This is a genomic window from Cellulomonas sp. P5_C6, from assembly GCF_054049635.1.
Genome location: NZ_JBFULZ010000004.1, coordinates 1 through 46,832, shown reverse-complemented (window position 1 = coordinate 46,832; position 46,832 = coordinate 1). Strand labels below are relative to the sequence as shown.

General features: G+C 73.2%; 47 protein-coding genes. 17 read left to right on the top strand and 30 right to left on the bottom strand.

All coding sequences use genetic code 11. The features are described 5' to 3' along the window. The first annotated feature begins 76 nt into the window (after positions 1 to 76). From ACXJKG_RS01195 to ACXJKG_RS01170, 6 genes are read left to right on the top strand one after another with little or no spacing between them, the layout of a single operon-like run. Complete coding sequence (locus ACXJKG_RS01195; protein WP_456843931.1) at positions 77 to 1,531, top strand: GuaB1 family IMP dehydrogenase-related protein; 1,455 nt, start codon at positions 77 to 79, stop codon at positions 1,529 to 1,531. A gap of 5 nt (positions 1,532 to 1,536) precedes the next feature. After that, complete coding sequence (locus tag ACXJKG_RS01190) at positions 1,537 to 2,229, top strand: type 1 glutamine amidotransferase (RefSeq protein ID WP_456843930.1); 693 nt, start codon at positions 1,537 to 1,539, stop codon at positions 2,227 to 2,229. Then, on the top strand, positions 2,226 to 2,912 hold the full coding sequence (locus ACXJKG_RS01185; protein ID WP_456843929.1) for an NUDIX hydrolase: 687 nt from the start codon (positions 2,226 to 2,228) through the stop codon (positions 2,910 to 2,912). Before ACXJKG_RS01190 ends, ACXJKG_RS01185 begins: the two co-directional genes overlap by 4 nt. Position 2,913: 1 nt before the next feature. After that, the gene (locus ACXJKG_RS01180) at positions 2,914 to 3,786 is read left to right on the top strand and encodes an aminoglycoside phosphotransferase family protein (RefSeq protein WP_456843928.1); all 873 of its coding nucleotides are present in this window, start codon (positions 2,914 to 2,916) and stop codon (positions 3,784 to 3,786) included. Between the two features lie 40 nt (positions 3,787 to 3,826). Then, the gene (locus ACXJKG_RS01175; protein WP_456843927.1) at positions 3,827 to 4,438 is read left to right on the top strand and encodes an isochorismatase family protein; all 612 of its coding nucleotides are present in this window, start codon (positions 3,827 to 3,829) and stop codon (positions 4,436 to 4,438) included. Positions 4,439 to 4,442: 4 nt separating this feature from the next. After that, positions 4,443 to 4,880, top strand: coding sequence for a DUF1801 domain-containing protein (locus ACXJKG_RS01170; protein WP_456843926.1), 438 nt, complete (start codon positions 4,443 to 4,445; stop codon positions 4,878 to 4,880). 25 nt (positions 4,881 to 4,905) lie between these two features. On the opposite strand, the gene ACXJKG_RS01165 is transcribed toward ACXJKG_RS01170, so the two are convergent. From ACXJKG_RS01165 to ACXJKG_RS01145, 5 genes are all read right to left on the bottom strand, one after another. Continuing rightward, the gene (locus tag ACXJKG_RS01165) at positions 4,906 to 5,754 is read right to left on the bottom strand and encodes a hypothetical protein (protein WP_456843925.1); all 849 of its coding nucleotides are present in this window, start codon (positions 5,752 to 5,754) and stop codon (positions 4,906 to 4,908) included. 105 nt (positions 5,755 to 5,859) lie between these two features. Beyond that, positions 5,860 to 8,604: an aconitate hydratase AcnA gene (gene acnA / locus ACXJKG_RS01160; protein WP_456843924.1), complete on the bottom strand. Its 2,745-nt coding sequence runs from the start codon at positions 8,602 to 8,604 to the stop codon at positions 5,860 to 5,862. A 208-nt stretch (positions 8,605 to 8,812) separates the two neighbouring features. Beyond that, positions 8,813 to 8,983 carry a translation initiation factor 2 gene (locus tag ACXJKG_RS01155; protein ID WP_456843923.1) on the bottom strand — a complete coding sequence of 57 codons (171 nt, stop codon included), beginning with the start codon at positions 8,981 to 8,983 and terminating at the stop codon, positions 8,813 to 8,815. Between the two features lie 79 nt (positions 8,984 to 9,062). Next, entirely contained in the window at positions 9,063 to 10,331 is a 1,269-nt protein-coding gene (locus ACXJKG_RS01150) for a class I SAM-dependent RNA methyltransferase (RefSeq protein ID WP_456843922.1), read from the bottom strand. Beyond that, positions 10,321 to 12,324: an APC family permease gene (locus ACXJKG_RS01145; protein ID WP_456843921.1), complete on the bottom strand. Its 2,004-nt coding sequence runs from the start codon at positions 12,322 to 12,324 to the stop codon at positions 10,321 to 10,323. The genes ACXJKG_RS01150 and ACXJKG_RS01145 overlap by 11 nt, the downstream gene beginning before the upstream one ends. A 95-nt stretch (positions 12,325 to 12,419) precedes the next feature. On the opposite strand from ACXJKG_RS01145, the gene ACXJKG_RS01140 reads away from it, so the two are divergent. Both ACXJKG_RS01140 and ACXJKG_RS01135 read left to right on the top strand, forming a co-directional pair. Then, entirely contained in the window at positions 12,420 to 13,067 is a 648-nt protein-coding gene (locus ACXJKG_RS01140) for a potassium channel family protein (RefSeq protein ID WP_456843932.1), read from the top strand. Further along, positions 13,064 to 13,738 carry a potassium channel family protein gene (locus tag ACXJKG_RS01135; RefSeq protein WP_456843920.1) on the top strand — a complete coding sequence of 225 codons (675 nt, stop codon included), beginning with the start codon at positions 13,064 to 13,066 and terminating at the stop codon, positions 13,736 to 13,738. Before ACXJKG_RS01140 ends, ACXJKG_RS01135 begins: the two co-directional genes overlap by 4 nt. On the opposite strand, the gene ACXJKG_RS01130 is transcribed toward ACXJKG_RS01135, so the two are convergent. From ACXJKG_RS01130 to dut, 4 genes are all read right to left on the bottom strand, one after another. Beyond that, positions 13,671 to 14,447: a DUF3159 domain-containing protein gene (locus ACXJKG_RS01130; protein WP_456843919.1), complete on the bottom strand. Its 777-nt coding sequence runs from the start codon at positions 14,445 to 14,447 to the stop codon at positions 13,671 to 13,673. The two genes, ACXJKG_RS01135 and ACXJKG_RS01130, sit on opposite strands and share 68 nt — an antisense overlap. Continuing rightward, positions 14,440 to 14,808: an OB-fold nucleic acid binding domain-containing protein gene (locus tag ACXJKG_RS01125; protein WP_456843918.1), complete on the bottom strand. Its 369-nt coding sequence runs from the start codon at positions 14,806 to 14,808 to the stop codon at positions 14,440 to 14,442. Before ACXJKG_RS01125 ends, ACXJKG_RS01130 begins: the two co-directional genes overlap by 8 nt. Beyond that, positions 14,805 to 15,560 (bottom strand): DUF3710 domain-containing protein, encoded by a 756-nt coding sequence (locus ACXJKG_RS01120; protein ID WP_456843917.1) that lies wholly within the window; start codon positions 15,558 to 15,560, stop codon positions 14,805 to 14,807. The genes ACXJKG_RS01125 and ACXJKG_RS01120 overlap by 4 nt, the downstream gene beginning before the upstream one ends. A gap of 64 nt (positions 15,561 to 15,624) precedes the next feature. Next, positions 15,625 to 16,095, bottom strand: coding sequence for a dUTP diphosphatase (gene dut / locus ACXJKG_RS01115; RefSeq protein ID WP_456843916.1), 471 nt, complete (start codon positions 16,093 to 16,095; stop codon positions 15,625 to 15,627). A gap of 38 nt (positions 16,096 to 16,133) precedes the next feature. Here dut and ACXJKG_RS01110 point away from each other — a divergent pair, with 38 nt between their 5' ends. After that, the gene (locus ACXJKG_RS01110; protein WP_456843915.1) at positions 16,134 to 16,586 is read left to right on the top strand and encodes a DUF3093 domain-containing protein; all 453 of its coding nucleotides are present in this window, start codon (positions 16,134 to 16,136) and stop codon (positions 16,584 to 16,586) included. A gap of 64 nt (positions 16,587 to 16,650) precedes the next feature. Here the strand turns inward: ACXJKG_RS01110 and ACXJKG_RS01105 are convergent, their stop codons facing one another. From ACXJKG_RS01105 to ACXJKG_RS01095, 3 genes are all read right to left on the bottom strand, one after another. Further along, a complete protein-coding gene (locus ACXJKG_RS01105) occupies positions 16,651 to 16,950 on the bottom strand; it encodes a DUF4193 domain-containing protein (RefSeq protein ID WP_056090713.1) in 300 nt (99 codons plus the stop codon). Between the two features lie 157 nt (positions 16,951 to 17,107). After that, a complete protein-coding gene (locus ACXJKG_RS01100; RefSeq protein WP_456843914.1) occupies positions 17,108 to 17,938 on the bottom strand; it encodes an inositol monophosphatase family protein in 831 nt (276 codons plus the stop codon). A gap of 12 nt (positions 17,939 to 17,950) precedes the next feature. Further along, complete coding sequence (locus ACXJKG_RS01095) at positions 17,951 to 18,583, bottom strand: trimeric intracellular cation channel family protein (RefSeq protein WP_456843913.1); 633 nt, start codon at positions 18,581 to 18,583, stop codon at positions 17,951 to 17,953. Between the two features lie 112 nt (positions 18,584 to 18,695). On the opposite strand from ACXJKG_RS01095, the gene sepH reads away from it, so the two are divergent. After that, positions 18,696 to 19,742 (top strand): septation protein SepH, encoded by a 1,047-nt coding sequence (sepH, locus tag ACXJKG_RS01090; RefSeq protein WP_456843912.1) that lies wholly within the window; start codon positions 18,696 to 18,698, stop codon positions 19,740 to 19,742. A 28-nt stretch (positions 19,743 to 19,770) separates the two neighbouring features. Here the strand turns inward: sepH and ACXJKG_RS01085 are convergent, their stop codons facing one another. From ACXJKG_RS01085 to ACXJKG_RS01070, 4 genes are read right to left on the bottom strand one after another with little or no spacing between them, the layout of a single operon-like run. Continuing rightward, a complete protein-coding gene (locus ACXJKG_RS01085; RefSeq protein ID WP_456843911.1) occupies positions 19,771 to 20,415 on the bottom strand; it encodes a thymidine kinase in 645 nt (214 codons plus the stop codon). After that, complete coding sequence (locus ACXJKG_RS01080; protein WP_456843910.1) at positions 20,415 to 21,617, bottom strand: alkaline phosphatase family protein; 1,203 nt, start codon at positions 21,615 to 21,617, stop codon at positions 20,415 to 20,417. Before ACXJKG_RS01080 ends, ACXJKG_RS01085 begins: the two co-directional genes overlap by 1 nt. Further along, on the bottom strand, positions 21,614 to 22,189 hold the full coding sequence (locus ACXJKG_RS01075) for a DUF5998 family protein (protein ID WP_456843909.1): 576 nt from the start codon (positions 22,187 to 22,189) through the stop codon (positions 21,614 to 21,616). The genes ACXJKG_RS01080 and ACXJKG_RS01075 overlap by 4 nt, the downstream gene beginning before the upstream one ends. Before the next feature lie 49 nt (positions 22,190 to 22,238). After that, positions 22,239 to 24,962: a GNAT family N-acetyltransferase gene (locus ACXJKG_RS01070; protein WP_456843908.1), complete on the bottom strand. Its 2,724-nt coding sequence runs from the start codon at positions 24,960 to 24,962 to the stop codon at positions 22,239 to 22,241. A gap of 126 nt (positions 24,963 to 25,088) precedes the next feature. On the opposite strand from ACXJKG_RS01070, the gene ACXJKG_RS01065 reads away from it, so the two are divergent. Further along, positions 25,089 to 27,563 carry a DNA gyrase/topoisomerase IV subunit A gene (locus tag ACXJKG_RS01065; RefSeq protein ID WP_456843907.1) on the top strand — a complete coding sequence of 825 codons (2,475 nt, stop codon included), beginning with the start codon at positions 25,089 to 25,091 and terminating at the stop codon, positions 27,561 to 27,563. Here ACXJKG_RS01065 and ACXJKG_RS01060 read toward each other — a convergent pair whose 3' ends face one another. Both ACXJKG_RS01060 and ACXJKG_RS01055 read right to left on the bottom strand, forming a co-directional pair. After that, complete coding sequence (locus tag ACXJKG_RS01060) at positions 27,564 to 28,310, bottom strand: lysoplasmalogenase (RefSeq protein WP_456843906.1); 747 nt, start codon at positions 28,308 to 28,310, stop codon at positions 27,564 to 27,566. A gap of 120 nt (positions 28,311 to 28,430) precedes the next feature. Further along, positions 28,431 to 29,462, bottom strand: a complete 1,032-nt coding sequence (locus ACXJKG_RS01055) for a GNAT family N-acetyltransferase (protein ID WP_456843905.1) — start codon at positions 29,460 to 29,462, stop codon at positions 28,431 to 28,433. Between the two features lie 85 nt (positions 29,463 to 29,547). Here ACXJKG_RS01055 and ACXJKG_RS01050 point away from each other — a divergent pair, with 85 nt between their 5' ends. Then, positions 29,548 to 30,027 carry an AAA family ATPase gene (locus ACXJKG_RS01050; RefSeq protein WP_456843904.1) on the top strand — a complete coding sequence of 160 codons (480 nt, stop codon included), beginning with the start codon at positions 29,548 to 29,550 and terminating at the stop codon, positions 30,025 to 30,027. Positions 30,028 to 30,031: 4 nt separating this feature from the next. On the opposite strand, the gene ACXJKG_RS01045 is transcribed toward ACXJKG_RS01050, so the two are convergent. Next, positions 30,032 to 32,158, bottom strand: coding sequence for a DNA gyrase/topoisomerase IV subunit B (locus ACXJKG_RS01045; protein ID WP_456843903.1), 2,127 nt, complete (start codon positions 32,156 to 32,158; stop codon positions 30,032 to 30,034). Between the two features lie 162 nt (positions 32,159 to 32,320). Here ACXJKG_RS01045 and ACXJKG_RS01040 point away from each other — a divergent pair, with 162 nt between their 5' ends. Continuing rightward, on the top strand, positions 32,321 to 32,530 hold the full coding sequence (locus ACXJKG_RS01040) for a DUF7455 domain-containing protein (RefSeq protein ID WP_315096168.1): 210 nt from the start codon (positions 32,321 to 32,323) through the stop codon (positions 32,528 to 32,530). Positions 32,531 to 32,597: 67 nt separating this feature from the next. Here the strand turns inward: ACXJKG_RS01040 and ACXJKG_RS01035 are convergent, their stop codons facing one another. From ACXJKG_RS01035 to ACXJKG_RS01000, 8 genes are all read right to left on the bottom strand, one after another. Beyond that, positions 32,598 to 32,882, bottom strand: a complete 285-nt coding sequence (locus tag ACXJKG_RS01035) for a YciI family protein (RefSeq protein WP_456843902.1) — start codon at positions 32,880 to 32,882, stop codon at positions 32,598 to 32,600. Next, the gene (locus ACXJKG_RS01030; RefSeq protein ID WP_456843901.1) at positions 32,879 to 33,373 is read right to left on the bottom strand and encodes an SRPBCC domain-containing protein; all 495 of its coding nucleotides are present in this window, start codon (positions 33,371 to 33,373) and stop codon (positions 32,879 to 32,881) included. The genes ACXJKG_RS01035 and ACXJKG_RS01030 overlap by 4 nt, the downstream gene beginning before the upstream one ends. Further along, on the bottom strand, positions 33,360 to 33,713 hold the full coding sequence (locus tag ACXJKG_RS01025) for an ArsR/SmtB family transcription factor (protein WP_456843900.1): 354 nt from the start codon (positions 33,711 to 33,713) through the stop codon (positions 33,360 to 33,362). The genes ACXJKG_RS01030 and ACXJKG_RS01025 overlap by 14 nt, the downstream gene beginning before the upstream one ends. Further along, positions 33,710 to 34,069 (bottom strand): VOC family protein, encoded by a 360-nt coding sequence (locus ACXJKG_RS01020; protein WP_456843899.1) that lies wholly within the window; start codon positions 34,067 to 34,069, stop codon positions 33,710 to 33,712. Before ACXJKG_RS01020 ends, ACXJKG_RS01025 begins: the two co-directional genes overlap by 4 nt. 91 nt (positions 34,070 to 34,160) lie before the next feature. After that, positions 34,161 to 34,838: an FMN-dependent NADH-azoreductase gene (locus ACXJKG_RS01015; RefSeq protein ID WP_456843898.1), complete on the bottom strand. Its 678-nt coding sequence runs from the start codon at positions 34,836 to 34,838 to the stop codon at positions 34,161 to 34,163. A gap of 238 nt (positions 34,839 to 35,076) precedes the next feature. Beyond that, a complete protein-coding gene (locus ACXJKG_RS01010) occupies positions 35,077 to 36,663 on the bottom strand; it encodes an RNA polymerase sigma factor (protein WP_456843897.1) in 1,587 nt (528 codons plus the stop codon). 237 nt (positions 36,664 to 36,900) lie between these two features. Then, a complete protein-coding gene (locus ACXJKG_RS01005) occupies positions 36,901 to 37,296 on the bottom strand; it encodes a universal stress protein (protein ID WP_456843896.1) in 396 nt (131 codons plus the stop codon). A 97-nt stretch (positions 37,297 to 37,393) separates the two neighbouring features. Then, a complete protein-coding gene (locus ACXJKG_RS01000) occupies positions 37,394 to 38,518 on the bottom strand; it encodes a DUF4192 domain-containing protein (RefSeq protein ID WP_456843895.1) in 1,125 nt (374 codons plus the stop codon). A 122-nt stretch (positions 38,519 to 38,640) separates the two neighbouring features. On the opposite strand from ACXJKG_RS01000, the gene ACXJKG_RS00995 reads away from it, so the two are divergent. Together ACXJKG_RS00995 and ACXJKG_RS00990 are read left to right on the top strand one after the other, a co-directional pair. Further along, positions 38,641 to 39,195, top strand: coding sequence for a hypothetical protein (locus ACXJKG_RS00995; protein WP_456843894.1), 555 nt, complete (start codon positions 38,641 to 38,643; stop codon positions 39,193 to 39,195). A 10-nt stretch (positions 39,196 to 39,205) separates the two neighbouring features. After that, a complete protein-coding gene (locus tag ACXJKG_RS00990; protein ID WP_456843893.1) occupies positions 39,206 to 40,327 on the top strand; it encodes a polyprenyl synthetase family protein in 1,122 nt (373 codons plus the stop codon). Between the two features lie 3 nt (positions 40,328 to 40,330). Here the strand turns inward: ACXJKG_RS00990 and ACXJKG_RS00985 are convergent, their stop codons facing one another. After that, the gene (locus ACXJKG_RS00985; RefSeq protein ID WP_456843892.1) at positions 40,331 to 40,744 is read right to left on the bottom strand and encodes an Rv2175c family DNA-binding protein; all 414 of its coding nucleotides are present in this window, start codon (positions 40,742 to 40,744) and stop codon (positions 40,331 to 40,333) included. A 144-nt stretch (positions 40,745 to 40,888) separates the two neighbouring features. On the opposite strand from ACXJKG_RS00985, the gene ACXJKG_RS00980 reads away from it, so the two are divergent. Both ACXJKG_RS00980 and pknB read left to right on the top strand, forming a co-directional pair. After that, positions 40,889 to 42,049: a LysM peptidoglycan-binding domain-containing protein gene (locus tag ACXJKG_RS00980; protein WP_456843891.1), complete on the top strand. Its 1,161-nt coding sequence runs from the start codon at positions 40,889 to 40,891 to the stop codon at positions 42,047 to 42,049. Positions 42,050 to 42,097: 48 nt separating this feature from the next. Next, on the top strand, positions 42,098 to 44,143 hold the full coding sequence (gene pknB, locus ACXJKG_RS00975; RefSeq protein ID WP_456843890.1) for a Stk1 family PASTA domain-containing Ser/Thr kinase: 2,046 nt from the start codon (positions 42,098 to 42,100) through the stop codon (positions 44,141 to 44,143). Positions 44,144 to 44,192: 49 nt separating this feature from the next. Here the strand turns inward: pknB and ACXJKG_RS00970 are convergent, their stop codons facing one another. After that, positions 44,193 to 45,545, bottom strand: a complete 1,353-nt coding sequence (locus ACXJKG_RS00970) for a class II 3-deoxy-7-phosphoheptulonate synthase (RefSeq protein WP_456843889.1) — start codon at positions 45,543 to 45,545, stop codon at positions 44,193 to 44,195. Further along, the gene (locus ACXJKG_RS00965; RefSeq protein ID WP_456843888.1) at positions 45,542 to 46,762 is read right to left on the bottom strand and encodes a pyrophosphate--fructose-6-phosphate 1-phosphotransferase; all 1,221 of its coding nucleotides are present in this window, start codon (positions 46,760 to 46,762) and stop codon (positions 45,542 to 45,544) included. Before ACXJKG_RS00965 ends, ACXJKG_RS00970 begins: the two co-directional genes overlap by 4 nt. Between the last annotated feature and the right edge of the window lie 70 nt (positions 46,763 to 46,832).

Below are 46,832 nucleotides of genomic sequence, written 5' to 3'. Positions count from 1 at the left end.
GCAGGTCAGGCCCGTGTGGAGGCCCCGTGAAGAGCCRCCCCCGAGCGACTACCATGGACCGGAAAGGGGAACACCCATGCGCTTCCTGCCTGGCCACGCGGCCACCTCAGACCTCACCTACGGAGACGTCTTCCTCGTCCCGTCGCGTTCCGAGGTCGCCTCCCGCTTCGACGTCGACCTCACGGCCGTCGACGGGACCGGCACCACCGTCCCGATCGTCGTCGCCAACATGACCGCCGTCGCCGGTCGTCGGATGGCCGAGACGGTCGCCCGCCGCGGCGGCATCACCGTCCTCTCGCAGGACGTGCCCACCGACGTCGTGGCCGAGGTGGTCTCGTCCGTCAAGGCGCGCCACACCGTGATCGAGAGCGCCGTCGTCGTCAGCCCGCACGACACCGTGCACACCGCGCTGACGCTCATCGGCAAGCGCGCGCACGGCGCCGCCGTCGTGGTCGAGGACGGCAAGCCCGTCGGCGTGGTCACCGAGGCCGACTGCGGCGGCGTGGACCGCTTCACCCAGGTCTCCGAGGTGATGAGCGCCCAGCCCAGCACCGTCGACCTGTCCGTCGTCGAGCAGGGCGGCCTGCGCGGCCTCGAGGCGGCGTTCGAGCAGCTGCACGCCTCGCGCCGCAAGTTCTCCCCCGTCGTGCGCGACGGCGAGCTGGTCGGCGTGCTCACGCAGGTCGGCGCGCTGCGCTCGTCGATCTACCAGCCGGCTGTCGACGCGGACGGGCGCCTGCGCGTCGCGGCGGCCGTCGGGATCAACGGCGACGTCAAGCAGAAGGCCCTCGAGCTGCTCGAGGCCGGCGTCGACGTGCTCGTCGTGGACACCGCGCACGGCCACCAGCGCAAGATGCTCGACGCGCTCGGCGCGGTCCGCTCGCTCGACCCGCAGGTGCCGGTCGTGGCGGGCAACGTCGTCACCGCCGAGGGCACGCGCGATCTCATCGCCGCCGGCGCGGACATCGTCAAGGTCGGCGTCGGCCCCGGCGCCATGTGCACCACGCGCATGATGACCGCGGTGGGCCGCCCGCAGTTCTCCGCCGTGCTCGAGTGCGCGGCCGAGGCCCGTCGCCTGGGCAAGCACGTGTGGGCCGACGGCGGCGTGCGGCACCCGCGCGACGTCGCCCTCGCACTGGCCGCCGGCGCGTCGCAGGTCATGGTCGGCTCGTGGTTCGCGGGGACGCACGAGTCCCCCGGCGACCTGCACGAGGACGGCAACGGCCGGCTCTACAAGGAGTCGTTCGGCATGGCGTCGGCGCGTGCCGTGGCCGCCCGCACCCGCGGCGGCTCGGCGTTCGACCGGGCGCGCAAGGGGCTGTACGAGGAGGGCATCTCGTCCTCCCGGATGTTCCTGGACCCCCGCCGGCCCGGCGTCGAGGACCTCATCGACACCATCACCGCGGGCGTCCGCTCGGCGGCGACCTACGTCGGCGCCACGTCGATCGACGAGCTCCACGAGCGCGCGGTCGTCGGCATCCAGTCGGCCGCGGGCTACGAGGAGGGGCGCCCGCTGCCCGACGGGTGGTGAGCGCGATGCGTCCCGTCCTCGTGGTCACGCACGCGCCGCACGAGGGCCCGGGCCTGATCGCCCGCGGCCTCGACGCGCCGATCCGGGTCCGCACGGTGATCGACCTCGACGATGCGCGGCTCCCGTCGCTCGACGAGATCTCGGGCGTCGTCGTCATGGGCGGACCGATGGACGCCGACGACGTGCCGGGTCACCCGGGCCTGGCTGCCGAGCGCGCGCTGCTCGCGGCCGCGGTCGACGCCGACGTCCCGGTGCTCGGCGTGTGCCTCGGCATGCAGCTGCTCGCGCTCGCGCTGGGCGCCCGGCTGCACCTGCGCGCCGCCACCGAGATCGGCTTCGCTCCCGTCGACATCGACGTGGAGGACCCGGTGCTCGGCGCGCTGGGCACCCGGCCGACAGTGCTGCACTGGCACTCCGACGCCGTCGACCTCCCCCCGGGCGCGACGCTCCTGGCCTCGACGGAGGCGACACCCGTGCAGGCGTTCCGCGCCGGCAGCGCGCTGGGCCTGCAGTTCCACCCCGAGCTCGACGCCGGGATGCTCGACCTCTGGCTCTCGACGCCGGACATGGTCGCCGAGCTCGGCGAGGACGAGATCGAGGAGATCCGGGCCGCCGGGGCCCGTCACCTGCCGGGGCTGGTCCCTGCCGCCGAGAAGATGTTCGCCGGCTTCGGGGAGCTCGTCCGGGCCCGCGGATGACCGACCCGACCCCGGAGCAGGCTGGGGCGCGCGCCGAGCTGGTCGACCTGTGCACGCGCGGGATCGACTGGCGGATGGACCCGGCGCGGGTGCTCGAGGACCCCTCGACGGCCCGACCGGCCGCGGTGCTGGTGCTCTTCGGCGTGCTGGACGCGCTGCCCGCGCGCGCCGACACCCCCGCGGTGGCCGGCGACCTCGACGTGCTGCTCCAGCGCCGCTCGGGCACGCTCGGCCACCACGCCGGGCAGATCGCGTTCCCCGGCGGACGCCTGGAGCCGGACGACGCCGGGCCGCGCGAGGCCGCCCTGCGCGAGGCGGTCGAGGAGGTCGGGCTGGACCCGTCCGGCGTCGACGTCCTCGGCACCCTCCCGCCGCTGCCCGTCCCGGTGAGCAACCACCTGGTCACCCCCGTGCCGGCCTGGTGGACCAGGCCGTCGGTGGTCGCCGCGGTCGATCATGCCGAGACGGTCGACGTGTTCCGCGTCCCCGTCGCGGACCTGCTCGACCCCGCCCACCGCGCGAGCGTCGAGCACACCCGCTGGGGCCGCGTGGTCCGGACGCCGGCGTTCACCGTGGACGGCCTGCTGGTCTGGGGGTTCACCGGGATCGTGCTGGCGCGCATGTTCGACGCGCTCGGCTGGTCCGTGCCGTACGACGTCCACCGCATCGTCTCGGCCCGCTGAGGTGGTCCATCCCGTCCCCGAGATCGAGGTCACGGAGCAGCTCGCCCGCGCCCTCCTGGCCGAGCAGCACCCCGACCTGGCCGACCTGCCCCTGACCTGGGCCGGCACCGGCTGGGACAACGCCCTGTGGCGGCTGGGCGACCACCTGGCCGCCCGGTTCCCCGTCCGCGAGATCGCCGCTCCCCTGGTCGCCCACGAGCAGCGCTGGCTGCCGGTCCTGGCGCCGCGCCTGCCGGTCGACGTGCCCGTCCCCGTCCGCGTCGGGCTGCCGTCGGCCACCTACCCCTGGCCATGGAGCGTCGTGCCGTGGTTCGACGCCGTGGCCGCGCACCGCACCCCCGTGCCCGGTCGCACGGCGTGGGCGACGCACCTGGCCGACGTGTTCGTCGCGCTGCACCGTCCCGCGCCCGACGACGCGCCGGTCAACCCGTTCCGCGGCGTCCCGATCGCGCCCCGCGAGCCCGCGCTGCGCGAACGGCTCGACGCCCTCGCCCTGCCCGACCGTGACCGGATCCTCGAGACCTGGCGTTCGCTGGCAGCCTCTCCCGACTGGGACGGGCCGGCCCTCTGGCTGCACGGCGACCCCCACCCGGCGAACCTGCTGGTCCACGACGGTCACCTGCGGGCGGTCATCGACTTCGGGGACGTGACCTCCGGCGACCCGGCGTCCGACCTGTCGACCGCGTGGCTGACGTTCGACGCCGAGGGACGGGCGGCCTTCCGGGACCGGCTCGCGTACGACGACGCGACGTGGCGACGGGCACGGGCCTGGGCGCTGCACATGGCGGTCATGCTGCAGATGCACCCGGTCGACCACCCGACCCTCGCGGAGATCGGCCGGCACGGGATCGCGCAGGCCCTCGCCGACGGGTGAGTCGGCCTAGGCTCGCACCGAGGGAACGGAGCCGGTCGTCATGAGCACCGCGTTGATCGTCGTGGACGTGCAGAACGACTTCTGCGAGGGCGGCTCCCTGGCCGTCACGGGTGGGGCCCGGGTCGCCGCCGGCATCTCCGCGTACCTGAACGCGAACGCGGACGACTACGAGCTCGTCGTCGCCACCCGCGACTGGCACGCTCCGCTGCCTGACACCAACGACGGGCACTTCGCGGCCGACGGCGTCGAGCCCGACTACGTCCACACCTGGCCCGTGCACTGCGTCGCTCACACCCGTGGCGCCGAGTACCACCCGGACCTCCGGTTGCCGGCCGAGAGCCTGGTCGAGGTGGTCAAGGGCGAGTCCCGCCAGGACTACTCGGGGTTCGAGGGGCGCATCCTCGGCGCCGGGCCGGACACCGCAGACCTGGCGACGACCCTGCGCCGGCACGGGGTCGACAGCGTCGACGTCGTCGGCCTGGCCACCGACTACTGCGTCCGCGCGACGGCGCTCGAGGCCCAGGACGCGGGATTCGGCGTGCGCGTCCTGACCGAGCTCGTCGCCGGTGTGGCACCCGACTCCTCGGCCGCCGCCCTCGACGAGCTCGCCACCGCCGGGATCGCCGTGGTGCCGGCACAGCCCGGGGACTGAGGCCGTGGCGGACACCCCGAACAAGACGACGGCCACCGACGCCGACGTCGCCGCGTTCATCGCGGCGGTGGACCACCCGGTCCGACGGCGGGACGCGGAGCGCCTGGTGGCCCTCATGACCCGCGTGACGGGGCAGCCGCCGCGGATGTGGGGCCCGAGCATCGTCGGCTTCGGCACGTACCACTACCGCTACCCGTCGGGCCGCGAGGGCGACATGGCCGCGGCGGGGTTCTCGCCACGCAGGGGTGCGACGTCGATCTACCTCCCCGACGGCGTCGACGCGCACGCCGACCTCCTGGCGGCCCTCGGGCCGCACACCCTCGGCAGGGGCTGCCTCTACGTCAAGGACCTGGACACGGTCGACCTGGCCGTCCTCGAGGAGGTCGTGCGCCGCTCGTACGCCACGGTCACGGCAGGCGGGTTCGGCACCCGTCTCTCCTGACGGTCGAGGCGTCGAACCTCGCTCCCTACCCCACCGCGACGGAGACGACGACGTCGTCGACGCCGGCGACGACGCTCACGTCGGTGACGGACACGCCCGCCGGGAGCAGGGCAGCGAGGTCGATCCTGCGGGCTGCCACGGCCGCGATCCTCGAGCGGAACGGCGCGACGAGCGCGCTCACGATCGGGTTGCTGCTGGAGATCTCCGCGTCGCGGACCGAGAGCACGAGCGCGTCGTCGATCCGGGCCTCGGCCGTCACCTCGACCGCGGCGCGCACGACGCTCTTCCTCACCGTCGCCTCGGCGCGCACGGACAGCGCGCGCGGCCCGAGGTTCTCGAGCTCGATGTCGAGGGCGGTCAGCGTGAACCCCCGCTTCCTGAGCTCGTCGCCGAGCATCGCCCGCGCCGCGGCCTCGATGTCCTTCCGGGGCGCGGAGAACCGGGCCGTACCCACCACCGGGGCGCTCTGGGACGGTGGCTGCACCTCGATGACCAGCTCGTCCTTGGAGCTGGTGGCCCAGGCGAAGGGCACCTCGCTCATGACGATGTCGACGTCCACGGGAACAGCCGCGACGGTCACCGGGTGGGCGACGACCTCGAGCCTGTGGAGGACCGCCGGCTCGCGGTGCGCGACCTCGACGGCGGAGGGGCGCATGGGGTGCGGTCCGTCGAGATCGATCGCGACGCCGGAGGCATCGACGACCAGTGCCGAGATGTCGGCGCCGTCGAGCGACGCGGTGACGACCACCTGGTCCAGCCCGCGAGCACCGGGCCCACCGAGGGTGGACAGGAGCTCTCGGACCCGGCCGGCGATCTCCGCGTCGCTGGTGGGCCGAGGGGCCGGACCGAACGGGACCTGGCGCTCATCGGTCATCCCGCGAGGCTAGGCCGCGCCGTCCGCCCTCACAACGCGTGGCCACCCGTGCCGAGCACGCCGCGAGCCCGGCCCCGACCGGGACCGGGCTCGCGGACGAGTGCGTCAGGCCTTGACGAGCGAGCGCAGGACGTACTGCAGGATGCCGCCGTTGCGGTAGTAGTCCGCCTCGCCGGGGGTGTCGATGCGCAGCACCGCGTCGAAGGCCACGACCGTGCCGTCGGCCTTCGTCGCCGTCACGGCCAGCGTGCTCGGCGTGGTGCCCTCGTTCAGCGCGGTGACGCCGGTGATGTCGAACGTCTCGGTGCCGTCCAGGCCGAGCGAGTCGGCCGACTCCCCCTCCGGGAACTGCAGCGGGAGCACGCCCATCCCGATGAGGTTGGAGCGGTGGATCCGCTCGAAGCTCTCGGTGATGACCGCCTTGACGCCCAGCAGGCTGGTGCCCTTGGCGGCCCAGTCGCGCGACGAGCCCGAGCCGTACTCCTTGCCGCCCAGGACGACCAGCGGGATGCCGGCGGCCTGGTAGGCCTGCGAGGCGTCGTAGATCGACGACTGCTCACCGGTGAGCAGGTTCTGCGTGAACCCGCCCTCGACGCCGGGGACCAGCTGGTTGCGCAGGCGGATGTTGGCGAACGTGCCGCGGATCATGACCTCGTGGTTCCCGCGGCGCGAACCGTAGGAGTTGAAGTCGCGACGACCCACGCCGTGCTCGGCCAGGTACAGACCCGCGGGGCTGTCGGCCTTGATCGAGCCGGCCGGGCTGATGTGGTCGGTGGTGACCGAGTCGCCCAGCTTGGCCAGCACCCGCGCGCCGTGGAAGTCGACGACCGGCGCGGGCTGCGCCGGCATCCCGTCGAAGTACGGGGGCTTGCGCACGTAGGTCGAGTCCTGGTCCCACTCGAACGTGTCGCCCTCGGGCGTCGGCAGCGCGCGCCACCGGTCGTCGCCCGTGAACACGTCGGCGTAGTCCTTGGTGAACATCGCGCGGTCGATCGAGGCGTCGATCGTGGACTGCACCTCGTCCGGCGTCGGCCAGATGTCCCGCAGGAAGATCGGCTGCCCGGCCTCGTCGCGGCCCAGCGGGTCCGACTCGAAGTCGAAGTCCATGGTCCCGGCCAGGGCGTACGCGATGACCAGCGGCGGGGAGGCCAGGTAGTTCATCTTGATGTCGGGGTTGATGCGACCCTCGAAGTTGCGGTTGCCGGACAGCACGGCGGCCACGGCGAGGTCGTGCTCCTGCACGGTCTCCGAGACCTTCTCGTCCAGCGGGCCCGAGTTGCCGATGCAGGTGGCGCAGCCGTAGCCGACCAGGTGGAAGCCCAGCTTCTCGAGGTACGGCCAGAGGCCCGCCTTCTCGTAGTAGTTGGTGACCACCTGCGAGCCGGGCGCCATCGACGTCTTGACCCACGGCTTCGCGGTCAGGCCCTTCTCGACGGCCTTCTTGGCGACGAGCGCCGCGGCGATCATCACCGACGGGTTCGACGTGTTGGTGCAGCTCGTGATCGACGCGATCGCGACAGCGCCGTGGAACAGGTCGAACGAGCGGCCCTGGGTGTCGGTCGTCGGGTACACGCGCATGGCGGACGAGGTGATCGCGGGCGAGTCGGACGCGGGGAACGACTCGCGCTCGGCCTCGTCGACCCCGTTGGTGACCTCGGGCGCGTAGGTGGGCAGGTCGCGCTGGAACTGCTCCTTGGCCCGCGACAGCTCGATGCGGTCCTGCGGGCGCTTCGGGCCGGCGATGGACGGGACCACCGTGGACAGGTCGAGCTCGAGGTACTCGGAGAACACCGGCTGGACGTAGCTGTCCAGCGTCGGGTCCAGCCACATGCCCTGCTCCTTGGCGTACGCCTCGACGAGCGCGAGCTGCTCCTCGGAGCGCCCGGTCAGGCGCAGGTACTCGATCGTCACGGAGTCGATCGGGAAGATCGCGGCGGTGGAGCCGAACTCGGGGCTCATGTTGCCGATGGTGGCGCGGTTGGCCAGCGGCACGGCCGCGACGCCCTCGCCGTAGAACTCGACGAACTTGCCGACGACGCCGTGCTGGCGCAGCTTCTGGGTGATGGTCAGCACGATGTCGGTCGCCGTGACCCCGAGCGGGATGCTGCCGGTCAGCTTGAAGCCGACGACCCGCGGGATGAGCATCGACACGGGCTGGCCCAGCATGGCCGCCTCGGCCTCGATGCCGCCGACGCCCCAGCCGAGCACGSCSAGGCCGTTGACCATCGTCGTGTGCGAGTCGGTGCCGACGCAGGTGTCGGGGTACGCGCGCCCGTCGCGGACCATGACGACGCGGGCCAGGTACTCGATGTTGACCTGGTGGACGATGCCGGTGCCCGGCGGGACGACCTTGAAGTCGTCGAACGCCGTCTGGCCCCAGCGCAGGAACTGGTAGCGCTCGCGGTTGCGCTCGTACTCCAGCGCCACGTTGCGCTCGAACGCGTCGGCGCGGCCGGCGACGTCGATCTGCACGGAGTGGTCGATGACCAGCTCGGCGGGCGCGAGCGGGTTGATGCGGCTGGCGTCGCCACCCAGGTCGACGACGGCCTCACGCATGGTGGCCAGGTCGACGACGCAGGGCACGCCGGTGAAGTCCTGCATGATCACGCGGGCCGGCGTGAACTGGATCTCGGTGTCGGGCTGGGCGTCCGGGTCCCACTCGGCGAGCGCGCGCACGTGGTCGGCCGTGATGTTCGCGCCGTCCTCGGTCCGCAGGAGGTTCTCGGCGAGCACCTTGAGGCTGAACGGGAGCTTCTCCACCCCCGGCACGGCCGAGAGGCGGTAGACCTCGTAGGAGGCGTCACCGACCTCCAGTGTTCCCTTCGAACCGAAGCTGTCGACGCTGCTCACGGGGGCTCCTTCGCTGGCGAGTCTGCCGGTGGTGCTGCCGGGGATGGGGGTCACCCGGGCCGCTGGGCGGTGCGACCTCCCAGCCTACGGGGGCCGGGGTCGCGAACTATCTCGACATCAAGATACATCCTCGCGGGCCCCCGCGCACGCGCGTCCACGTCGGCGTGGCGCGCGCCCGCGGGGGCCCAGCGGCGTGCGTCGGTGGTGCTCAGTGCTGGGCGGCCCGCTCCGCGTCGACCGCGTCCTGCGCCTTGCGCTCGGCCTCGATCGCGCGCTGGTGCGACCGCGGGTCGTAGTCGGGCGTGCCCTGCTTGTGCAGCTCCTGGGTGACCAGCCGCTTGGCCTCCGCCAGCCGGCTCACCGCATCCTTCTCGCTCACCGTGCCGCTCCCCTCTGCCGGGCCGCGCGGTCCGGCGTCTCCTCCCACGCTAGCCCGCTGCACCACCGCCCGCACCCACTCATCGGGTCAGGACGGCGACCGCCTCGAGGTGGTGCGTCATCGGGAAGAGGTCGTATGCCTGCAGGTCCGCCAGCGCGTACCCGGCGTCGGCGAACAGGGCGATGTCCCGGGCCAGGGCCGCCGGGTCGCAGGCCACGTAGACCACGCGCTCAGGGCGCAGCTCGGTGATGCCGGCGACCACCTTGCGACCGGCGCCCGTCCGGGGCGGGTCCAGGACGACGGCGTCGGCGTGCACGACGTCGGAGTCGGAGTCCACCCGGCCGGAGAGCACCTGGGCGACGTCACCGGAGTGCAGCTCGACGTTGGCGCGGGAGTGCAGGTTGCGGCGTGCGTCCTTCACGGCGCGTGCGTCACCCTCGACCGAGACGACCTCGCCGGTCTCGCCCACGGCGTCGGACAGCGGCGCGGTGAACAGCCCCGCCCCCGAGTAGAGGTCCAGCACGGCCGCACCGTCGACGTCCCCGAGCCCGGCGAGCACCGCGGCGACGAGCAGGTCCGGCGCCTCGCGGTGGACCTGCCAGAAGCCGGCGCCGGCGACGCGGAAGTCGTAGCCGACCTCGCCGGACTGGACGTGCTCCTTGACGGCCGTGCGGGCGTTCGGGCGCCCGTCCATGCGCCCGCGGCCCACGTCGAAGGGCGCGCCGTCGACCAGGACGAGCGGCGCGTCACCGCTCGACGGCGCGATCGCCTCGACGCGCGCGCCACCGGACCAGCGGCGACCGAACAGGTCGAGCGCCGCGATCGCCTCGTTGGCCAGCGGCATCGAGTCGAGCAGGTGGATGTCGTGCGACCGGAAGCCGTGCATGCCCGCGCGACCCTCGGCGTCGGTCACCAGGTCGATGCGCGTGCGCCAGCCCAGCCCGCCGCGCTCGTCGTCGCCGGGCGCGGCCTGCACCGGGACCTCGAGGTCGAGCTTGGCCAGCCGCCGCAGCTGCTCGGCCAGGACCGCCGCCTTCCACGCCCGCTGGGCGGGCAGGGCCACGTGCGCCAGCTCTCCCCCGCCGACGCCACCGGGACCCGCGGCCGGCCACGCCGACTCGACCCGGTCCGGGGACGCCTCGAGGATCTCCACCGCGTCGGCGCGCCAGAACTTGGCGGTGTCCCCGGCGTCCGTCAGGCGGGCCCGGACGCGCTCGCCGGGCAGGGTGTGCCGGACGAAGATCACGCGCCCGTCGTGCCGAGCCACGCAGTGCCCGCCGTGGGCCACCGGCCCGATCTCGAGCTCGACGAGGTCGAGCGAGCGGTCGTCTGCAGTCTCAGTAGCCACGCGGAACGGTACCCCGGACGGGGTCCTCGAGCCCCGTCTGCCCCTCGGAGGACGCCAGCTGCCACGGCACCGAGGCCACGACGACGCCCGGCGTGAACAGCAGCCGGCCCTTGAGCCGCAGCGCGCTCTGGTTGTGCAGCAGCTGCTCCCACCAGTGCCCGACCACGTACTCGGGGATGTAGACGACCACCAGGTCCCGCGGGCTGTCCCGCCGGATCGAGCGGACGTACGTCAGCACGGGCCGCGTGATCTCGCGGAACGGCGAGTCGAGCACGCGCAGCGGCACCGGGATGCTGAGCGCCTCCCACTGCTCGCGCAGCGCGACGACGTCCTCCGGATCCACCCCCACCGTGACCGCCTCGAGCACCTGCGGCCGGGAGGCCCGGGCGTAGGCCAGCGCCCGCATGGTCGGCCGGTGCAGGTGCGAGACCAGCACGATCGCGTGCACCCGGCTGGGCAGGGCCCGGGCCGACTCGGCGTCGGCGCCGAGCGCGAGCTCCTCGCGGACACGGGCGTAGTGCCGGTGGATCGACTGCATGAGCACGAACACGACGACCATCGCCAGGATCGCGATGTACGCGCCGTGCGTGAACTTGGTGATGAGGACGACGACGAGCACCGTCGCGGTCATCACCAGGCCGACCGAGTTGATGATGCGCGAACGCTTCATCTGCGCGCGGGTCGCCGGGTCCGGCTCGGTGCGCAGGTGCCGGGTCCAGTGCCGGACCATGCCCAGCTGGCTCACCGTGAACGACACGAACACGCCGACGATGTACAGCTGGATCAGGCGCGTGACCTCGGCGTCGAACGCGATGATCAGCACGATCGCGACCAGCGCGAGGGTCACGATGCCGTTGGAGTACGCCAGCCGGTCGCCGCGGGTGTGCAGCTGCCGTGGCAGGTATCCGTCGCGCGCCAGGATCGAGCCGAGCACGGGGAAGCCGTTGAACGCGGTGTTGGCCGCGAGCACGAGGATGAGACCCGTGACGATGGCGACGAACACCGCCATCCACGGGACGCTGTGGAACACGGTGGACGAGAGCTGGCTGATCACGGGGTGCTGGACGTAGGACTCGCCGACGGGCACGCCGTTCTCCAGCAGCTGGGTCTGCGGGTCGTCGGCGAACATCACGCCCGTCGCGCGCGCCAGCAGCAGGATCGCCATGATCATCGTGATCGAGAGCCCGCCGAGCAGCGCCAGCGTGGTGGCGGCGTTCTTGGACTTGGGCTTCTTGAACGCCGGCACGCCGTTGCTGATGGCCTCGACGCCGGTCAGCGCGGCACAGCCCGACGCGAACGCGCGCAGGATCAGGAAGAAGCCGGCCAGGCCCGTGAGGCCCTGGTCGAAGGCGGCGGACGGCGCCAGCTCGAACTTCGCGCTCTCCGCCATCTGCAGGTTGCCCGTGAACAGCTGGATCGCGCCGACCAGGGCGACGGCGCCGATCGCGAACATGAACAGATAGACCGGGATGGCGAAGAGACTCCCGGACTCCTTGACGCCCCGCAGGTTGGCGACCGTGAGCAGGACCACCAGCCCCACCGCGAACGCCGCCTCGTGCCCTCTCAGCGGCGGGAACGCCGTGGCGGCGTACTGGGCGCCCGACGAGATCGACACGGCCACCGTGAGCACGTAGTCGACCAGCAGCGCGCTGGCCACGGTCACGCCGGCGTTGGGGCCGAGGTTGGTCGTGGCGACCTCGTAGTCACCGCCGCCGGAGGGGTAGGCGTGCACGTTCTGCCGGTACGACGCGACGACGACCACCATCACGAAGACCACCGCGAGACCGACCCACGGCGAGACGACCAGGGCGGCCGCGCCGGCGAGGGAGAGCGTCAGCAGGATCTCGTCGGGCGCGTACGCCACCGACGAGAGTGCGTCCGACGCGAACACCGGCAGCGCGATGCGCTTCGGCAGGAGAGTGTGGCCGAGCAGGTCACTGCGGACGGGACGTCCGAGCAACAGGCGTTTGGCGGCATCCGAGAGGTCCGACACGATGCGCAATGCTAGGCCCGCCGGGGGCCGGCCACACCACACGCACCGGCGAGCCCCGTCACGGTATAGCGTGCCGCACTGTGCACTTCGTGATCATGGGATGCGGCCGGGTCGGGGCGACCCTCGCCAAGAGCCTCGAGGACAACGGACACTCCGTCTCGGTCATCGACCAGAACCCTGAGGCGTTCCGGCGCCTCGTCGACTTCGGCGGGAACAAGGTCACGGGCCTCGGCTTCGACCGCGACACGCTCACGCAGGCGGGCATCGAGGACGCCTTCGCGTTCGCCGCCGTCTCGGACGGCGACAACTCGAACATCCTGGCCGCGCGGGTGGTGCGCGAGACGTTCGGCATCGAGAACGTCGTCGCGCGCATCTACGACCCCCACCGCGCCGAGATCTACCAGCGCCTCGGCATCCCGACCGTGGCGACCGTGACGTGGACGGCCCACCAGGTCCTGCGCCGCCTGCTGCCCATGGGCGCCTCCGACGAGTACCGCGACGCGTCCGGCCAGATCCAGCTCTCGCAGATCGACATCCACGAGGGCTGGGTGGGCAAGCCGCTGCGCACCCTCGAGGAGGCCAGCGGCGCCCGCGTCGCGTACGTCACCCGCTACGGCGACGGCATCCTGCCGACGTCCACCACCGTCCTGCAGGAGAACGACACCGTGCACGTGCTCATGCGGGCGGACTCGTCCGCCCTGGTCGAACGGGTCCTCACCACACCCCCGGCGGTGGAGGCATGAGGGTCGTCATCGCGGGTGCCGGCTCGGTCGGCCGCTCGATCGCACGCGAGCTGCTCGGGCACGGCCACGAGGTCACGCTCATCGACCGCCAGCCGTCCGCCATGCGGGTCTCGCAGGTCGCCGACGCCGACTGGCTGCTGGCCGACGCGTGCGAGCTCCCCACGCTCCGCCAGGTCAAGGCCGAGGACGCCGACGTGGTCGTCGCAGCGACCGGCGACGACAAGGYGAACCTGGTCATCTCGCTGCTGGCCAAGACGGAGTTCGGCGTCCCCCGCACGGTCGCGCGCGTGAACAACCCGAAGAACGAGTGGATGTTCGACGAGGCCTGGGGCGTGGACGTCGCCGTGTCGACGCCGCGCATCATGACGGCCATGGTCGAGGAGGCCGTGACCGTCGGCGACCTGGTGCGGATCTTCACGTTCCACCAGTCCCGCGCGGACATCCTCGAGCTCACGCTGCCCGAGGACTCGCCGCTCGCGGGGGTCCGCGTCGGTCAGATCGAGTGGCCGGCTGACACCGTGCTCGCGTGCATCGTGCGTGACGCGCGACCGATCGCGCCCAGCGCCGACGACACGCTCGAGGGCCGGGACGAGCTGCTGTTCGTCACGGCTCGGGAAGCGGACGAGGCTGAGCTGGAAGCGCTGCTGACCCGCGGACCACGAGCCAGCTGACCCAGAGCGCCAGCGCGGTCCCCGGCAGGCCCATGACCAGCTTGGCCGTGCCCAGCCACGTGACCTCGGAGCTGAGGTACAGCGGCAGCTGGACGGCCAGGCGCAGGCCGAAGAGGGCGACGAACGGCAGCGTGGCGAGCGCGTAGCGCCTGCGCAGCGGCCGGTCGTGCCGCCAGGCGACGGCCCCCGCCCACGAGCCGCCGTCGTTGAGGGGCCCCGCCTTCGAGAAGAGCCCCACGACGAGTCCGACCAGCGGCCAGCCGACGAGGACGGTGAGCAGCGTCCCGAGGAACCACGACACGTTCACCCACAGCCCGTAGGCGAAGAAGTCCTTCGCGTTGCCGGTCTTCCACGCCCAGAACACGCCGATCGCGACGCCGAGGAAGCCGCCGAACGCCATCGTCGGGGGCTGGCGCTGCACGAGCCGCACGACGACGGTGATCACCGCGGCGGCCAGGGCGACCACGAGCGCCGGCGCGAGCCGCTGCCCGGTCGCGACGAACACGACGACGAACAGCAGACCGGGCGCGACGGACTCGACGATCCCCCGCGTGCCGCCGACGGCGTCGGAGGCCGAGAACGTGTCCGACGCCAGCACGCGCATGCCCCGCACCGGGCCGTCCTGCGGGTCGACGACGTCATCCACGGCCTCCAGGAGGCGCTCCGCGTCGTCCGGCTCCCGCGGGTCCCCGGTCCCGGGCTCACTCACCGGGACGCGGCCGCAGCTCGTAGCGCGGGTTGAACACGGTGCGCCGGCCGTCGATGAGACACACGAGGCCCTCGATCTTCAGGCGACGGCCGGGCGTGACACCGGCGATCTCGCGGCGGCCGAGCCAGACCAGGTCCAGCGAGCCGCTGCCGTCGTACAGCTCCGCCTCGAGCGCCGGGACGCCCTCGCGCGGGCGCAGCGTGACGGACCGGATGACACCGGAGACGCTCGCCCGCGAGCGGTCCGTCAGCTGGTCGACCGGCGTGCAGCCGACCGAGCGGTGCGCGTCGGCACGCTCCTCGTCGGCCTCGATCTCGGCCTGGGAGGCGACCGCCTTCTTCAGGCGTTCCTTGAGGCTCATCGGATCTCCGTGATCTCGGGGCCGCGGGTCAGCGGGTCGAAGTCCGGCGTCGCGGGCGTGCCCTCCGACGGGGCGGCGGGCTCGAGGTTCGGCGTCCCCGGACCGGGGAGCCGCAGCGTCAGCAGGTCACGCGGCGGGCGGGCGTCCGTGCCACGCACCACGACGATGCCCGCGAAGAGCTGCTCGAGCGCGGTCGCGGCGGCGGGCTCCACGGCCGCGCGCCCGGTGATCACGCCGCGCACGAACCACCGGGGGCCGTCCGCGCCGATGAAGCGGGCCGGCCGGTGGCCGGTGCGGCCCTCGGGGGTGCGGACGGGCAGCCGGGCCAGGAGCTCGCGGCCGAACGGCCCGGGCAGGTCGTCGGCCGAGCCACCCTGCTGCGTGACCGACTCGGCGATCTCCGCGCGGATCTCGTCCCAGATGCCGTCGGTGCGCGGCGCGGCGAAAGCCTGCACCTGCAGCGAGGAGCCGTCGAGCAGGATCGACGCCGCGGAGACGACGTCGGTCGCCTTGTCGATCTCCATCCGCAGCTCCATGCCCTGGAGCCCCGGCAGCAGGATCGCCCCGAGGTCCACCCGCGGGAGGTCGTCGTCGACCTGCGAGGAGTCCCACGGGCCGCCCGTGCGTGCGACGGGTGCGGGCGGCTCGACGTCGGTCTCGTCGTCGACCGTGCTCGTCGCGTCGACGTCCTCGGCCTCGGTCACCGCGTCATCGGTGGCGGGATCCTTCCCACCACGCCGGAACAGCGCCACGTGCTCACTCCTCTTCGACGCGCCCGCGCGCATCAGTTGCCTACGTCTCGACAGTAGTCCCGACCTACGCGGTCGGTGCAGCCTTCCAGCCGCCGCTGGAGCCGAAGCCACCCTCGCCGCGGTGCGACCCGGGCAGCTGCTCGACCTCCACGAAACGCACCCGCTCGACGCGCTGGACGACCAGCTGCGCGATGCGGTCGCCCCGGTGCAGCTCGAGCGCGTGCTCGACGTCCGTGTTGAGCAGGGTCACCGCGATCTCGCCGCGGTAGCCGGCGTCGACGGTGCCGGGCGCGTTGACGATCGTCAGCCCGTGCCGCATGGCCAGGCCCGAGCGCGGGTGCACGAACGCGGCGAACCCGTCCGGCAGCGCGATGGCCACGCCCGTGGGCACGGTCACCCGGCCCTGCGGCGGGATGACGACGTCGATCCTGGAGACCAGGTCGGCGCCGGCGTCACCGGGGTGCGCGTACGCGGGTGCGGGCAGGTCGGGGTCGAGGCGGAGCAGGAGCACCTCGGTGCTGGGGTCGGCCGTCACGGGGCCAGACCCTACCCGCCGGATGGGATGCTGGGTGCATGCCCCCCGCGCACACCACCGCACCCCCGTACGCCGAGCGGCTGTGGCTCGGTCCGCTCGGCTGGGTGCTGCTCGTCGTCTTCGCATTGATGATGTCGATCGCGTTCGTCCCGGTCGACGTGCGGCTCGCCGCCGTGATCGGGCTGGCGGTCGTCGGCGTCGGCGCTGCGGTGCTCGTCGTCGCCGCTCCACGGGTCGAGGTGACGGACGGGACGTTCCGCGCGGGCTCCGCGCGCATCCCCGTGAGCCTGCTCGGCGCGGCGGTCCCGCTCGACGCCGCCGCCACCAAGGCCGAGCTGGGCCCCCGCCTCGACGCCCGCGCCCACCTGGTGCTGCGGGGCTGGATCCACACGGCCGTGCGCGTGGAGCTCCGGGACCCGCAGGACCCGACGCCCTACTGGGTCGTCTCCACCCGCCACCCGGCCGAGCTCGCCGCTGCCCTGCACGCCTGAGGGCCGGTCACCCCGTCGTGCGGGATGACCGGCCCTCAGGTCAGTCGTGGTTCGGTGGAGCTGCTCAGGCGGCGCACTCGGAGCAGACGGGTCGACCGTCGCGCTCGTAGGCGAGCTGGCTGCGGTGGTGCACCAGGAAGCAGCTCGAGCAGGTGAACTCGTCCGCCTGCCGAGGAAGGACGCGCACAGAGAGCTCCTCGCCGGACAGGTCCGCGCCCGGGAGCTCGAACCCTTCGGCCGCCTCGGTCTCGTCCTCGTCCACCACGCCCGAGTTCTTGTCGGAGCGCCGAGCCTGGAGCTCCTGGAGCGAGTCCTCGCTCAGGTCCTCCTCGGTCTTGCGCGGGGCGTCGTAGTCGGTAGCCATGTGTGGCGTCACACTCCGTGTCTGGATGGAATCTCGTACGCGGATCAATGCAGGCGACGTGCTTTTTGTTCCCGCGCGGTGGGATTCTGCACCACTTTCGAGCCACGAGCGAACCGGACGCGCGACCATTTTCGTCACACCTGCCGTGGGAGCGTTTTCAGACGTCGGAATCGGCGCCGAGGCCCTCCAGGAGGGCGATCAGCTCCGTCACCCGTTCGGCCGAACCGGCCACGGTCATGGACTCCTGCGCCGGCTGCCCGCGCAGGCCCGTGACCTGCGCACCTGCCTCCTGCGCGACCAAGGCGCCGGCGGCGAGGTCCCACGGCTGCAGACCGCGCTCGAAGTACAGGTCGAGCCCCCCGGCGGCGAGGGTGCACAGGTCCAGCGCGGCCGATCCGACGCGACGAATATCACGTACCTGCGGCAACAGTTCTGAGACGATCCGCGCCTGTGACCGCCGCCGGGCGGCTGTGTATCCGAATCCCGTGCCCACCAGGGAGTCGATCAACGGTCGCGCGGGGTTCGCGTGCAGCTCGCGCCCGCCGAGCCGCGCGCCGAGCCCACGCCCCGCCGTGTACGACCGACCGTCCTCCGGGGCGAACACGCAGCCGGCCACGACGGTCCACGATGCGGGCTCCGGAGGGCCGACGACCGCCGCGACCGACACGGCGTACGCGGGCAGCCCGTAGAGGTAGTTGACCGTCCCGTCGATGGGGTCGACCACCCACGTGATCCCGGAGGTGCCGCTCTCGAAGCCCTCCTCCTCGCCCAGGATCCCGTCGTCGGGACGCAGCTCCGCGAGCCGGCGACGCAGCAGCGCCTCGGACGCGAGGTCCATCGCCGTCACCACGTCCTGGGCGCTGGACTTGGTCGCCGCGACGGACACGTGCTGCCGCCGGCCCTCGAGGATCAGTGCGCCGGCCTCGCGGGCCAGGGTCTCGGCCACGGCGACGAGCGGGCGGACCTGGTCGGGATCGTCGGGGTTCACCCGCTCATCCTGTCAGCGGACGGTGCCGCGCCACGGACCGGGAGCCTTCAGCTGGTAGCGCAGGGCGAGCACCCGCAGGGCGAAGATGGCGACCACGACGGTGACGCTCGTCGCGGTGGTCAGCGCGCCCTGCCACCAGAGGACGGCCGTCGCCGTCGAGCCGAGCAGCGCCGGGATCGCGTACAGCTGCCGGTGGTGCAGCACCACCGGCACCTCGCCCGAGAGCAGGTCGCGCAGCACTCCCCCGCCCACCCCGCTCATCACGCCGACGATGACGGCCGCGGTGAGGGTCGTGCCGTACTCCAGCCCCTTGGTCGTCCCGACGACGCTGAACAGCGCGAGCGCGCCCGCGTCGAGCACCACGATGAACCGCCGCGCGCGCTCGAGCCGCGGATGGAAGAAGTAGATGAGGGCCGCGCCGGCGACGGCGGTGACGATGAAGCGCCAGTTCGAGATGCCGACGGGCGGGACCGCCCCGATGAGCACGTCCCGCAGGATGCCGCCGCCCAGCCCTGCCGCCCAGCCGAGCACGAGGATGCCGAAGACGTCGAACTGCTTGCGCACGGCGGCGAGCGCGCCGGACATCGAACCGACGAAGACCCCGACGAGCTCGAGGACCGGTTCGAGGGGGATGTCGGTGTCCACGCGGGGAATCATCGCAGCGACGGCCCGGCAGCCGATGCGCGGCGCACCGTCCGGGGTGCGCGCCGTCGCGGCCGATCGGTGGCAGGCTCGTGCCGAGTTACCGGGAGGTCGCATGGGTGAGCTGGAGCTGGTGGGTCTGCACGAGGACGGGGAGCATCTCGTCCTGGTGGCCCCGGACGGGGCGCGTTTCCGCCTGCGCATCGACGAGCCGTTGCGGGCTGCTGTGCGTCGCGACCGACCGCAGCTCGAGCAGCTGCGCGCGGAGAGCGCCGGCACGCTCAGCCCCCGGGAGATCCAGGCGCGCATCCGCGCCGGCGCCACGACCCAGGAGGTCGCGGACGACGCGGGCCTGCCCATCGAGCGCGTGCGGCGGTACGAGGGTCCGGTGCTGGCCGAGCGCGAGCACATCGCCGAACAGGCCCGGGGCACGCGCGTCGGTCGCGACATCGGCGCGCCGACGCTCGGCGACCTGGTGACGGACCGGCTCGCTGCGCGCGGCGTCGACCTCGGCTCGCTCGCCTGGGACGCCGCCCGCGACGCGTCCGGCCCGTGGGTCGTGCTCGCGAGGTTCGCCGTCGGCGACGCCGAGCACGAGGCCCGCTGGACGTTCGACCCGGCCAAGCGCACCGTCGTGGCCGACGAGGACGAGGCCCGCTGGCTCTCCGAGACCGAGATCGCGGACGAGCCCGTCTCGCGGCGGCACCTCGCGGCGGTCCGCGACGTCGTCTTCGACTTCCAGGGCGACGTCCCGACGCTGCGCCAGGACGACAGCGAGCCCGTGGAGCCCGTCGAGCCGACGCCCGACCCGCACGAGGAGACCGCGTCCCTGCTGGACGACCTGCGCAGCCGCCGCGGCGTCCGCCAGGCCGTCGAGCTCGGGGACGAGGACGACGACGACGACGCCGAGGCGTTCGAGGGGTTCGGCCCGCAGCACGCGTTCGACTTCGGTCGGCTGGACACCTCGGTGCCGGGCGCGCACCCCGTCGACGCCCCCGACGAGGCCGTCGTCTATCCCCCGCCGGCCGCCGTCCCCGAGCCGGTCACCACGCCCGCCGCGCCCGCGGCCGAGCACGACGAGACCGAACGGCCCCGTGGCCGGCGCGGCCGCGCCAAGGTGCCCAGCTGGGACGAGATCGTCTTCGGCGCGAAGCCCGAGTAGGGCTCAGGGCTCCAGCGGCTCCAGCGGCTCAGCGGCTCAGCTCGACGCTGGTCGACGACGACGACGCGCGGGCGGCCGCGGCCGTCATCCGACGCATGTGGTGCCGGCGGCACAGGACCTCGTAGGCGACCTCGTCGGCGTCGGCCTCGACGTCACCGACCACCACCTGAGCACCCTCGACGACCATGGTGCCGCCGATCGTCCGGGCGTTGTGCGTGGCCCGAGCGCCGCACCAGCACAGCGCGCGCACCTGCAGGATCTCGACCCGGTCGGCCAGCTCGACCAGCCGGGCGGCGCCGGGGAACAGTCGGGCCCGGAAGTCCGTCGAGATGCCGAACACGTAGACGTCGACCGCGAGCTCGTCGACGACGCGGGCGAGCTGCTCGACCTGGGCGGCCGTGTAGAACTGCGCCTCGTCGCCGATCAGGTAGTCGACGGGCTGCCCGTGCGTCCGCCGCGAGATGACGTCCGACCAGAAGTCGGTGGTGTCGTCGACCTCGTGGGCGCTCTGGGTCAGGCCGAGCCGCGAGGAGATGGTCGCGGCGCCGGCCCGGTCCTGCCGGGTGAACAGCACGCCGTCCCGGCCCCGGGCCGCGTGGTTGTGGTGCATCTGGAGCGCGAGCGTCGACTTGCCGCTGTCCATGGTGCCCGAGAAGAAGACCAGCTCGGCCATCAGGCGACCACCACGCACGGGACGAGCATCTCGAGGCGGGTCAGGGACCCGTGCACGCCGACGAGGTCGAGCGAGGCCGCCGTCTGGGTCCGCGAGTCCACGACGGTCGCCCGGCCGGTCATCGCGACGACCACGTCGCCGATCACCGGCAGCACGTGCGCGGAGATCTCCCCGAACCACGACTCGGCAGCAGCCTCGGCCCGCGTGACGACGACGGCCGACCCGCCCAGCACGTCGCGCCAGCGGTCGGCCACGGTCGCCGGGTCGACACCGCGTGCGAGGTGCAGGTGCAGCGCGCGGGGCTCGCCGGCGACCAGCTCGACGCCCTCGCCCAGCGCCCGGTCCGTGGCGACGTCCCAGCGCTCCGCGCGGTCCACGTCGACCATGCCGTGGTCGGCGGTCACCAGCAGCACGGTGTCGCGGGGCAGCATCCGCGCGAGCCGGCCGAGCTCGCTGTCGAGCGCGGCGAGGGCGTCACCCCACTGCCACGAGCCCCAGCCGTGGTGGTGGCCCGCCTTGTCGACGTCCCCCCAGTAGAGGTACGCGACGCCCGGCTTGCGCAGCGCGTCCACCGTCGCGTCCACCCGGGCCTCGAGGGACTCGGCCGCCCGGTAGGTCGGGCCGCGCAGGGCGGCCTCGGTCAGCCCCGAGCCCGAGAACCGCGCCGGACCGATGCTCGTCACGGTGGTCCCCGCCGCGACGAGCTGCTCGAACACGGTGAGCTCGCGCTGCCACTCCCGGGCCGGGGGCAGCCCCGTCCAGCTGACCAGGTTGCCCAGCTCGCCCGTCGCGGGATCCCGGACGGTGTAACCCAGCATCCCGGTGCGACCGGGCGGCAGCGCGACGCCGAAGGTGCCCATCGCGGTCGCCGTCGTCGACGGGAACGTGCTGGTCAGCGGTGTGGAGTCCCCCAGCCGTCGGCGCAGGAAGGGTGCGTGGCCGGCGCGCTCGGCGAGGTTCGCGTGGCCGAGCCCGTCGACCAGGACGACGCACACCCGGGAGGCCGACGGGAGGCTCAGCATCGCCTGGGACAGAGCGGCGTCCGGCACGGAGTCGACGCCGATCGCACCGGCGACGGCGGGCAGGACGCGACCGAGGCACGGGTAGAGCGAGTTCGGCGCCACGAGATCGGCAGCCGCGAGCTCCGCACGCAAACGTGGCGACGTGGAGGTCAGCGACGTCGGCGCCTCGAGGTCCGTCATCGCGCCCGGGCGCTCGCCGCCGACAGCTGCCGGGCGAACGCCGTGGCCGCGCGCACCGAGTCGACCCCCTCGGCCGCGGAGCTCACCCGGACCACGACGTCGTCGGGCGCGAGCGTGCCGGTCAGGCCGTGGTCGGCGTCGCAGCTGGGGTCGCCGCAGGTGGCCGGCTCCAGGTCGACGCGGGAGACGGCGCCCCAGCCGATCACGAGCGTCAGCTCCTGGGCGGGCTGGCCGGGCACGTGCTTCTCGGGCAGCGGCACCACGTGCGTCAGCGCCACGGACGTCAGCTCGGCCAGCGGCACGGCCTCGGTCGTCGCGGACGCCGACGCCGACGGGTGCTCGGAGTCGGCCGGGTGGTCGTCGACGTGGGCGACGACGAGGCGCGTGGGCGTCAGGACCAGCACGGTGACGTGGCGGCGCACCTCGGCGGCGTCGAAGGTCGTCTCGGGATGGACCAGGTGAGCCACGATCTCTTCGTCGGCGAGGGCTACGTCGAGCACGTCGACGACGAGCTCCGGGTAGTAGCCGGCACGGTGGAGATCGTGGTGCAGGGCGGGAGCAGCAGCGGGCACCCGCCCATCCTCCCACCTCGGGGGCCGACTCCTGCGAGTTCGCACGGCGTCACACCCTCGACAGCCGTCGGGTGGCGTCCGCACGGTCCGCCCGGGACACGGCAGCGCGGGCGCCGAGCACCACGACACCGTGCTCCCAGACCACCACGGGGTTGAGCTCGAGCGAGCGCAGCTCGGGCAGGTCGTCGGCGAGGACGGCGACCCGGGCGACCAGGTCCTCGAGCGCGGCGACGTCGAGGGCCGGCAGTCCGCGGTACCCGAAGAGCCGGGGCGCGGCCCGGGCCGTGCGGATCAGCTCCGCGACGTCGACGTCGGTCAGCGGCGGCACGCCGTACGCGATGTCGCCCAGCAGGTCCGAGGCGTCGCCGGCGAGCCCGAAGCTGATGATCGGGCCGAACAGGGGGTCCTCGACGCTCCGCACGACGCAGGCGGAGCCGCGCGGCGCCATCACCTGCACCTCCAGCGGCTCGTCGTCGTCGGCGCCCTGGTGACCGGCCGCGAGCGCGAGCACCTGGGTGACGTCGGTGCGCAGCTGGGACTCGTCGGCGATGTCGAGCCGCACGCCGCCGAGGTCGGCCCGGTGGCGCAGGGCCGGGACCGTCGTCTTGAGGGCGACCGGCCACCCGAGCTGCTCGGCGGCTGCGACGGCCTCGTCCGCGTCGTGCACGCGGGTGCTCGGCAGCACGGAGACGCCGACCGCCGCCAGGAGCTCGGCGGTCCGGGCGCTGTCGAGCGCGAGCGCCTGCCCCGGCTCCTCCGCGGCCAGCCAGCCCGCCACCAGCCGGCGTGCGACGCGCGTCTCCGCACCGGYCGGGTGCAGCGGCCGACCGCGGTCCCCGGCGCGCCAGCCCGCGTACCGCGCGGCGTGGCCCAGCGCCAGCGCCGCGTCCTCGGGGGTGCTGTACGCCGGCACGGTCCACTGCCGGCCGTCGTCGTCCGCCGCGGTCAGCTCGGGCGTGAGCCCGTGCAGGTCGTACATGCAGGCGACGGTCGTCCGCCCCGACCGCGCCGCCGCGCGCGCCACGGCCTCCTGCAGCGCGACGTCCGGGCCGCCGACGGTCGGGATCCGCACCACGACGACGACGTCGCTGTCCTGCGTCGCGTAGAGCTCGTCGACGGCCGCCCGGACGCGGTCCGGCGACGCGTCCTCGGGCAGCAGCTGGACGTGCCCGCTGACCACSAGMCCGGCSGCCGCCACRGCCTCGGCGACGAGSGCCGCSACSGACGCGGAGCTSGCCAGGATCGCCGTRCGSCGSCCSGCSGGCAGCGGCTGGTGCGCGAGSACCTGGGCGACGTCGAGCATCTGGTGCGTGTTCTCCACCCGGACCACGCCCGACTGCCGCAGCATCTCGGYGAGCGTGCGGGGCGGGGCGTGGGTCGGCCGCACCGCGTGCCCCGGCGGCACGACCTGCCCGGAGCGACCCGCCGTGACCACGATCACCGGCTTGATCAGCGAGAGCCGCCGCGCGACGCGGGAGAACTTCCGCGGGTTGCCCAGGGACTCCAGGTACAGGCCGACGACCTCCGTGCCGTCGTCGTCGGCCCAGAACTGCATGAGGTCGTTCCCCGACACGTCGGCGCGGTGCCCGGCCGACACGAACTGCGACAGCCCGATCCCCCGTCGTCGGACCGCCGCCAGCACCGCGACGGCGAGCGGTGCCGACTGGCAGAACAGGCCGATCCGGCCGGGCGCCGGCGGCGTGCTGGCCAACGACGCGTTGAGCTGCAGGCCGCCCGACCGCGTCGAGACGATGCCGTACGAGCCGGGCCCCACCACCCGCATGCCCGCGCCGTGGGCCGCCCGCAGGAGCGCGCGCTGCCGGTCCAGGCCGTCGGGCCCCTCCTCGGCGAACCCGGCGGTGAGCAGGACGACCCCGCGCACGCCCAGCCGGGACAGGCCGCGCACCACGTCCGTCGCCTCCTCGGCGGGGACGGCGACGACGGCGAGCCCGACCGGCCCGGGCACGTCGGCGAGGCGCAGGTCCGAGGCCGTCCCGTGAACTCCCACTGCGTGCACGGCGACCGACGGGTCCCCCGCGAGCAGGTCGGCCAGGACGCTCGCGGCCAGCCGCCCCGCGAACGTCTCCGCCCGCTCGGCGCCCGGCCCCACGACCACCACCGAGTCCGCGTGCAGGAGGTCCCGCATCGAGCGCGCCTCGGCCCGGTGCTCGCGGTCCGCCATCACGGCGAGCGACCGGTCCGTCGGGTCGATGTCGAACCCGACGGCGACGATGCCGTCCTCGGTGACCTGGCGGACCTCGTAGCCCGCCTCCCGGAACACCCCGATCATGYGGCCGTTCTGCGGCAGCACCTCCGCGACGAACCGGCGCACGCCCCGCTCCCTGGCCGCCGCGGCGAGGTGCTCGAGCAGCACCGACCCGAGCCCCCGCCCCTGGTGCGCGTCGGCGATGTTGAACGCCACCTCGGCCTCGTCGTCGCCGATCCGGTCGTACCGCGCGACCCCGATGATCTGCTCGACCGCGTCCGGGTCGGCCCCGCTGGAGACCGCCACGAGCGCGACGCGGTCGACATGGTCGACGTTCACCAGTCGCTCGAGGTCCCGCTCGGGGAGCCGCTCGAGCGGGGCGAAGAACCGCAGGTAGGTCGACCGCTCGGACTGTGCGACGTGGAACGCCTGGAGCGCGTCGGCATCGGTGGGCCGCATGGGTCGCACGTGCGTGGTCGACCCGTCGTGCAGCACGACGTCCGCCTCCCACGAGGCCGGGTACGAGGGCACCGGTCGCGGGAGGCCGTCAGCCGTGACGTCCGCCATGAGAGTCACGCTAGTGCGGCGTGCCGCCCCCCGTGGCCTCAAGTCAGCGCGCCGCGGCCCGTCGGAGCGCCGGCACGGTCCACAATGGTCGCCGCACCGCAGACCGGCCCCCGAGGAGCAGCACCCATGGCGCGTCGCCCCGCGACCTCCGACCTCCCGCCCGAGGACCTCGTCGAGCGCATCGTCGACATCGACGTCGCCGCCGAGATGGAGGGCTCGTTCCTCGAGTACGCCTACTCGGTCATCTACTCGCGCGCGCTGCCCGACGCCCGCGACGGCCTCAAGCCCGTGCAGCGGCGCATCCTCTTCCAGATGTCGGACATGGGCCTGCGGCCCGACCGCCCGTACGTGAAGTCGGCGCGCGTCGTCGGCGAGGTCATGGGCAAGCTCCACCCCCACGGCGACGCGGCCATCTACGACGCGATGGTCCGCCTCGCCCAGCCGTTCTCGCTGCGCCTGCCCCTGGTCGACGGCCACGGCAACTTCGGCTCGCTCGACGACGGACCCGCCGCGCCCCGGTACACCGAGGCCCGCATGGCGCCCGCGGCACTGGCGATGACCACCGGGCTCGACGAGGACGTCGTCGACTTCGTGCCGAACTACGACAACAAGCTGACCCAGCCCGAGGTGCTGCCTGCCGCGATCCCGAACCTGCTGGTCAACGGCGCGGCCGGCATCGCCGTCGGCATGGCCACCAACATGGCGCCGCACAACCTGGTCGAGGTGATCGCCGCCGCCCGTCACCTGGTGATGCACCCCGCCGCGACGCTCGAGGACCTGCTGCGGTTCGTGCCAGGCCCCGACCTCCCGTCCGGCGGCAAGATCGTCGGCCTCGACGGCGTGCGCGAGGCGTACCGCACGGGCCGCGGCGCGTTCCGCACCCGGGCGACCGCCCGGATCGAGAACGTCACGCCGAAGCGCAAGGGCATCGTCATCACGGAGCTGCCGTACACGGTCGGCCCGGAGAAGGTCATCGAGAAGATCAAGGAGGGCGTCCAGAACAAGAAGCTCTCCGGCATCTCCGACGCCGTGGACCTCACGGACCGCCAGCACGGCCTGCGCCTGGTGATCGAGATCAAGACGGGCTTCCACCCCGAGGCCGTGCTCGAGCAGCTCTACCGCTACACCCCGCTCGAGGACTCGTTCTCGATCAACAACGTCGCCCTGGTCGACGGCCAGCCCCGCACGCTGGGCCTGCGCGAGCTGCTCGTGGTCTGGGTGGAGCACCGGCTCGTCGTCGTGCGCCGCCGTTCCGAGTACCGGCTGGCCAAGCGGCTCGAGCGCCTGCACCTGGTCGAGGGCCTGCTCGTCGCGATCGTCGACATCGACGAGGTCATCCAGGTGATCCGCACGTCGGACGACGCCGACACCGCGCGGGCCCGCCTGCGCACCGTGTTCGACCTCTCCGAGCCGCAGGCCGAGTACATCCTCGAGCTGCGCCTGCGCCGGCTGACCCGGTTCTCCCGGATCGAGCTGGAGAAGGAGCAGCAGCAGCTGGCCGAGGAGATCGCGGAGCTGCGCGAGATCCTCGGCGACGACGTCCGCCTGCGCGCCCTCGTCTCCGACGAGATGGCCGAGGTGGCCGCGACCTACGGCACGCCGCGGCGCACGATCCTGCTCGAGTCCGCCGGCGGCACGTCCGTCACCGGTGCACCGGCCGCCCGAGGAGCCGCCGCACCGCTCGAGATCGCCGACACCCCCTGCTGGGTGCTCCTGTCCGGCACGGGCCTGCTGGCTCGGACAGCGTCGGAGGACCTGCCGGCCCGCGTCGAGGGTGCCCGCCGCGCCAAGCACGACGTGGTGACGTCGTCGGTGGCGGCCACCGCGCGCGCCGAGATCGGCGTCGTGACGTCCCAGGGCCGCATCGTGCGCGTCTCGGTGCTGGACCTGCCGGGTCTGCCGCCGACCGACGGCGCACCGTCCCTGTCCGGCGGCGTTCCCCTGGGCGAGGTGGTGACCCTCCTGCCCCGCGAGCGCGTGGTCGGCCTGACCTCGCTCGCCGCCGACGCACCGACGCTCGCGCTGGCCACCGTGCAGGGGACCGTCAAGCGGGTCTCCGCGGGTGACGTGCCCGGGAACCGCGACGCGTGGGAGGCGATCTCCCTCAAGGACGGCGACGAGGTGGTCGGCGTCGCCGCCGTCACCGACACCGACGAGCTGGTGCTGGTGGCCTCCGACGCGTCCCTGCTGCACTTCCCGGCCTCCGCCGTGCGCCCCCAGGGCCGGGCGGCGGGCGGCATGGCGGGCATCAAGCTCGCCGCCGGTCAGCGCGTCGTCGCCTTCGGCGCCGTGGGGGCCRACGACGTCGACTCCGCGGTGGTCGTCACCGTCGCCGGCGCGTCCGCGGCGCTGCCCGGCACGCAGGCGGGCTCCGCGAAGGTCACCCCGTTCGAGGCCTACCCCGGCAAGGGGCGCGCGACGGGCGGGGTGCGGGCACACCGGTTCCTGCGCAACGAGGACGCGCTCATCCTCGCCTGGGTCGGTGCCGCACCGGCCTGGGCGACGGGCTCGGCCGGACAGCCCGTGGAGCTGCCGCCCCTCGATCCCCGCCGCGACATGTCCGGCACGGCGCTCGCCGCGCCGGTGCAGGCGATCGGCTGATCAGACCAGCGCGACCACGTTGTCGGGCACGGGCCGGCGCTGCGCCACCACCCGGACCGGCCGCGGCGCCGGGGCTCGGCGCTCGGCGCCGTTGCGGACCACCACGGCCGCCGCCAGCAGGCCCTGGCCGACCACGTAGGTGAGCATGACCCAGAAGCCCTGCCCGGCGAGGTCCCACGAGGGCACGAACGCGTCGAGGGCGATGAGGCTGTCGCTCAGCAGGAAGATCGCCCCACCGATCGTGGCGAGCCTGCCCAGCCCCGTGGCGAGCACGGCCATCGCGGTGAGCACGCCGCCGTACAGGGCGACGGGGACGAGCAGGCTGCCCGCACCCGGGGCGCAGAGGGCGACCAGCCCGACCAGCACCGCGGCGTACGGCAGCAGGAGCAGCGGGTGGCGGTAGACCACGGAGCGCCGCACATGGGGGGCGAAGGCCACGACGTAGGAGACCTGCGCCAGCATGAAGAAGCCGACCATGACGAGGAACGACGCGCCGTCGCCCACGAACGACGGGACCAGGTCGCCCAGCCACGAGAAACCGAGCGCGACCAGGACCCACGTCACCAGGTGACCCCGGGGCCATCGGGTGGCGGACGCGACCACCGCGGCCAGCGCCGGCATGAGGAGCCACTGGGCCACCCGGGCGACCTCCTCGGCCCCCGTCCACTCCGCGGTGAGCTGCACGAGCACCACGACGACGAAGACCGCGACCCACGTGCGCGCGGCCATGGACAACGTGCGTCCCACGGCGACCTCCTCGAGGCCGGACACCCTCGTCCGGCGACAGAAAACGGCCGGACACCGTCGTCCCGCCGCGCCGATGCTAACCCGGCCGGGGGCGTGCGCGAGGCGCTTCGACGCGCGTCTTCAGAGCTCGATCGAGAACATCGTCGAGCTGTGGAACACCGCGTAGCCCAGACCCTCGTACAGCCGGTGCGCCCCCGACTGGTTCGCGGTGTCGACGCCGAGCTCGGCCATGTCCATCCCGTCCGCCCGGTACGCCGCCATCACGATCGCGAGGAGCGCCGGGGCGAGCCGACGACCACGCCACGCGCGCCGCACGCCGAGCAGGTCGGTGTAGCCCGCCTTGTAGCCGATGACGGGCCAGTCCTGCTCGTACCGTCCCGACACGAGGTACCCCGCCACCTCGTCGGTCGCCTCGTCCACCGCGACGAAGCTCCACGCGGGCGCGAACATGCTGCGGCCCTGCGCCCAGTCATCGGCGGTGCGCGGCTCGCTCCCCCAGTGGTCCGCGAACGCCTCGTTGTGCGCGAGCCGCACCTGGTCGTCCCGCTCGTCGGCCCACGGCTCGATCCGCACGCCGTCGGGGACCTCGATCGCCGGCAGCTCGACGTCCAGCGGCCGGCGCATCTCGGCGTAGAACCGCATCGGCGCGAACCCGGCGGCCCGGAGCAGCCGCGCGGTGGCGTCGGCCCCGTCGTCCGTCTGGGAGGCGAGCCGGGCGGGGAGCTCCTTGCCGGACGCCGCGAGCACCTGCCGACCCCGCGCCACCTCCCAGGCCAGCACCTGCCGACCGATCCCCCGCCCGCGCCACTGCGGGTCGACGGCTCCGTCGAGGAAGGCACGGACCACCCGCGTGTCCCCCGGCGGCTGGTTGACGCGCGCGTACGCCCGGATCACACCGTCGGGCTCGACCCCGGCGAGCGTGTCGCGCGCGTGGTCCTTCCAGTCGCCGTCGAACTCCTCGTCGATCTCCTCGGCCGACGTGCGGTACGGCGCACCGTCCGCCTCCTCGACGGCCGTGACGAGCCTGGTGAGCGGCGCGACGTCGTCCCGCGTGAGGGGACGCCACGTGAGGCCAGGCGTGCCGGTCGGCAGGGGGAGGTCCGCGGGGGCGGCGGCGCGGACGGCGATGGGCGCGAGGTCGGTGGTGGTCACGACGGCCACGATCCCCGCCGCTGCACCGTCACGGCAACCGAAAAGGCGCTGTGCACCGACGTTCGGAACCGGCACGATGGCTCGCGTGTCGACGTCACCGCCGCGGCTCGTGCTGATCTGCGGGCTGCCGGCCTCGGGCAAGTCCACGCTCGCCCGTCGGTTGGCCGCCCAGCTGCCCGCGATCAGGCTCGACAAGGACGCGTGGGTGACGCGACTCGGCGGCGACGTGTGGGACGCCGAGTTCCGCGACCGCGTGGAGCGGCTGCTGTGGGAGCTCACGCTGGAGCTCCTCGAGCAGGGCCAGAGCGTCATCCTGGAGTGGGGACACTGGGCCCGGGCCGAGCGGGACGAGAAGCGTCTCGGGGCGCGCGCCGTCGGCGCGGAGGTCGAGCTGCGCTACCTGTCCGCGCCGATCGACGAGCTCGTCCGTCGGGCCGAGCGGCGCACCGCATCCGGCGAGTGGACCGCCGCACCGATCACGCGGGAGCACTTCGAGACGTGGGCGGCGAACTTCCAGGCGCCCGACGAGGACGAGCTGCGGCTGTTCGACGACCCGGCCTCGTGAGACCTCAGGCGTCGATGCGGCTGCGGTCCAGACCCTCGGCACCGGCGACGATGAAGTCCTTGCGCGGCGCGACGTCCGAGCCCATGAGCAGCTCGAAGATCTCCTCGGCCCGCTGGGCGCCCTCGGCCGTCACCCGGCGCAGCGTGCGGTGGCGCGGGTCCATGGTCGTCTCGGCCAGCTGGTCGGCATCCATCTCGCCCAGGCCCTTGTAGCGCTGGATGTCGTCCTTGTAGCGCTTGCCGGACCGGTCCAGCTTCTTGAGCGTCGCCGCCAGCTCGGCCTCGGAGTACGTGTACACGTACTCGTTCTTGCGCCCGCCTCCGGCGATCACCTCGATGCGGTGCAGCGGGGGCACGGCGGCGTAGACCCGCCCGGCCTCGACCAGCGGCCGCATGTACCGGAACAGCAGCGTGAGCAGCAACGTGCGGATGTGCGCGCCGTCSACGTCGGCGTCCGTCATCAGCACGATCTTGCCGTAGCGCGCGGCCTCCAGGTCGAACGAGCGACCCGACCCGGCACCGACCACCTGGATGATCGCCGCGCACTCGGCGTTCTTCAGCATGTCCGTGATGGACGCCTTCTGGACGTTGAGGATCTTGCCGCGGATGGGCAGCAGCGCCTGGAAGTCCGAGCTGCGCGCCAGCTTGGCCGTGCCGAGCGCGCTGTCGCCCTCGACGATGAACAGCTCGCTCCGCTCGACGTCGTCGGACCGGCAGTCGGCCAGCTTGGCCGGCAACGAGGACGTCTCCAGCGCGTTCTTGCGCCGCGAGATCTCCTTCTGCTTGCGCGCCGAGAGCCGCGCGCGCATCTCCCCGACGACCTTGTCGAGCAGCAGCGACGAGTGCGCCTTGTGGTCGCGCTTGGGCGAGACGAAGATCGCGCCGAGCTCGGTGTCCAGGACCTTGGCGACGATGGCGCGGACCGGCCCGGTGCCCAGCACCTCCTTGGTCTGGCCCTCGAACTGCGGCTCGGCCAGCCGGACGGTCACCACGGCGGTCATGCCCGCGAGCACGTCCTCCTTCTCGATCCGCTCGGAGGTGTCGCGCGCCGAGATCTTCAGGCGCCGCGCGTTCGCGTCGACCGCCTTGCGCATGGTGCGCAGCAGCCCGGCCTCGAACCCGGCCAGGTGCGTGCCGCCCTTGGGCGTCGAGATGATGTTGACGAAGCTGCGGACCTCGGTGTCGTACCCGGTGCCCCACCGCAGCGCGATGTCGACCTCGCAGGTGCGGGACACCTCCTGCGCCGTCATGTGCCCGCGGTCGTCCAGCACCGGGACCGTCTCGGTGAACGCGCCCGACCCGGTCAGGTGCCACGTGTCGGTCACGGCCGTGTCCGGCGCCAGGTGGTCGACGAAGTCGACGACTCCCCCGCTGTGCAGGAACGTCTCCTCGTGCGGGCCGTCGGCGCCGGGGGTGCCCGCGATGCCGCGCTCGTCGCGGACCGTCAGGGTCAGCCCCGGGACCAGGAAGCTGGTCTGGCGGGCGCGGGTGACCAGCTCGTCGTAGGCGAAGACCGCCGTCTTGGGGAAGATCTGCGGGTCCGCCCAGTACCGGACGCGGGTCCCGGTGCGGGCCCGGGCGACCTTCGCGCCGACGGCCAGCTCGGAGCCGGAGACGAAGGGCTCGAACGGGTTCTCGGGGCCGATCACGCCGCGGTCGTCGAACGTGCCGGGCTCACCGCGGTGGAACGTCATCCGGTGCGTGCGGCCGCCGCGGTCCACCTCGACGTCGAGCCGGGCCGACAGCGCGTTGACCACCGAGGCGCCGACACCGTGCAGACCGCCCGACGCCCCGTAGGAGCCGCCGCCGAACTTGCCGCCGGCGTGCAGCTTGGTGAACACGACCTCGACGCCCGTCAGGCCCGTCTTCGGCTCGATGTCCACCGGGATGCCGCGGCCGTTGTCGCGCACCTCGACCGAGGAGTCCGCGTGCAGCACGATCTCGATCCGGTCCCCGTGCCCACCCAGGGCCTCGTCCACCGAGTTGTCGATGATCTCCCACAGGCAGTGCATCAGGCCGCGACTGTCGGTGGTCCCGATGTACATGCCGGGCCGCTTGCGCACCGCCTCGAGGCCCTCCAGCACCGAGAGGTGCCGAGCCGTGTAGCCGGACTGCGAGGAGGTCGTCGTCACGGGCCGATGGTAGTCGCCGGGGCCGACAGGCCGTCGGCACCATGCCGCCGGGCACGGCTGTGTTGCGGGCCGGTTACAGTCCACTACGCGGTGAGCGAACCACCCGCTCCGAGTGCTGGCGAATGGCGGCCGGGATGGTTCTATGGAGTCGTGACCGGGACCATGACGCATCCACTGACCGCGGCCGACCGCTGCGACCGCTGCGGCGCACAGGCCTATGTCCGAGTTGTCCTCCCGGTGGGAGAGCTCCTCTTCTGTGCGCACCACGCGCGCGAGCACGCACCGAAGTTCGCCGAGCTGGCCACCCACGTGCAGGACGAGACCGACCGCCTGCTCGCTGAGCACGGAGCCGGCGCGGGCGCCGCGAGCTGACGCTCCGGCACCGACGACTGCGACGAGGCCCGGACCGGATGGTCCGGGCCCCGTCCGTCCTGCCGTCTCAGCCCAGCCCGTCCGCCCAGGCGTGCACCCGATAGGCCTGCACGACGCCGTGCACCACGAACGGGTCCGTCGCCGCGAACTCCTCGGCGGCCTCGCGGCTGACCAGCACGCACATCGACCCGTTCACCTCGGGCTGCTCGAACGTGCCGATGCCCGTCAGCAGGCCTCGCGCGGCGAAGTCCTCGTAGTGCGCCGTGTGCTCCGCCATGTGCAGCGGCGCGAGCGCGAGCGCGAGCACGTCCGGGCCGGACTCGTACAGCACGACGTACCTGGTCACGCTCACGGTGCGGACGCCTCGACGTGGTCGACGAGCCGGGCGAAGATCATGCCCCAGCCGCGCACGTACGACCCGCCGCGGTAACCCTCCGGCAGGGCGCACGCGCCCCCCAGCTGCTCCTCGGTCATGCGCTCCCACCCGCGGTGCTCGACGGAGACGCGGGTGAGCCCGGGCCCGAGCGCGCGGAAGGTCAGCTCCACCTCCGTCGGCTCCGGTGTGAGCAGCCACGACATGGTGAACCCGTGCGGCGGGTCCCACGCGACGAGCTCGCCCCACACCCGAGTCGTCCCGTCGTGCCAGGTCTCGACGACGGCGCCGCCGATCCGGCGCTCCATCGTCACGTCGCGCACCCGGTCCCCGCCGGCGGAGAACGGTTCGACGGGCCACCACGCCCCGATCTCGCGGACGAACACGTCGAACGTCCTGGTCAAGTCCGCGCGCACGGTCGTGGCCTGGTGCACCGGCGGCGCGGCGAGGGCGAGCTCAGGCCGACGCACGGTCGTCCCTCTCGGCCCCGTCCGCGTCGACGACGCCGACCTCCGCCTCGACGAGCCGCCGGGCCGAGTCCAGCGACGCCGCCCACGTCTCGTCGAGATAGGCCCGCAGTCCGGCCAGCCCCTCGGGCCGCGACCGGTAGAAGTTCCGCGTCCCCTCGGTCCGGCGGGTCACCAGGCCGGCGTCCTCCAGGACCCGCAGGTGCTGGCTGACGGCGCTCCGCGTGACGTCGAACTCCTCGGCCAGACGCCCGACCGGGACCTCGTCGTGCGCCAGGAGCGTGAGGATCTCCCGGCGCCGGGGTTCGGCCAGCGCCCGCAGAACGGTGTCGGTATCCCTCACGCCCACAGTCCTACCGCATGCCCGTCGGGGTCGGCGAGGACCGCGATGCTGCCGTTGTCGGCCGGGAGCTTCGTCGGCGGGGTCACGGTGGACCCGCCGAGCTCCTGCGCCCGGGCCAGGGTCGCGCCGAGGTCCTCGACCCGGACGTACAGCAGGATCCCCGGCGGCATCCCGTCGGGGTCCGCCGCGCCGATGCCGCCGCCGACCGTCTCCGCCGGCGACCCCGTGTCGATGAGCGTGTAGCCGCCCAGCTCGGGGGGCGCCTCCCCCGTCCAGCCGAACAGCTGCGTGTAGAACTCGCATGCGCGGTCGGGGTCCGTGCTGGTGATCTCGAACCACATGACGGGACTGCCCATGATCCACCTCCGGTCGGCCGTTCTGACCGGACAATCGTCAGTCCTGACTAACCGTTAGTCAAGACTGACGGATGCACACCTCACGTCGTCGCTACGAGGCGACCGGCAGCGCCGCGACCCGGTCGGCGGTGAGCTCGGCCCAGTCGGCCGACGCCGCCAGCGTCCGCGCCCGGTCGACCGCGTCGGCGATCGCCGCGGCTCGCAGCACGGGCGACGCGTCCATCGGCTGGGCGCTCACGAACTCGACATCGGTGATGCCGATGAAGCCGAAGATCGCGCGCAGGTACGGCTCCTGGAAGTCGAACGCGTGCATCGGGCCGCCGGCCGAGTAGTCGCTGCCGCGCGAGGACGTCACGACCATCTTCTTGCCCAGCACCAGCGGCCTCACGTGCCCGGTCTCGTCGTAGCGGAACGAGTAGCCCGGCTGGACGATGCAGTCGATGTAGTACTTCAGCGCGTACGGGATGCTCAGGTTCCACATCGGCGCGCTGATCAGGTAGGCGTCGGCCGACAAGAAGTGGGCGATCACCGCCTCGACCTGCGCCCAGGCGTCGGCGTGCGCCGGGTCGATCGGGCGGCCGACCATCAGGCTGTACTTCGCCTCGATGTTCTCGCCCTCGATGGCGGGCAGGTCGTGGTCGTACAGGTCGACGACGTCGACGGTGACGTCCGGGTGGTGCTCGCGCAGGCTCGCGATGAACGCATCCGACGCCTTGAGTGTGTTCGACACCTCATGACGGGGAGAGGCGATGATGTGCAGCAGCTTCATGTCGGAACCCCAGAGCCTCGAAGTGACGTGACGGGCCGTTCCACCGACGAGCTGGTGGTCGGTCACGACGTCGGGACGGACCACCTCTCGTTTCGGACATTACGGACAGCATGTTTCCGACTGGGGTCGCATCGTTTCCGCCGCGTGAACTCGCGCGGGACGTGACTGGCTCCCGCGGGACGCGACGAGGCCCGGACCACCTGGTCCGGGCCTCGTCGTCGTTCGTCGGGGTTGCTCGTCAGTCGAGGTAGTCCCGCAGGACCTGCGAGCGCGACGGGTGGCGCAGCTTCGACATGGTCTTCGACTCGATCTGGCGGATCCGCTCGCGCGTGACCCCGTAGACCTTGCCGATCTCGTCGAGCGTCTTGGGCTGACCGTCGGTCAGGCCGAACCGCATCGACACCACGCCTGCCTCGCGCTCCGAGAGCGTGTCGAGCACCTGGTGCAGCTGCTCCTGCAGGAGCGTAAAGCTCACGGCGTCCGCGGGGACGACAGCCTCGGAGTCCTCGATGAGGTCACCGAACTCGCTGTCACCGTCCTCGCCGAGCGGCGTGTGCAGCGAGATGGGCTCGCGGCCGTACTTCTGGACCTCGACGACCTTCTCGGGGGTCATGTCGAGCTCCTTGGCGAGCTCCTCGGGCGTGGGCTCGCGGCCCAGGTCCTGGAGCATCTGCCGCTGGACRCGGGCGAGCTTGTTGATGACCTCGACCATGTGCACCGGGATACGGATGGTGCGGGCCTGGTCGGCCATCGCGCGGGTGATCGCCTGCCGGATCCACCACGTGGCGTACGTCGAGAACTTGTAGCCCTTGGTGTAGTCGAACTTCTCGACCGCGCGGATCAGACCGAGGTTGCCCTCCTGGATCAGGTCCAGGAACAGCATGCCGCGGCCGGTGTAGCGCTTGGCCAGCGAGACGACGAGGCGCAGGTTGGCCTCGAGCAGGTGGTTCTTCGCCCGACGACCGTCGTTCGCGATCCACTCGAGCTCGCGCTTGATCTTGGGCTCCATCGTGATGCCCGCGTTCAGCCGCTCCTCGGCGAACAGGCCGGCCTCGATCCGCTTGGCGAGGTCCACCTCCTGCTCGGCGTTCAGCAGCGCGACCTTGCCGATCTGCTTGAGGTAGTCCTTGACCGGGTCGGCCGTGGCGCCGGCGGTGACGACCTGCTGCGCGGGGGCGTCGTCGTCGTCGGCGTCGGAGTAGACGAAGCCGCTGTCCTCTGACTCCTCCTCCTTGGCCGCCGGCTTCTTCTCGTCGCCGTCCTCGGAGTCCTCGTCGTCGGCCGCGTCCTCGACCACCTCGACGGCCTCGACGACGACCTCCTCGATGGCCTCGATGTCGATCTCCTCGCCCTCGACGACCTCGTCCTCGACGGCCTCMGCGGCGCCGGGAGCGGTCGCGGCCTTCTTGGCGGCGGCGGTCTTCGCTGCGGCCGGCTTGGCCGCGGYAGTCTTGGCGGCCGTGGTCTTGGCGGCGGTGGTCTTGGCGGCCGTCGCGCGAGCGGTCGCGGGCTTGGCCGGAGCCGCGGCCGCGTCGTCGGCGGTCACCACGGCCTTGGTGGACGGGCGCGCCTTGGCGCTCGTCGCGGCGACGGCTCGAGCAGGAGCGGCAGCGGCGGCAGGCTCGCGGACGCCGATGCCGGCGGTCGCGAGGCCACGGACGACGGCGCGCAGACGCTTGGCGTCCTGGACGTCCGCCTGCTCGCACGCGGTGCGCAGCTCCTCGGCGCCCACGGTGCCGTGGGTGCGCCCGCGCACGACGAGGTCCTGGAGGGCAGGGTGCTCGAACTCACGCGGAAGAGCGGGATGCGGGGTCTGGGACGACACGAACGACCTTTCGGCAGCGCGACACCCGGAACGGGGCCGGGAGGTAGATAGACATTGTACCGACCCCACGGGCCGCTCGGCGCTACCACGGGCACGACGACACGACCGTCAGGGACGGCTCTCAGGGGGTCCTCGTGCTCAACGAACGGGGCGCGCGAGAGATTCCCGCCCGTTTCTCGGGTGATCGGCGGGTCGGACCGTGAGACGGTCCGAGCGCCGTCGGGGTCTTCCGTCCGGTCAGGCCGGACCCGGTTTGACCGTCAGGACCGGGCACGGGGCGTCGAAGAGCACGCGCTGGGCGTTGGCGCCCAGGATCAGCTTGCCGACCGGGCTGCGCCGTCGCAGGCCGAGGACGACGAGCTGGGCGTCGACCTGCTCCGCCGTGGCGATCAGGTCGTCCGCGACGTCGCCCCCTCGCAGCAGTCGCACCTCGTGGTCGACGCCCGCCGCGACCAGCTCGGCCCGGACCCGGTCCAGCTCCGCCTCGACAGCGCTGCGCTGCTCCTCCGGCTCGTCGGGTCGCGCACTGACGACGACCACGACGCGGGTGTCGCGCTGCCGCGCCTCGTCGATCGCCGCCCCGAGAGCCGCCCGACCTTCCGGAGTGGCCAGATAGCCGACCACGATGCCCATCGGTCCTCCCCTCGTCCGGCGGCAACACCGCCGTGACCGTGACGCTACCGGAGGCCGCGGGCGGCGACGAGCGCACCGCGTGGGATCTCACCGCAGGTCAGTCGACATGCCGGACCCAGCCGGGCGGGATGGCGGCGCGGAGGGTGTCGTCGAGCAGCTCGGCCAGCCGGTACCCGGGCTCGGCGTCGAGGGCACCGTCGAGCAGCACGCGTGCACGAGCCCCGTCCCCGCGCCACCACGCCAGCAGYGCCAGGAGCGTCAGCGCCGGCGCCTGCGCCCCCGTCCGCCCGCGGGCGACCATCGCCTCGAGGACCGCCTCGTGCACCGTGGTGGCCCGCTCCGGCGGGACGACTCCCYGGCGCGGGTCGATGATCATCGCCATCGCCCCCGAGAGCGCCGCGTCCAGCTCCGGCGTCGCGTCCTCGCCCCGGACGCACCGCTCCGGGAGGTCACCGGTCCCGGGGACCAGCGACACCAGGACCGCGTCGCGGACYGGCTTGTCCGCGATTCCCACCTCCAGGCGGCCCCACGGCGCGCCACCCGACCCGGGCCCGTCGGTGGCCACCAGCGCGACCGCCGCCCGCCAGGCCGCGAGCGACTCCTCCCGCCACCTCGTCACCTCGTCGGGACCTGCGGCAACGGCGTCCTGCCGGCGCCGCTCCCACCGGCGGCGCACCCGGGCGACCGACCGACGGATCTCCCCGTGCGCCGGGTGGATCCGGGCGATGTCCTCCCGCGAGTCGGCGACGGCCGAGCCGGCCAGCACCAGCGTGGYGCCGACCTGGGTGCTCTCGAGGTCACGGAGCGGCCGGCCGCCCGGCGGGCAGCAGGCGTCGTGGCAGTCGAGCGCGAAGTAGCCCTCCGGGGTGACGACCCAGACGTGGATGTCGCCGAGCGCCCTGCCCGCGGCCTCGCGGAAGTGCCGGGTCGCCCGCTGCTCAGGCCCGTCCTCGCCCCGCGGGTCATGGTCGGTGTAGAGGACGAGGATGCCCCGCCGGGCGGCATCACGGTCCAGGAGCGAGACGAGCGACCGCGCGAGCAGGGGCCCGTCCGACTCGTCGGCGAGGTGCACCAGGTCGACCCGCACGACGAGGCCGACCACGCCGCGGGGTGGCCGGAGGCTGACCGCGACGGCGCTGTCGCGCGGGCGGAAGCCGAGCCGGTGCGGCACGAGCGCGAGGATCTCCCGGGGCTCACTCACCCGGAGCGTGGTGGTCTGCATGGCGCCAGCCCACCCGAGCCGGCGCTCTCGGAGGCCCGTCGCCGACCGATCTGTGCACGAGCCCGTCGGCCGCGGGGCTTGTGGGCGGCTCACCACCTGGGTCGGGCCGCTAGCCTGTGCCGATGCCCAGCCCTGCCGCGATCTCGACGCGCGCCCGATCCGGCCTCACGGCCGTCGTCGTGGCGCTCGCCGTCTGCGCGTCGAGCGCTGCGTGCTCGACCAGCGGCCCAGGTCGAGAGTCCCCCACCGGCAGCGCGGTCGCCGTCGCGACACCGGCGCCGAGCCCGACGGAGACCCTCCTGCCCGACGGGACGGACAGCACGAGCTCGGCGGTCGGCGAGCTCGCCGCCGGCTTCCCCGTCACGCTCGTCCCGGTGCCGGAGGGCGCCGAGGTGCTCGTCTCGTCGGCGGAACCGGTCGAGGGGACGGACCTCACCGAGATCAGCCTCAACCTGCGCACCGGCCAGGACGCGGCCGGCCTGCTTGCCGCGGTGAGCGCCCCGCTCGTCGCCGCGGGGTTCACGGAGGGCACGCCGCCCGCGGCGGAACCGGGCCTCGCGGCGCAGTCGACGTTCTCCCGCGGCGACGGCTCGGAGCTGCTCGTCGTGGGCATCCTCGACCGCGACGGCCAGCGCACCCTCACCCTCGGGGGGCGGGTGCGTCTCCCGGCGCCGTAGGCTGCCCCGCGTGAGCGCAGCAACCCCGGCCCTCGTCGACGTCGAGGACGTCCGCACCCGCATCGACGAGCTGCTGACCAGGCACGTTGCCCAGCTGCGCACCGTCCTGGCGGCGGCGAGCGACGACGCCGACGTGCTGGCCGACGCCGTGGCGCAGATGCTCACGGGCGGCAAGCGGCTGCGCGCGGCGTTCTGCTACTGGTCGTGGCGGGCGCACGGCGGCATCCCCGACACGCCCGAGGCGGACGCGGTCCTCCGTGTCGGAGCGGCGCTCGAGCTGTTCCAGGCCGCGGCCCTGTTCCACGACGACGTGATGGACGACTCCGACACGCGACGCGGGTTCCCCGCCGCGCACCGCGCCTTCGCGGCCGTGCAMGACCGGCACGGGCTGACGGGTGACGCCGAGCGGTTCGGGATGTCGGCCGCCATCCTGCTCGGGGACCTCACCCTCATCGCGAGCGAGCAGGAGTTCGCGGGAGCCCTCGCGCTGCAGCCGATCCCCCGCGCGGAGCGGGCGCGGGTCGTCTTCGACCTGATGCGGACCGAGGTCACGGTCGGTCAGTACCTCGACGTGCTGGCGCAGGCCCTGCCGTGGGGCGACGACCCGGCTCGAGACGAGGCCCGTGCGCGCGAGGTCATCCGGGCCAAGGCGGCCCGGTACAGCGTGGAGCACCCGATCGTGCTGGGCGCCGCGCTCGCGGACGCCGACGAGGCCGAGCTCGAGGCGTGCCGCGCGCTGGGCCTGCCGCTCGGCGAGGCGTTCCAGCTCCGGGACGACCTGCTCGGGGTGTTCGGCGACCCCGCGACCACGGGCAAGCCCGCGGGGGACGACCTGCGCGAGGGCAAGCGCACGGTGCTGGCCGCGCGGGCGGTCGCCCGGGCCCGCGCCGCCTCCGACGACGCCACCGTGCAGCTGCTGCGCGAGCGTCTCGGCGACCGGACGCTCACCGAGGCGGACGTCGCCGTCCTCGCCGAGGCGATCCGGCGCACCGGGGCCCCCGACGAYGTCGAGACCCTGATCGACGACCTCGCCGCCCGCGCGTTCGCCCTGATGGACGGCCGCCCCTGGCGCGAGCCGGCGCGCGCGCAGCTGATCGGCCTCGCGCACGCCGCGGTCGACCGCCGCGCCTGACCCTCAGAGCTCGGCGGCGGCCCGTCGACGGATCTCGGTCTTGCGGCCCGCGCGCAGCGCATCGATGGGCGAGCCGGGCAGCGAGTCGTCGGGCGTGAAGAGCCACTCGATCGCGGCCTCGTCGGAGAACCCGGCGTCGGACAGCACCGTCAGCGTGCCCTGCAGGGACGCGAGGACCGTCCACGGCTGATCGGCGTCGGGATGCGTGGGCTGAGCAGGGTTGGCCAGGTGGCCAGGGACGAGGAATGCGGCCGGGATCGAGAACACCCGGGGGTCTCCGCGGCGCACGCCGACCAGCTTGCGCTCCTGCACGATCCGGCGGACCTTCGACGCGTCGAGGCCGACCCGGTCGGCGACATCAGGGACGGTGAGCCACTCGTCGACCAGTCGGTCGAGGGCATCTGAGGAATCGTTCACCCGACAAGAGTACGCATCCGGGAATTACACCGGCGCAATTCCCCCACGCGCTTTCGCCCCTTGCGGTATTCGGATACGTTCACATTCTGTCACACCAGTCACACAGGCCACATCCGTTCACTTTCGCACCACGAGGTAGGTCCCATGTCGCAGCACGCCACCGCCCGCGCCGACGGGCTGCGTCGCGTCGCCACCGGCACCGGTGCCACGCTCGCGCTCGCCGCGGTCGCCGTGACCGCGACGGGGGGCGCCGCCCAGGCCGACGACAGCTACACCGTCCGCACCGGGGACACGGTCAGCCACATCGCCGCCCGCAGCGGCACCACCGTCGCCGCGATCACCCGGGCCAACGCGCTCGCGGACGCCTCGCGGATCCGGATCGGCCAGGTGCTCACGATCCCGTCGGCGTCGTCCGCCGCTCCCGCCCCGGCAGCCGCGCCCGCCGCCCCCGCGCCGGCCGCCGGCTCCTACACCGTCGTCTCGGGCGACACCGTGAGCCACATCGCGGTCAAGCTCGGGACGTCCGTCCAGGCGATCGTCGCCGCCAACGGGCTCGACTCGCGCGCGCTCATCCGGATCGGGCAGACGCTGTCGGTCCCGGGCGGCGGGGGCACGTCGTCGGCGCCGGCCCCGGCCGCAGTGGCCCAGGCGACCTCCTCCGTGGCCTACACGGTGCGCTCGGGCGACACCGTCACGGGTATCGCCGCCGCGAAGGGGACGACGGTCGCGGCGATCGTCGCGGCGAACGGCCTGGGCGCGCGCGCCATGATCAAGATCGGCCAGACGCTCACGGTGCCCGTCCCGGTCGCCGCCCCGTCCGCCGTCGGCAGCACCTTCGCCGGCCGCACGTACGCCGACTCGGTGGTCGCGGCAGCCAACGCGAACCTCGCGACCCTGCGCGGGTCGGCCGTGCCCTCGAAGTCCGAGATGCAGGCCAAGGTCGCCGCGACGGCACGGGCGATGGGCGTCGACGCGGCGCTCGCCCAGGCGGTCGCGTTCCAGGAGTCGGGGTTCAACCACGCGGTCGTCTCCCCCGCCAACGCCATCGGCACCATGCAGGTCATCCCGAGCTCGGGCTCGTGGGCGTCGGACCTGGTCGGCCGGCAGCTGAATCTCGTCGACCCGGACGACAACGTCACCGCCGGCGTCGCGATCCTGCGGGCGCTCGTGCAGAACGCCCCCGACCTGCCGACGGCGATCGCCGGGTACTACCAGGGCGCGTCATCGGTGCAGCGCAACGGCATGTTCGCGGACACGCGGCGCTATGTCGCCAACGTCCAGACCCACATGACGCGCTTCCACTGAGGCCCCGCCTGCGGGACGCGCCGCACTCCCGACCGTAGACTCCCTGCCGTGGGAGCCACCGTCACCGATCCGCTCGTCGGCCGCCTGGTCGACAGCCGGTACGAGGTCGTGTCCCGCATCGCCCGCGGCGGCATGGCGACCGTGTACCTCGCGGTCGACCGGCGCCTGGACCGCGACGTCGCGCTGAAGGTGATGCACGCCCACCTGGCCGAGGGCACGTCCGGCACCGACTTCGTCGCCCGCTTCCGGCGGGAGGCGCGCACCGCTGCCCGGCTGACGCACCCCGGGCTGGTCGGCGTGTACGACCAGGGTGTCGACGGCGAGACCAGCTACCTGACGATGGAGTACATCGACGGGTCCAACCTGCGCCGCTACCTCGGCGAGCGGGGCGCGCTGACCGTCGGCGACGCCCTGCGCATCGGGGAGAACGTGCTCGACGCGCTGGCCGCCGCGCACCGCGTCGGCCTGGTGCACCGCGACATCAAGCCCGAGAACGTGCTCCTCGCCACCGACGGCCGCGTGAAGCTGGCGGACTTCGGGCTCGCGCGCGCGGTCACCGAGGTCACCTCGACCACCACCGGCACGGTGCTCGGCACGGTCGCGTACCTGGCTCCCGAGCTGGTCGTCCGCGGCGTCAGCGATGCCCGGACCGACGTGTACGCGTGCGGCATCCTCCTGTTCGAGATGCTCACGGGGCGCCAGCCCTTCACCGGCGAGACGCCGATCCAGGTGGCGTTCCAGCACGTCAACAACGACGTACCGGCGCCGTCGGAGCAGGCCGACTGGCTGCCCATCGAGATCGACGACGCSGTGCGCGCGCTCGCCGCGCGCGACCCCGACGACCGCCCGGTCGACGCCGCTGCCGCGCTGGCSCTSCTGCGCCGCACCCGMGCCRCSCTCGACGASGAGACCCTCGCCCGSCACGCGKMCGTCGAGCCCTCCATCGTGCTGCCCACCGCCACCGACCCGGCCGAGACGGATCTCGACACGGAGGCCTCGGACGGCGACGAGCCCGTCGACGAGCTGGCCAAGCCCGACATCGACGAGCGGTCCGACCCGGACCAGGACGAGACCACGCTGATCGAGACGGGCGACGGCCGCGGCACCACGGTCGCGCTGCCCATCGGCCTCGGCGTCAGCGCCGAGGTGCTGCGCACGGGCCCCCACGACGCGCCCCCGCCGGTCCGGCATCACCGCGCCCGCTGGATCGTCCTGCTCGCGCTCCTGGCCGCTCTGATCGGCGGCGGCGCCTGGTGGTACCTCCAGCAGGGTCCGGGCGCCTACACGACCGTGCCGACGATCATCGGCCAGGACGAGGCGCACGCGACCGAGATCCTGACGCGCGCCGGGCTGGGCGCGAAGGCCACCTCCGACTTCGATCCCACGGCCCAGGCCGGCCTCGTCTTCGTGGCCGACCCCGGACAGGGCGAGCGGATCCGCAAGGACGGCACGGTCACGTTCACCATCTCGAAGGGGCCGGACTACGTGCAGGTCCCCGACGGGGTGGTCGGGCAGATGCAGGCCGCCGCCGACGCCACGCTGCGGGCCGCCGCCCTGGAGCCCGTCTACACGGACCCGGCCACCAGCGACACGGTGGAGAACGGGAAGGTCATCAGCGCCACGCTGCCGAGCGGAGCCCCGGCGGACCCGGGGGCGCAGGCGCTGCGCGGGGACAAGATCACGCTGACGGTCTCCAGCGGACGCGCGCCGGTCACCATCACCTCCGTGGTCGGCGCCTCCGTCGAGGACGCCACGAACCAGCTCGCGCCCGACGCCCTCACGCTCGCGCCGACCGAGGCGTTCAGCGACACCGTCGGCAAGGGCCTGATCATCGACCAGAACCCGGCCGCCAACACCGCCGGGCACCGCGGCGACGTCATCGCGGTGACGGTGAGCAAGGGTCCCGAGCTGGTGACGGTGCCCGACGTCGTCGGGAAGAACGGGGCGGGCGCCAAGCAGGCGATCGAGGCCGCCGGCCTGGTCTACAAGGCGCAGAAGTACCTGGGCGGCATCCTCGACCGCGTCCGGTTCCAGGACACCGCCGCGGGCTCGCAGGCGCCCAAGGGCAGCACCGTCACCGTCACCATCTGGTGACGACGACGCCCCGGCAGCTCGGGGCGGCCGGGGCGTCGTCGCAGGTGCGTCAGCTCGCGCGGAGCAGCTCGACCACCTGGAACGCCATCTCGAGCGACTGCTGGTGGTTCAGGCGCGGGTCCACGAGGGTCTCGTAGCGGCGGGCCAGGCCCTCGTCGTCGATCTCCTCCGTGCCGCCGAGCACCTCGGTGACGTCGTCGCCGGTGAGCTCGATGTGCAGGCCGCCGGGGACGGTGCCGAGGCCGCGGTGCACCTCGAAGAAGCCCGCCACCTCGTCCATCACGTCGGAGAACCGACGCGTCTTGTAGCCGGACGCGGACGTGATCCCGTTGCCGTGCATCGGGTCGCACACCCAGGTGACGGGTCGACCGTCCGCGGTGACCTTCTCGACGAGCGCGGGCAGCAGGTCCCGGACCTTGCCGGCGCCCATGCGCGTGATGAAGGTGATGCGACCGGCCTCGCCCTGCGGGTTCAGCTTGTCGATGAGCGCGAGCGCGTCGTCGCCGGTGGTCGTCGGACCGAGCTTGATGCCCAGCGGGTTCTGCACGCGCGAGAAGTAGTCCACGTGCGCCCCGTCGAGCTGCCGGGTCCGCTCCCCGATCCACACGAAGTGGCTCGAGCAGTCGTACGGCAGCCCGGTCCGCGAGTCGATGCGGGTCAGCGGGCGCTCGTAGTCGAGCAGCAGGCCCTCGTGGCTGGAGAAGAAGTCGACCGAGCGCAGCGCGTCGAAGTCGGCGCCGCACGCGGCCATGAACCGGATGGCGCGGTCGATCTCGGCCGCGATCTCCTCGTACCGGGAGTACGCCGGGTTCGCCATGAAGCCGCGGTTCCACTCGTGCACGCGCAGCAGCGACGCGAAGCCACCCGTGGTGAACGCCCGGATGAGGTTCAGCGTCGACGCGGACGTGTGGTACGCCTCGAGCAGGCGCTGCGGGTCCGGCGTGCGGGCCTCGGGCGTGAACTCGTAGCCGTTGATGATGTCGCCACGGAACGCCGGCAGGGTGACCCCGTCGCGCGTCTCGGAGTCGGAGCTGCGCGGCTTGGCGTACTGCCCGGCCATGCGGCCCATCTTGATGACCGGCAGGCTGGCGCCGTACGTGAGCACGACGGCCATCTGCAGGATCGTCTTGATCTTGTTGCGGATGTTGTCGGCCGTGGCCTCGCCGAAGGTCTCGGCGCAGTCGCCGCCCTGGAGCAGGAACGCCTCGCCCCGGCCCGCCGCGGCGAGCTGGGCGCGCAGGTGGTCGGCCTCGCCGGCGAACACCAGCGGCGGCAGCGTGGACAGGCGCGTCGTGACGGCGTCGAGGGCGGTCGCGTCCGGCCAGTGCGGCTGCTGCACGGCCGACATCGAGCGCCAGGCGTCGAGCCCCGCGACGACCTGGGGGTCCGGCTCGACGCTCATGAGTGGCTGGCCGGGACGAGGGGCTGACCGATGTCCGCCAGGAGCGCACCGAACCAGGGCTGCGACACGTCGAACGCCTTGCCACCGGCGATGCGCGGGAACTCGATGGCACGCAGCACGTCGCCCTGCTCCTCGTCGTGCCCGATGACGCCCGACTCCCCGCGCAGCGCGCACTCGACGGCCAGGTCGGTCATCGACTTGATGAGTCGCAGGTCCTCGGCGTTCGCCGCCGCGGCGCGCGAGTAGTAGCCGGACTTCTGCACCATGACCTTCTCGGCGCCCAGCTTCTCGGCGAACTGCTTGGCGAACCACTGGCCCGGGTTGATCGTGTCCAGGCGCACGTGCCCGAACGCGTCGCGCAGCACCTCCGTGCCGGACGACTCGAGCTGGTCGACGATCTCGTGCATGCCCGCGCCCTCGGACAGGAAGATGTTGACGTTGCCCTGCTCGTCCATGATCGTCTTGAGGCGCGCGGCCTCGGCGTCGATGTCCAGCGCCAGCTCGGGCAGGAAGACGGCGTGGATGTCCCAGCGCTCGCGCGTGAGGCCGATGCCGGGCACCCACTCCTGCGTGTCGAGCCACTTGCGGTAGTCGGCCGCGGTGGCGGCGGTGAGCCACCCGCAGTGCCGCCCCATGACCTCGTGCACGATGAGCATGCGCGGGCCCGAGCGGTGCTCGCCGATGATGTTCGCGGCGAAGCCGGCGGCCTCCTCGGCCGCGGTCCACGCTCCGAGCGACTGCTTGATGGGCACCACGTCGTTGTCGATGGTCTTGGGCAGGCCCACCACCGTGAGCTCGTAGCCGTTCTCGTGGAGGTAGGCGGCGAGGTCGGCCGCGGTGGTGTTCGTGTCGTCGCCACCGATGGTGTGCAGCACGTCAACGCCGTCCGCCTTGAGGCGCTCGGCGGCCACCTGCAGCGGGTCCTCGCCCTCCTTGACCAGCCCGCGCTTCACGCAGTCGGCCGCGTTGGTGAGCTTGACCCGCGAGTTGCCGATGGGAGACCCGCCGAACTTGTGCAGGATGCCGGCCTTCGCGCGCGTCTCGTCGTCGATGACGATCTTGTCGCCGCGCAGCAGCCCGTAGTAACCGTGCTCGTACGCGATGATCTCGATGTCGGGAGCGATCTCCGTGTACCGCTCGATGAGCCCGCCGACGGCGGACGACAGGCACGGGGCGAAGCCACCTGCGGTCAGGAGGGCGACGCGACGAACCGACATGAGAAACACCTCTCGTTGACACCGTCGGCGCGCACGTTGCGGCGGCGCGCCCCAAAGTCGGCGCTCAGGC

Bases quoted from the DNA above. Each gene is read 5' to 3' on its own strand.
- ACXJKG_RS01080 (WP_456843910.1), bottom strand. From the start codon at position 21,617: ATGACGGACCTCGAGGCGCCGACGTCGCTGACCTCCACGTCGCCACGT.
- ACXJKG_RS01185 (WP_456843929.1), top strand. From the start codon at position 2,226: ATGACCGACCCGACCCCGGAGCAGGCTGGGGCGCGCGCCGAGCTGGTC.
- ACXJKG_RS01165 (WP_456843925.1), bottom strand. From the start codon at position 5,754: ATGACCGATGAGCGCCAGGTCCCGTTCGGTCCGGCCCCTCGGCCCACC.
- ACXJKG_RS01175 (WP_456843927.1), top strand. From the start codon at position 3,827: ATGAGCACCGCGTTGATCGTCGTGGACGTGCAGAACGACTTCTGCGAG.
- ACXJKG_RS01020 (WP_456843899.1), bottom strand. From the start codon at position 34,069: ATGGGCAGTCCCGTCATGTGGTTCGAGATCACCAGCACGGACCCCGAC.
- ACXJKG_RS01015 (WP_456843898.1), bottom strand. From the start codon at position 34,838: ATGAAGCTGCTGCACATCATCGCCTCTCCCCGTCATGAGGTGTCGAAC.
- ACXJKG_RS00995 (WP_456843894.1), top strand. From the start codon at position 38,641: ATGCCCAGCCCTGCCGCGATCTCGACGCGCGCCCGATCCGGCCTCACG.
- ACXJKG_RS01110 (WP_456843915.1), top strand. From the start codon at position 16,134: ATGCCCCCCGCGCACACCACCGCACCCCCGTACGCCGAGCGGCTGTGG.
- ACXJKG_RS01190 (WP_456843930.1), top strand. From the start codon at position 1,537: ATGCGTCCCGTCCTCGTGGTCACGCACGCGCCGCACGAGGGCCCGGGC.
- sepH (WP_456843912.1), top strand. From the start codon at position 18,696: ATGGGTGAGCTGGAGCTGGTGGGTCTGCACGAGGACGGGGAGCATCTC.
- ACXJKG_RS01125 (WP_456843918.1), bottom strand. From the start codon at position 14,808: ATGAGCCTCAAGGAACGCCTGAAGAAGGCGGTCGCCTCCCAGGCCGAG.
- ACXJKG_RS00970 (WP_456843889.1), bottom strand. From the start codon at position 45,545: ATGAGCGTCGAGCCGGACCCCCAGGTCGTCGCGGGGCTCGACGCCTGG.
- ACXJKG_RS01040 (WP_315096168.1), top strand. From the start codon at position 32,321: ATGACGCATCCACTGACCGCGGCCGACCGCTGCGACCGCTGCGGCGCA.
- ACXJKG_RS00980 (WP_456843891.1), top strand. From the start codon at position 40,889: ATGTCGCAGCACGCCACCGCCCGCGCCGACGGGCTGCGTCGCGTCGCC.
- ACXJKG_RS01005 (WP_456843896.1), bottom strand. From the start codon at position 37,296: ATGGGCATCGTGGTCGGCTATCTGGCCACTCCGGAAGGTCGGGCGGCT.
- ACXJKG_RS01140 (WP_456843932.1), top strand. From the start codon at position 12,420: ATGGGATGCGGCCGGGTCGGGGCGACCCTCGCCAAGAGCCTCGAGGAC.
- ACXJKG_RS01195 (WP_456843931.1), top strand. From the start codon at position 77: ATGCGCTTCCTGCCTGGCCACGCGGCCACCTCAGACCTCACCTACGGA.
- ACXJKG_RS01085 (WP_456843911.1), bottom strand. From the start codon at position 20,415: ATGGCCGAGCTGGTCTTCTTCTCGGGCACCATGGACAGCGGCAAGTCG.
- ACXJKG_RS00965 (WP_456843888.1), bottom strand. From the start codon at position 46,762: ATGTCGGTTCGTCGCGTCGCCCTCCTGACCGCAGGTGGCTTCGCCCCG.
- ACXJKG_RS01105 (WP_056090713.1), bottom strand. From the start codon at position 16,950: ATGGCTACCGACTACGACGCCCCGCGCAAGACCGAGGAGGACCTGAGC.